Raw genomic sequence first — 56,378 nt, forward strand, 5'->3', positions numbered from 1 at the left:
AACTGGGTCGTGAAACGCTGTTTCGTCGATGGTACTGAGTGAGTGATTGCTTGGGAGAGTAGAGCGACGCGGGGGGTTTTTTATGTCTGCTCATTTTTGCAGTCTGGCAGACCAGGCAGGATTTTTGACCGGAGCCGCAAGGCAAAGGTCCAGAGAACATGAGATTCCCTCGTGCCCATAGCGCAATGGTCCCACTCCATCCCATTCCGAACTGGATCGTGAAACGTTGCATCGTCGATGGTACTTGGCGAGTGATTGCCCGGGAGAGTAGAAAGGCGCGAGGGGTTTTTTTTGATGTGTTGCAAAGTTGTGCTGTGAGCAGTGCTTGACGAAAAGAAGCAGTTTTGCTACTATATTCAGCGCTGAAGGAGTGCGGGTGTAGCTCAGTTGGTAGAGCGCGACCTTGCCAAGGTTGAGGTCACGAGTTCGAGTCTCGTTACCCGCTCCAGAAACTTAAAGACCGGATCATTTGATCCGGTCTTTTCTATTTGCCAAATTTGCCAGGCTTAACTTTCACTGCCCCAGCTTTTCACCGATTTTGACCTGATGGTTTTTGATCCAGTCAGCACCACTTAAAGCGGCTTTGGATTCGGGTTGCACCTGCAGGAGCTCCAGCACACCATCGCTGCATGCCACCAATACACCTGTGGCTGTGGTTCCTTGCACGTGTCCAGGTTCAGCAGTTTTGGGAGCATCTGAGGCCCTCAGTTCCAGCACCTTCAGGCGTTTGCCTTTGTGGTGGGTGTAGCTTCCAGGCCAGCCGTATGTGCCCCTGTAGCGGTTCACAATGCTGGATAGGGAATCAAACCAGCGGATTTCGCCGTCTTCTTTTTCGAGCATTCTGGCGTGTGTGGCGGCCTCATGGTTTTGAGGGGTGTGAACCAGGGTGTCCAGCTGGTCCAGCGCCTGCACAATCAGTGTGCTGGCCTGATCGCTGAGGGCCTGGGCCAGGTCTGTGAGGGTCCAGTTGGGCTCAATGGGGAGTTCCTGCTGGATCAGGATGTCTCCGGTGTCCATGCCTGCATCGGTTTGCATGATGGTGGTTCCGGTGACGGCTTCACCTTCAATCAAGGCCCACTGGATGGGTGCGGCCCCCCGGTATCTGGGAAGCAGGCTGGTGTGGGTGTTGATGAAGCCGTACCTGGGTGCATCCAGCACGTTCTGGGGGAGGATTTTTCCATAAGCGCAGGTGACAGCCACCTCTGCTCCAGAGTTTTTCAGTTCTTCCAAGAAATCCTGGTTTTTGCGCAGTTTGACAGGCTGACTCAGGGGCAAACCCAGTTCTTTTGCTCTGGCAGCCACCGGGGGAGGGGTGATCTTGTTGCCTCTGCCCACAGGCTTGTCTGGCTGTGAGACCACCAGCACGATGTCATGGTGCTGACGGATGGCTTCCATCACCGGCAGGGCAAAAGCAGGAGACCCAAAAAAGGCCACTTTTTTGCGGTTCATGGTTCACCAGCCCTTGTCTTTGAGTTCTTTCAGGAAAGACTTGGCCTTGCGCTGCATGATGGCCAGTTCGGTGCGGTGGTCATCGGTGATGTGCTTGGGCAGGTGGTCCAGAAAGAATTTGCCGTTCAGGTGGTCATTTTCGTGCTGCCAGACCCGTGCGATGAAGTCCTCGTTTTCTTCTTCGTGGGTGTTGCCCTCTGCATCCTGGTAGGTGAGGCGCATTTCTGAAAAGCGGGCGATGCCCTCCTCATAGATGCCGGGAACGGAAAGGCAGCCTTCCTGGGAGTTCTTGTTTTTCTTCTTGTTGAGGGCTTCCAGAACCGGGTTGACCACCACGAGTTCACGCACCACCTTGGAGCGGGCACGGGGGTCCTGTTCGGCTTCCTCGCCTTCTTCTTCGTCGTCGGCGTATTCAGCCATCACGAACATGCGGATGCCCAGCCCAATCTGGGGGGCGGCAATGCCCACCCCATGGGCGTTGTACATGGTGTCCAGCATGTTTTCAGCCAGTTTGACCAGGGTGGTGGGTTCAAATCCGGGCACCTGCACGGTCTGGGTGAAGTCTGTGATGGCCCTGGCTTTCTGGCGCAGAACCGGGTCTCCGTAAAGTCGAATGGGATAGATCATGGACATTCCTTACTGGGTGATGCTGGAGGTCACCTGGCTTGATTTGGTGCTTTATTTGGCTTTGACACTGAGGGTGACCGTGATGCGGTCCAGCGCAGTGTAACCCTCGGGCAGATTCAGCTGGGCCTGGGTGGTGTAGGTGCCTTCTTTGAGGGGCACGGTGGCCTGCACGGATTCTATCTTACCGAGATTCTCTGGGGTGCCAAGGACCCTGACGGTTCTGGGATTGAAAGTGGCCCGCACCACCTGGAATTTGCCGTCCTGAGGGGCCAGTTTGATGGGCACCGTTTTGATGGGCAGGCTGCCCTGATCAATGCGTGTCACCTGCACGCTTCGGGGGGCCATGGTCACTTCCTGCACTTCATGGCCCTGCGCATCAATGGGGATCACGTTCACCTGACGGATGGTGTTTTCCTGGTAATTGGCCGGCTGGGTGACCACGTTGGTGATGCTCTCCACCCGATTTTGTGGTCCAGTCACCTGCACCTGTTCGGGGTTGCTGGTGAACCTGAACATCTCGTTGTCTGAGGCATTCAGGTGGGTGATGCGGATGGGCAAACGCACGGTGATCACCTGATCAATCAGTCCAGAAATCACCTGGGGGGTGTAATTGACCAGGGTGGTGCCGGAAGGCTCTGTGACTTCCAGTTTGCTCTGAAAACGTCCGGTGGGGACGTTGCTGACGTCCAGGTTCACCTCGATGCGGTCTGCTTCCAGGGTTTCCAGGCGGTTGAGTGGGCCGCTGAGGGTCACCCGGATGGTTTTGGGAATGTCTGAGACATCCCGCTGGGAGGCACTGGCTGAGGTGTCTACAACCTGCACGGGCACCTCGAAGCTGCGTTCACTGGTGGAGCGCTGGTCTGCTGTGGCCACCAGATACACCACCACCGCCAGCACCAGAGAGATGATCTTCTGGGGCAGTTTGTGGGTGATCAGGCGCATCATGACTTGACCTCGTAGAGCAGGGCACGCAGTTTGTCGCGCAGCTCGTTGGCGTTGAGGTCCTGGGAGAGGCGTCCGTTCTGGGCCAGCCGGATGCTGCCCCTTTCTTCGGAGACCACAATCACCACGGCATCGGTGCCTTCAGAGAGGCCCAGGGCGCTGCGGTGACGGGTGCCATAGCGTTTGTAGACGCCATCTTGCTGGTTTTGCAGGGGGAATACACATCCTGCGGCCACCACCCGCCCGTCTTTGACGATCACTCCACCATCGTGCAGGGGGGCATTTCTGGCGAAGATGGCTTCCAGAAAAGGGGCGCTGATCATGGCATCCAGCTTGACCCCGGAGGCGGCATACTCTCCCAGAGGGGTGCGCCTTTCCAGGGCAATCAGGGCACCGATGCTGCGTTCAGCCATGTGCTCTACAGCACGGGCAATTTCGTTGACCACAGCTCCTGCCTGCTGGTCTTCGCGGCCTCTGGGGCGACCCAGGCGTTCGAAAAGCTGCCGGAGTTCAGGCTGGAACACCACCACCATGGCAAAAAGACCGACTGTGGCGGCTTTGGACAGCAAATAATCCACGGTGGCCAGTTTGAAATAGCTGGCCAGCAACCACACCACCACGAAAATCAGGATGCCCCTGAGCACGTTGAGTGCCCGGGTGTTTTCCAGCAGCAGGTAGCCTTGATAAATCAGGGTGGCGACCAGCAGGATGTCGAGTAGGTCTTTAGCGCCTGTCAGCCAGCTGAACATTGTCCCCATCATTCTAACCAGAAGTGTTTGAGAACAATGCGACAGAATTCAGCTTGTGTTCAGTTGTTCTGTTGTCAGCGTATTCCATCCTTTAAATTTGCATGACTTTATTTTGCAAATGCTGTAAATGATCTGATGATTATGTATATATCAAAACAATTCCTGACAGTGTTCGAGTTGCTGTGTTCTGTCCGAAAGTCATCTGCATCAAGCACATGACATGAAGTTGAAATTGTGATTATTGTGTTATTCTTAAAACACTTCAACGTCTCCGCCGGAAACTTCGCTGTGAGCGGAGTCCGCACCTTCTGGGAGGATAGTACAAAGTGAAAGGCCAGTACCGCTACATCCTGACCCGCCTCTGCCTGACCGAGGGCAGTCTGACCATCCAGAAATCTCTAGAACCCCTGATCGCCGAAGGCATCAGTGTGCTGAAAACAGAAAAAGGAGACGAGTACCCGGTCTCTTTGAATGCAAAACAACGCAGGTTGCAAGGATTGAAACCCTACTACGATGCCCACCAGCTCAGCCCCAATGACGTGCTGAGTCTGGAGTATGTGGGCTCAGGCGTGGTGCAGGTCAGTGTGGAAGTCAAAACCCAGGCCCGACCCAGCAACAACCAGCCCACCTACCAGAGCAATTACCCCCGTCCGGTGGTGCCACCACCGCCCCAGCGTGTGGTGGTGGAAGAAAGTGCCTACCTGCGTGAAGTGCGTCTGGAGCGCCGCGCTCCCACCCCTCCACCTGCAGAGAAGCCTGTCCAGAAAGAGCGTCCTGAACCGGCCATGCAACAGCGTGCCCAGCGGGAAGCTGCCCGTACTGCTCAGGCCCAGCCAGAGCGCCACGAGCAGCGCCCTGAGCGTCAGGAGCGCCCGGTTGCAGAAACCCGTTCTGCTCCCCGCCAGAGCCAACAGCAGGTCCAGGAAAGCAGTTACCTTCGGGAAACCCAGCAGGCTCAGCCTGTGTATCAGGCTCCCAGCATTGATCCTCTGGTGGAGCGCTTTGCCAGAGACATGGGATACCACCTGCGGCCCATCAATGCTTCCGCTGTGGTGCTGGAAGCCCAGCTTGGTGCGCATGCTTACACGGTGCTGCTCAGCACCCGTGCAGATTGGGATTTGTTCCGTCAAAGCACCTCCACCTACCGTGCTGTGCTGGTCAGTGAACTGGGCGCAGTGCTGCCCCCCAGCGACGTCAAGGCCACCCAGGTGACCCGTGAAGCCCTGGAAACCCTCCTGAGCAGCAACCGCATGGGGAACATCACTCCGGTGGAATTGAGAGGCTACTGGAACACCGATACCCTCACTGCAGAGGGTGCCCGTTCCATCACCGAAACCACCAGCCGCCAGCTGGGTGAACGTGGTGTGTTCTCTCAGGTGATGCTGTCCCTGGCAGCTTATTCTGCCCACAGCACCTTCCGTCTGGAAGACCTGCTGCCCCAGCTCGAAGGCGTGGTCAACCACGATGAACTGCTGGAAATCCTGATGACCCTCACCCGCCAGCCTTTCCTGGCCCTCAATGCCCTGCCCAAACACGAGTTTTACGTGCGCCACAACATGTCCGACCTGCTGGGACAGCTCTCTGAATACTCCAGAGGCCTGCAGGTGCGCCTGAAAGTCACGGGTCCCAAAACCCTGTATGGAAAAGAAGTGGTGCTGAGGTAAGCCTCACCCCGCCTCACCCCCACCTCACCCCCACCTCGCTCGTTACACTCGCTTTCCTCCCCTGCACCCCGGGGGAGGATTTGTTATTCTTACGCCTATGACACACCGCATTCTGCTGGATTGTGACCCTGGACATGACGATGCCATTGCCATTTTTCTGGCCCTCAGCAGCCCTGAAATTGAACTGCTGGGCATCACGGCCACCCACGGCAATGTGGGCATCGAGCATACGGTGAGAAATGCCCTGGTGCTGACCCAGCTGGCTGGAACAGAGACCCCTGTTTATGCAGGGGCGGCCCTGCCCATCATCCGGGATCCGATCCAGGCCACCCGGGTGCATGGCAAAACAGGACTGCAGGCCACCGGACTTCCTGAACCTGCACGTGCCCCTGAATCCCTGCATGCTGCGCAGGCCATTGTGGAGATTGTGCGGGCCAACCCCCATGAAATCACCCTGGTGGCCACCGGACCTCTCAGCAATGTGGCCCTGGCCTTCAGGTTGGACCCTGAACTCCCTACACTGATCAAAAAGCTTGTCTGGATGGGAGGCAGCACCACTTACGGCAATGTCACCCCCAGTGCAGAATTCAATGCTTTTGCAGATCCCCATGCGGCTTACATCGTGTTCAACTCGGGGATCAAGGTGCACCAGTTTGGCCTGAACCTGACTTTGCAGGTGCTGGTCAAAGAAGAGCACATCCAGGTTTTGCAGGCCATCAACACCGAGGTGGGCCGGATCAGTGCAGAGCTGATGGGCCATTACGTGCAGTTTTACCGGGAACGCTACAACCTGGATGGTGCGGCTTTGCATGATCCCTGCACCATTGCCTACCTGATCGATCCCACCCTGTTTTCGGGTCAGGAATACCACGTGCAGGTGGACATTCAGGAAGGCCCCAATTTTGGCCGCACCGTGTGCGATTACTGGGGGGGCCAAGGGCCTGCCAACACCTGGGTGGCCACCGAAGCCAACAGCGAGGAAGTCATGTCCCTGATTCTGGACCGTCTGGCCACACTCAAATAAAACACTCCAACCCACCAACAAAGGACCTTCATGGACACAGTGCGCATCATGGGCAGAAACGCCCGCATCATTGACCTCAGTGACACCCTCAGCAACGACACCCAGGCCTTTGAACCCAACCAGCACGACATCCGTTACATTGACCACGTTCTGGGCCTGACCCTGGGGGCGCAGGTGTTTGGCCTGACCCTGGAACAGGTCACAAAAGCCGTTCCCAGAGGGTATGCCTGGGCAGTGGAGCAGGTGACCCTTTCCACCCACTCAGGCACCCACGTGGACGCGCCTTACCACTATGGCCCCACAATGCAGGACGGCACCCCCACCCGCACCATCGATCAGGTGCCTCTGAGCTGGTGTGTGGGCGATGGGGTCAAGCTGGATTTCACCTCCAGAGCAGCAGGGGAAGGGATCACAGCACAGGACATCAAGCAAGAATTGTCCCGCATTTCCTGCACTTTAAAACCTGGAGACATCGTGCTGATTCACACGGGAGCCTCCCGGTTCTTCAAAGAAAAAGGGTATGACCAGAGGCACGCTGGCCTGACCCGCGAAGCCACACAGTTCCTGGTCCAGAGGGGCGTCAAACTGATTGGCATTGATGCCTGGGGTCTGGATCGGCCTTTCAATGTCACTTTTCCAGAAGCCATGCAGGGCAAAACCGAATTCTGGGAGTCCCATTTTTATGGTCTGGAAGAGGAGTACTGCCAGATTGAGAAGCTCTGCAACCTGGAAAACATTCCGGTGTCTCAGGGGTTCACGGTGATGGCATTGCCTTACAAAATCCAGGGGGCCAGCAGCGGATGGACGCGGGCTGTGGCACTGGTTCCCGAACCTTGAACCCGGTGCTGCACGGCAGTCTTGCAATCTGAGCGGTTTTTGCGTAACGTGGGGCAGTCATGCACCCCTCTTCCCTCCACTGTCCCACCTGCCGTTCCCCCCTTGGCCGTGAATTTGCCCGTTGTGGGGATTCGGTGTTGTGGTGTGCAAGTTGCCAGATGGGCTGGTTGCCAGGAACCCATGCTTTTGATGCTTTGCTGGAAGCCCAGGAAAAGCACCCGGACCATCAGGTGTACCTGTTCCAGCAATGGGATGTGTGACCCTTCTGAAACCTACTCAGTTCAGCCCATGCAGCAAAGTCTGGACAGACTGCTCTGGGGTCTGGTCTTCGGTGTACAGCACATGGTCTGCCAGCTCAAAATTCAGAGGGTTGTCCAGCATCAGGTCATTGAGGTGATGGATGGCCTCAGGATGTTCTCCCTGGGCATTGACCCGTTCCCGCAGGATCTGACTGTTTTGCCCCTGGTCTGAAGTGGGCAACACCAGCACCACCTGATGGGGTTCCAGCACCTGGCGCAGGATGGCAGCTTCTTCAGGGGTGAAAAACAGGGTGTGCCCGCCTCCAAAATCCACAATGGTTTCAGGGTGCGCTGCTAAAGTTTTCTGGATGTTGTCCAGATCAAATGCATGCCAGTACCGGGCCAGGGCCAGAAAATCCTGCTGCTCGATCAGTTTCCTGGCTTTTGCCTCGTCGTACCCTGCTGCAGGGTAATGGGTCCAGCGGGTGTCGTCCAGGGAAACATGGTCTCTGTGCAGGGCTGCTGCCAGCAATCTGGCCAGCGTGGTTTTGCCTGCCCGGATCGGCCCGATGAAAAGGATTGTCATGCTTCCATGATAGGACCAGCCATGGCAAGGATGAGCAACAAGACAGCAAAAAAAAGGACCACCGGGGTGGTCCCTTTGAAGGGTTTGCTGAAGTTACTGGATGCGGGTCAGGTCGAAGTCGATGTTGCTGTTGGAACCCAGGTTCAGTCGGGCAGACTTCACGTAGTAACCGGGGGCGATGACCACGATTTCGTAGTTGTCGGGGGCCAGATTGAAGGAAGCTGCACCGTTCTGGATGGTTCCAGCCTGCTTGCCGTTCACGAAGACCAGAGCGCCATTGACGTTGCTGGTGACGCGAACACTGTAACGCACGGCCTGCAGGGTGACGTTCACAGCGGTGGTCTGGCCATCACGCACGGTCACGCTGCTGTTGTAGGTTTCGTAGCCATTGGCAACCAGCTTCAGGGTGTAGGTGCCTTCGGGCAGGTCACGCACGGTGAGGTCAGAGCGGCCATACAGCTTGCCGTTCAGGTACACATCTGCAGCCACATTGGTGTTGACAGCCACGTTGCCAGAACGCACTTCACGGCGCAGGGTGACGTTCAGGTTGGTGGACTGGTTGGCCCGGATGGTCACGGTGGAGCTGTAGTCGGTGTAACCATTGGCGGTGATGCGCACATTGTGGGTGCCGGTGGTCAGGTTGGCAATGGTGGTGGGGGTGTTTCCGACCTTGTTGCCGTCCACATAGACTGCTGCGCCATCCACGTTGGCATCCACCTTCAGGTTGCCGGTTTCTTCAACCTGGGTGCTGCCAGGACGGGCCACATTGTAGTAAGCGGTGGCGGTGATCCAGCTTTCCTGGGGAATGGGTTTCACGATGATGGAAAGTTTCTGGGCCAGCTGGTTCTGGCTGGTGGCACTGACGGTGGCAAAGCCCTGGTTGCTCTGGAATTTGGCCAGGGTGTTGAGGTCCAGAGCGGTTTTGCTGGCCAGGGCCAGCACCTTGTTGACGCCATAAGGTGCAGCGATTTCATAGGTGAAGCCGTCGTTTTCACCAGGGAACACTTTGGTGGTGTTGGCTTTCAGGAAGTTGTCGCCACTGGCGTATTTGTTGGGGAGGATCAAATCCACATGGCCTTCAGGGTCCACGTTGAACAGGTACACGTAAGCGTCCTGATTGACCTTGGTGGAAATCTTGATGTTTTCACCGGGGAAGTAGTCAGGGGTGGCGTTGGGGTTGTTGGGGGCTTTGTCCACCCAGACATTGACTTTCAATTCGGTTTCCACGGGGTTGACGATGATGCGCTGGGGGCTGATTTGTGGTACGGCGAGGGCCTGACTGACAATCAGTCCACCTGCAATGGCTAAAAGTGCTCGTTTCATGTTGTACCTCCTGTCACCTAAGTTACCCTGTGAAGGTCATTTTCAGGATGAGCCTTAGGCTAGCAAATCTTAATTTTAGCAAATCACACAATTGATTCAATCTATCAAAAAAATCCCCTCTGGGACGTGAACCATAGAGGGGATCAGAAATTCAGCTTAAAGAAAGCCTAAAGGTATTGCCGGTGGTCTGCCAGCATGCAGCGGTCCTGAATCACCTGAATGCCCTGCTGAATGAGCTGCTGGGCCACCTCATCGTTGCGGATGCCCAGTTGCAGCCACACGGTTTTGGGTTTTGGGTTCATGGCCAGGATGTCCTGCAGGTGGTCACCCACTTTGTCAGAGCGCCTGAACACCTCCACCACATCCACAGGCTCGGTGATCTCTGCGAGGGTGGCACAGGCTTTGTGCCCGAAAAAACTCAAATGGCGTCCTGCCAGCGCGGGATTGACCGGAATGATCTTGTATCCCCTGCGGTGCAGGTACTCAGGCACGTAATGGGCAGGTTTGCTGGTGTCTGGATGAAAGCCCACCACCGCCACCACCTTGCTGGTCTGCAGCACCTTCACGATGTCCTTGATCTGGGTCAGTTCAGGCATAATCCACCTTATGAAGTTCCACCACAGGGCATGGTGGGAAAGTTTACCCTTGTTGCTGTGTTTTCAGGGCCAGGAAGGCACTGGCGGCCGCTTGCAGGGTGTGCTCTAAGGTTCTTTCATTGTGGGCAGCACTGACGAAGATGCTTTCAAATTGGCTGGGGGCCCAGTACACGCCCCGGTTCAGCATTTCATGGAACCACAGGGCAAAGAGGCGGGTGTCGCTGCGCACGGCGTCCTGATAGGTCTGCACCGGGCCTTCGGTGAAGAACATGGTGAGCATACTGCCAATGCGGTTCACGCATACGCTGATGCCCGCCTGGGCGGCTGCCATCAGCAACCCCTGTTCCAGGCGCTCGGTGTAGTCTTCCAGTTTTTCGTAGATGTCGGGGTTGTCCCTTAACATTTGCAGGGTGCCAATTCCAGCTGCCATGGCCAGAGGGTTGCCACTGAGCGTTCCTGCCTGATAAACCGGACCCATGGGGCTCACAAAATCCATGATCTCTGCGCTGGCCCCGTAAGCGCCCACAGGCAGGCCCCCACCAATGATCTTGCCCCATGTGAGGATGTCTGGCTTCAGACCCAGCCGTTCGGTGGCCCCACCCAGGGACAGACGGAACCCGGTCATGACCTCATCGGCAATCAGCAGGATCCCATGTTCTTTCGCAGAGTGCAGCACATCAATGAATTCTGCAGTGGGCACCAGCACACCCGCATTCCCCACCACCGGTTCAAAGATGATGGCTGCAATCATGTTGCCTTTGTCTTGCAAGATCTGCTGCAGGCCTTCAGGGTCGTTGTAGTCCGCCACCAGGGTCAGGCCAGCATAAGCCTGCGGCACACCAGCAGAAGAGGGAGCACTCCTGGCTTGCAGTTTCTGCTCGTTGGTCATCAGGCCACTGCCTGCTTCCACCAGCAAACCATCTGCATGCCCGTGGTAGTTGCCCCTGAACTTCAGAATGTAATCCCGCCCGGTGACGGCACGGGCCAGCCTTAAAGCGCTCATGGTGGCCTCGGTGCCACTGCTCACAAAGCGCACCTTCTCGGTCCTGGTGAGCTTTGTGACCATCATGGCCAGCTCCACTTCACGGGCATTGGGGGCTCCGAAACTGACCCCCTCGGTGAGGGCAGACTGGATGGAGGCCAGCACATGGGAATGCTGGTGTCCCAGAATCATGGGACCCCACGAGCCGATGTAATCGATCAGGCGGTTGCCATCGGCATCGATCAGGTAGGCCCCAAAAGCACTTTGAATGAAGCGGGGACTCCCGCCCACCGATTTGAAGGCGCGAACCGGAGAATTGACCCCTCCGGGAATGACTCTCTGGGCGGTTTCGTACAGCCAGCGTGACTTTTCGGTCATGGTTCCTCTTACCATACCCCAGGGGTGTGAAGCCCGCTTGAGGCATGCAATGAATGGGCAAAAATCAGGGTGTTACTCTTCGGAAGGTTCAGCCTCGGAGGGTTCACTGTCCTCCTCGGGGGCACGGGTTTTCAAAACACCCACCTCACGGACCCGGTGGGGGAACAGCTGTTGCACAGTGTCGTAAAGGGGATGCTGAAATCCCGATCCCTGCTTTCTGGCTTTCTGGGGTTGCTGGGTTTCCTGAGCACCAAAATCCTCGTCTGGAAAAGGCAGGTCATCAAAGACCGGGGCCTGATCCAGCACCTCATGTTCGGTGGGCAGGGGAGGCAAATCCGGTTGTTGCACCGGAGCAGATGTGGACCGTGTGGGAGCAGGAGGTGCGGTCTGGGTGGCCTGTGCAGGGGCCACCGGTTCAGGCTTTTTTGCTGGACCATCCTCAAAAAACCCTCTGGCTTTCTGGGTGGTTCGGCCCAGTGGCTGTGCTGGTGCTGATTGAGGTTGTGCTGCTGGTGAAACAGAGGGTGTTGCAGGTGCCTCCCAGGGAGCAGGGCTGGCTTGCTCTATGGGGGCAGGCACAGGCTGGGTTCTGGGTTCCGAAGCAGGAACAGGCTGGACCTGCGGTGCATTTTGCAAAACCTGGGCCACAGGCTGCATTTCAACCCTTTGCTGTGGTGGGGGAGACATCATCCCCTTACCGGACTTTTTTTTACTGCTGTCCGGGGTCACCACTTCAAAGGGAATCTCCCCAAACACCTTGCTGACCAGATCGGCAAGTTCATCAAATTTGCTGATCACCTGTGCCCCGTGGAATTTGGAGGAGATGGTGATGATCAGGCTTCCCCCCTCAAAACTGGCCTGGGCAGGTTTTAAAAAAGCCCGCATTTTGATGTCTGCCAGCCTGAGCACATCATGCCAGGTGCCGTTGGACGGAGGTGCAGCCTGGGTCTGGGGTGCACTGCTGGTGTTTGCAGAGCGGGATTCCTGAGGGGCAGGCTGTCCCTGACTGACAGGTGCTGCTGCAACAGGTCTGCCCTGCCTGAGCTGCTGGACGGACTGCTCCAGGCTTTGCAGGCGGCGCATCAGGTCCGGGGGCACCTGTGCAGACCCTCCGCCAGAGTTGCTGGCTGCATTTTCGGTGCTCAGCATGGCATGGGTGAAGGCCATTTCCAGGGCCAGCAGATCGGCCTGTCTGGAAAAACGCTGGTCCTGCTCGTCCAGTGAGGCCAGCAATTTGAGGGCCTGACCGACCTCCAGCGCTTCATGGTTGCCTCCAGCAAGGCCCAGATGGGCATGGAGCAGGTTTCTGAGGGACACTTTGGTCTGTTCCACCACCGTACGGGCTGCAAAACCCTCACGGTACAGTTCTCCGGCCAGACGCAGCACGGTTTCGGCATCCGCGAGCAGCAGGGAACGGGCCAGTCCCAGCATGCGCTCTCCGGGAGGAAGGCCCAGGGCCATTTCCACGGCTCCGAGTGTGACAGCCTCGCCTCCGCTGAGCATGCGTTCCAGCAGGCTCTCTCCGTCACGCATGGCTCCATCGGCCAGACGACCAATCAGGAGCAACGCGCCCATCTCGTAGGACACCGCTTCCTGATCGCACAGGCGTTGCAGCTTTCCAGCAATTTCCTGCTCACTGAGCCGCCTGAAGCGGTAATGCTGGCAGCGGGAGAGGATGGTGGGCAGGATTTTCTCAGGCTCGGTGGTGGCCAGAATGAAGATCACGTGCTCCGGGGGTTCTTCCAGGGTTTTCAAGAGGGCATTGAACGCACCACGGGACATCATGTGGGCTTCGTCCAGGATGTAGACTTTTTTGCCGCCCCGCATGCTGGCCAGCCCCACTTTTTCCCGCAGATCCCGCACATCGTCCACGCTGTTGTTGCTGGCCGCATCAATTTCCACCACATCGGGGTGGGATCCACTCTTGATCAGGCGGCAACTCTGGCACTCCCCGCAGGGCTTGAATTCACTTTCGCAGTTTACGGTCATGGCAATCAGACGGGCGGTGGTGGTTTTGCCCACCCCCCGAGGCCCACTGAACAGGTAAGCATGCCCGATGCGCCCCTTCTCCAGTGCACTCATCAGCACGTCCCGGACGTGTTCCTGTCCGACCACTTCTGTCCAGGTGACGGGTCTCGCTTTCTGGTAAATCGCCATTGCACCCCATGATACCCCGTATGGCCGGGGTTGTGCAGGGGCGATATGGAAGAGGGGGGAATTTGTTGTGAACAGATTGCCAAGGGCTGAGAGCCAAGGGCCGAGGGCAAAGAAATGCTTTTGCTGACGCTTTGCAGATTTGACATGCAGCTGATGCTTTTGCACAGTACGCTCTCGGCGCTGGGCCGCCGGCTCTCGGCTCTTGGCTCTCGGCACACATCCCCCTTCAAACAACCCCCACCCTCCTTCTCATCCAACCCCCTAGAATGGAAACCATGGAAACCGTTGCCCTGATTGCACACGACAAGAAGAAACTGGATCTGGCGCTGTTTGCACTGCGGCACAAAGAGATCCTGGTGCGTTATTCCCTGATTGCCACGGGCACCACCGGAAGCATTCTGGAAACCAAAGCAGGTCTGAATGTGGAGCGCCTGCTCTCTGGTCCTCTGGGGGGCGACCAGCAGATTGGTGCGAGGCTGGCCACGGGTGCCGTCAAAGCGGTGATTTTCTTCCGGGATCCCCTGACTGCGCAGCCCCACGAACCCGATGTGTCTGCTTTGTTGCGCCTCTGTGATGTGTACGATGTGCCGCTGGCCACCAATCCTGCCACTGCAGATGCCTTGATGTTGTGGCTGGGAGAGTTGCCCAAAGACGCCTGAGCTGAAAAACAACGTTTTTAAAGCATCCAACAGAAGCAGAAGAGGTGTCTCTCTGATGGGTGTTTTTTGAAAAGGGAGGATTCAGAAGAATCCTCCCTTTTCATGGATCAAAGCAGTAAAACACATTGCCCCGAGAATTTTCTCGGTTTTTTTGTTTTGTCAAGGGCAAAACCACTGTTTTGGATGGAGAAATCCTGGACTCGTGACCACGCACAAAGCCATGTGAAAAGAAAGACAATATATCGTGAAAATTCGCACAAAAGCATGGAATCAGTTCCATTTCCAGTGGGTTGCAGGCAAAACATGCATGTAAAATGCGCGATTAAGGGTTTTTTGCACAGAATTCAGGCGGGGTTCAGAAAAAAAGGACAATTGGGTCTCATCTTTTGTGCATACTGAAGACAGTCATCTTCCCACAATCAACAGGCAGAAAACCCTGGCTTTCCTCAGGTAAATCACTGGTCCGTTTCCCCACAAAATGTAATAGGATTGTAACGCGCCTATTAAAACACTCAGGAAACGGAGATCACCGGCAAACAGGTGTCTCGCGGCAGGTCCTTTCATCCCCCAGCGGAGGAGGTTCATACGCTCTATGCAACACCTACAGGAAGTTTCGGACTTTAGATACCGGTATTCTGAGCACATTTATGGTTTCTGTGATTTTGAAGTCTATGCCAGCCCAGATCGGGACCAGGTGGTCGTGTACTTGCATGACCCCGAACCCAGAGCCCTGGGTGCAGCCCACCTGCAACCCCACAAGGTGGTCAATGCTTTTTACAGAGAAGTGCTGTTCCGGCACCTCACCCCGGCCAGCAGACTCAGCTGGTATTACGTGGCCTGCCCAGAAGATTGCCTTCCCATTCACCTGGAAGGCCTCCCCGGTGGCTACACCGATGGACATGTTGACCAGATGGATCAGGTGGCTTCGGACCTCAATGTGCTGATGAGTGTTCCCACTGCAGCCACACCTGTGATCCACTCCTGAACGGAATTCCACACTTTCTCACCTCCGGTGCCCCTTCCAGATCTGGAAGGGGCGATGTTTTGAAGGTTTCAAGGGGGTTTTGAAGGGTTTTGCTGCTCTGCCCTTATGCTGAAAGAGTGATGACGCTGGACCAGAGCCTTTATCTCCTCAACTTGCTGGGTGTGTTTGTGTTCAGCCTGACCGGATCTTTCATTGCCATTCGCAGGAAACTGGATCTGTATGGGGTGATTGTGCTGGGCTGTGTGACCGCAGTGGGCGGGGGCAGCATCCGGGATGCCCTCACAGGCACGGCCCCTCCCATCTACCTGCGTGATGAAACCTTTCTGTGGGTGGCGATTCTGGGGGCGGTGGTGGCTTTCGCGTTTCCCAGACTGGAACGGTTTGAACGCACCCTCAGTGCTTTTGACACGGCTGGACTGGCCCTGTTTGCAGTTTCTGGTGCTCTGGGTGGCATTCAAATGCATTTCGGGGTGCTGGGGGTGATCTTTGTGGGGACCCTCTCAGGTGTGGGAGGAGGAATTGTGCGGGATGTGCTGGTGGGTGATGTGCCCAGTGTGCTGTACCGCAACAATGAAATTTACGCCACTGCAGCGGCAGCAGGTGCCCTGACCGTTTACCTGCTGCATGAAAGGCTGCCGGTGCTGGAGGGCCAACTGCTGGGCATCTTTGTGGTGGTGGCGCTTCGCTGGCTGTCCAGAAGGGGCTTTCTGAAGCTTCCGGTGCGCAGCACTTGACCTTCTAGTTGCTGGAACGCTTAGGGTGAAGAAGCATGCAAGACCAGTTGACCATCTCCAGATTTGCTTTTCTGACGGGTTTGCCGCCCAAGACCCTGCGTTATTACGACGAGATCGGGCTGTTCAGGCCTGACCGGGTGGACGATTTCACCGGATACCGCTACTACAGCGTGGTCCAGATCGGACTGGCCGGAAAAATCAAACAGTGGCGGCAAGTCGGGCTTCCCCTGGAAGACATCCGGGTGCTGATTGAGCACCCCGAACAGGCCCAGGAGATCCTGAAACACCACGAGCAGCGCCTCAGAGAAGAAATCCAGATCAGGGAAAAGTCCCTCTGGCACTTGCAGCACCACCTACAGGAGGACAGCATGCATTACCGCACAGAACAGATTCCCACCTTGCAGACCCTCAGCATCCGCACCTACCTGAAAGTCCCGGAGTACGAGGTGATCCCTGAAGCCTTCCGGGAACTGATGGGCCACTACAAGAGGCACGGTTACCAGAGCAATTACCCCAGTTTCTTCGCCTGCTACAACGAATGCGAAGATGGACAGAACCTGGTGGAGATGTGCATTCCGGTTGCAGGACAGCTGGAAGGAGATGGACGCATCGAAGTGCGCACCTTTGAGGGCCGTCCTGCCTTCATTGGACGTTTTGTGGGGCCTTATGACCGCGTAGGGGCGGCCTACCATAAAGTGGTGGAAGAAGCCCTGCGCAGGGGCCTGAAGATCACGGGCAGCACGGCAGAGTTTTATGTCAAGAGCGTCCCGGACACCCCCAACCCCGAAGAATACGAGACCGACATTGCTTTCTTTCTGGAACCTGTTTGAGATTCAGAGGGTTTTATTGTTGTGAATTGCTGCCAGAAATCAGCAGGGGCAGCAATTCACGCAGGTCTGCAATCACATGGTCTGCAAAAGAAGTGTCCACCTCGTCTCCATCCAGTTTCAGCACCGCCTTCATACCCACTCCCTGAGCGGCCCGCACGTCGTTCTCGGGGTGGTCTCCTACAAAAAGGACCTCTGAAGCAGCAAGCCCCATGCGTTGCAGGGCACGCTGAAAGATCTCAGGGTTGGGCTTCTTGATGCCTTCCTGCTCGGAGATCAGGGCCACTTCCATGAAAGGCTCGACCCCGATGCTCTGCATTTTGGTGGCCTGGGTGGCGGTCATGCCATTGGTGATGATGCCCATCCTGAAACCTGCTGCCTGCAAAGCCTGCAGCACCTCATGGGTGTCCGGGTAGGGCTGGGCGCATCTGGCATAATTGCCCCGAAAATCCTGATACAGCAGGTCGGTGTGGATGGTGTTCAGGTCGTATTTTTTGAGGATGGCGTGGTAGGCGCGGTGTTTGTCTCCGTAACCGTTGTCATCCAGCACGGTGAGGTCTTCCAGAAAGGCATCACGGGGGATCTGTTGCAACATGTCGTGACGCTGGTGCTGGTCCTCAATGAAGTGCCTGAAAGTGCGTTTGCGGTCCAGCAGGGTCTGGTCCAGATCAAAAAGAATGGCCTTGAACATGGTTCTTAACATAACGTTTCTGGAGCCCTGCAGGGCAGGGTGATCTATGGTGTGCAGGTTAAAAACTGTTAACGTTTTAGCATAAGAGGGCCGAGAGGCTGCTTTTTCTATGCTGTAGCCATACAGCATCCCAGTGCACTTCAGGCACACACGGAGAGCTGAAAAGGAGCCTCTGATGATGAAAGCTTTGATTGCATGGGTGAAAAACTACTTTGAGCAAACCCGAATTCAGGCCCTGGAAATTCGCCCGGTGCATGTGGAAAAAGGCAAAATCCAGGATTGCGCCTATGGAATCGAAAACGCTTACGGTGTTTACCAGAAAGATGCTGGAGGCAGCTTCCTCAAAGAGTACCTGCACGATTACCATGCTGCCCGCAAACTTGCCTACGCAGAAGCCCTGAAATACGGAGTGGAAGTGCTGGACCATGTGGTCGAAGCCGACCTGCAACGGGTCCGAGACCGGTTCAAAATTGGAGACCACAGACCCAGCTCCTTTCTCTCCGATGCCAGTTGAGGTGCAGATGTTGTTCCCTTCGATTTCTCCCCCAGAACCTTCAACATCAAGTCCTTAAAGCCCCTGCAAGCACAGCAGGGGCTGAAATTTGCTCTGCTGTGCAGAATCAGTTCTGCACAGTGTTGTTTTTGAGGGCTTTCTCCAGTTCCTTTAGGGCGGTCAGGTTGTCTTCGAGGTGTTCCACATTGCGGTTGCGGTAGGCGTTTCCTGCCCCCTGCTCGAATTCCTCGGCCTGCTTGTAAGCCGCTTCATTGCCCAGGGTGCGGGCCAACTTGCGGGTGCGACGGGTGATTTCGATCACCTCGTTCATCAGGGTGTTGTAATCGGTCTTGCTCACAGCATCAGTATACGCATTGACAATTCAGCTTTTGGGTGCGTGCTACACTCTGACAGTACATCCCCAGGAGGATCACGATGGCTCACCCTTTGATCGGGCAAAGTGCCCCGGATTTCACACTTAAAGCCTCCACCAGCGACATGATCACCCTTTCCAGCTTCAAAGGACAGAAAAATGTGGTGTTGGTGTTCTATCCGCTGGATTTCAGCCCGGTGTGCAGCATGCAGATCCCTGAATACTCCAACCGCAAAGACGATTTTGCCAGAAACGACACGGTGGTTTTTGGGGTCAACCGGGACAGCATCTACACCCACAAAGCCTGGGCCGCGGAATTTGGCATCGAAATTCCCTTGCTGGCAGACATCAAATGCGATGCGGCAAAAGCCTACGGGGTTTATGTGGAAGAAAAAGGCCACTCTGGCCGCGCAGTTTTTGTGATCGACAAGAAAGGCATGGTGCGGGATGCCCACATCGAAAATGCCACCAGTGAATTCACCCTGCCTGTGGATGAACTGCTGAAAAAGATCGAACAACTTGCAGCCACGGTTTGATGCCAAAATCCCTGAATGAAGAGCAGCAGAGCATGACGCTCTGCTGTTTTGTTGGATTCTGTTTGTGGCTGTTCAGGAGAGGGTTTTCTTCATGCGGTAACCGCTGCCCCACACCGTGTCAATGACGGGATAAGAACGCAATTTCTTGCGCAAATCGGCAATGCGCACATCCACACTGCGGGATGAGGGTTCCAGGTTCTTTTCCCACACCAGGTGCATCAGGGATTCGCGGGTGAACACCTTGCCGGGTTCGCGGGCCAGGGTGACCAGCAAATCAAATTCGGTTTTGGTGAGTTTGAGGGGTTTTTCTTCCAGCAGCACTTCGCGGGTCACCAGGTTGATGCTGAGTTTGCCGTGCTGCAGGATTTCGCTCTTGCCTGCCCGTCTGAGCAGGGATTTGACCCGTGCCAGCAGTTCTTTCAACTCGAAGGGCTTGGTGAGGAAGTCGTCTGCTCCCACCTCGAAGCCTTCCAGTCGGGCATCCAGATTGGTGCGGGCACTGCACATCAGGATGGGGTGGTTGGGGTGGGTGCGGCGGATGCCTTCCACCACCTGATAGCCTTCCATGTCGGGAAGCATCAGGTCCAGAATGACCAGGTCGCTTTTGGCGTACTTCTCCAGCCCTTCATCTCCACGGCTTGCTGTGAGGATCTGGTACCCCTGGCGTTCCAGGTAGGTTTTCAGGGTCTGTCTCAGCGAAGCTTCATCTTCGACGATGAGGATTTTAATCATGTGCGTTTCTCCTCTTGTTCCTTTGAAGCCGTTCGGCCAGCAAGCTGGGTGCGGGTAAAGCGAAGTGCCTCCAACTTCGGACCCTGCCCAGAGATCTGGCGAACAGTTTTCCAAGTGAACTTCCCGACCTTCATTCTGGCTTTAGTCAATTTACATAAATCTTACAACGGGGTTCTGTGCCTCAGACGTAAATTTAGCCACGATTGCAAGAATGGTGTAATAGACGTGTATTTTTTGTTTTACCAGCCGCTTAAGTAAGCCAGATGGCGTATTAGACAATTGGGCATGAGAAACGCCTTTTCAACCTGAAGTCTGGCTTAGCAAGTGTAAAGATCAGCGGCGCAATCGACCCAGCAAAGAAGACAGTTCCCGCACTTTCAGCAAGAAGGCCAGCAGCAGATACACCACGCCGCCCACACCACCTGCGGTCACCAGCACAGCCAGACCTTGCAAGATGCCACCCGAATGGTTAAGCCCTGCGCCCATGGCCTGCCCCACAAACCAGGCGGCCAGACCTGCCAGCAGTGCAGCAGGAACCACCCGCACCAGAAACACCAGCAATTCACGCAAAGGAAAGCCCAGCTGGCGGCGATACAGGAACAGTTGCACCCCCAGCACCAGCAGTCCGGAAATGAAACTGCTCACCCCAAACCCCTGCAGCCCCAGAAGGTCCTTTCTGGTGAGGATGGAATACAGCAACACCTCCAGAAAAGCCCCACCTGAAGTGATCAAAAGAGAATCCAGGGTGCGGCCCCGCACAAAGAAGGTGCGGGCCATGAACTGGATCATGCCCCAGGGCACAATGGCCAGTGCCCAGGTGCTCAGAATCAGGCTGCCTGCCTGAAACTTCTGAATTTCTGCAGGAGAGGTGGGCAAGTGCAAATTGAAGATGCTCACGGCATATGGAGCCAGAGCCACCAACAAAGCACTCACCGGAGCGGCAAAGAACACCACAGCCCTCAGGCCCTGCACCGTCAATTTTGTGAAACCCTCCTGGTCCTGCTCGTTCCAGTGGCGGGCCAATCTGGGATACAGCGCTGTGGCAGGGGAGACCGCAAAGAGCCCCAGGGCCAGTTGAAAAATCACCTCGGCATTCTGGTAACCCGAGATGGTGCCCCCGGAAAAAGCCGTGATGAACCGGGTCACGATCAGGTTCAGAAACTGCCTGGCACTGGTGGAAATCAGAAAAGGAGCCATGCGTGTCAGGACCGTTTGCAATTTGGGATCCCAGCCCAGACGGGGAAAAGGAAACAGCCCCATTTTGAACAGCGGCCAGGATTGCACCAGAAACTGCACAAATCCCCCAAAAGTCCAGCCAAAACCCAGCCAGAACGCCGTTCTGGGGGCCACCAGCAACACCAGAATGGAAGCCACATTGAAAGCCACCTGGGCATAACTGTAGGCTTTAAAATTTTCTCTGGCGCTCAAAATCCCCATGCTGCTGGCAGAAAAAGACATCATCATCAGGAAAGGCATCACCAGCTGGGTGATTTGCACCGCCAGATCAATGTTGATGTTGTCCCCATCGGCCACCAGCAAATGCACAATCGGGCGGGCAAACACGATGCCCAGACCCACCAGAAACACATTGATGGCAATCAGAGCACCAAAGAAAGCCTCAGACAGCTTTTTGCGTTCAGGCTCAGCAAGCCCCTGGTACACCGGAATGAAAGAATTGACCAGTGCCCCCTCTGCCAGAAGTTCCCGGAACAGGTTGGGCACCTTGGAAGCCACATTGAAAGCATCCTGCACCGACACAGGAAACAGGTTGATCACCATCTGGCGAACCAGGCCCAGCACACGGCTGAACAGGGTCCCCAGCATCAAAATCACAGTGTTCTTCATTGCCGAAGGCTTGGAAACAGTCACGCGGAACATCGTACCACCCGCACATGGGACCGAATGAAAAATACTTGCCCCACTTCTAAAAAGGTGGTACATTCAATACCGCACTGGAGAGGTGCCAGAGCGGTTTAATGGGACAGTCTCGAAAACTGTTGTGTGGGTGACTGCACCGAGGGTTCGAATCCCTCTCTCTCCGCCATAAAAAAGGAACGGAAACCTTATAGGTTTCCGTTCCTTTTTTGCCGAGGGCGCAGGGCTGAGGGCTGAGGGCAAAAACCATTCGTTTTCAGCCACTGACAGCCAGCACTTGACACAAGGCGTTTACTAAAGCATCTTAGGCTCTCGGCTCTCGGCTCTCGGCTCTCGGCTCTCGGCAAAAGTTGAGCCTGCGAAACTTTCACTGTTGTTATACATGTGCCCCTTTTGACACAAAGGGGTGATTTTCTTGTGTGGTTCCACCCCATATGATGGTGCAAGATGCAACGGTTCCTTCTTCTCTTGCTGCTTCTGGTGCTGCCCATGGCCACGGCCAAAAGTGAAGCCACCCAGACCCCCAACAACCAGGCTGTGCTGCTGAAAGGGTTTTCCTGGAGCAGGCAGACCTACAACAACTGTGGTCCCCAGGCCCTGTCTTCGGTGCTGTCCTATTACGGGGTGCAGGTCAATCAGGCCAAGATCTCCCAGTCGCTCAAGGCCTGTCCCACCTGTTACATGCGGGCAGATGTGATCGATCCTTACGTCAAGACCTTTGGGTTGCGGGCACAGCGTTTCCAGAATGGAGCGCTGGGGCACCTGAAAGTGCTGGTTCGGGGCGGCTTTCCGGTGATGGTTTTGCAGTACCTGAAGAAGCCTGGAGAGGTCCCCCATTTTCGGATCGTGACGGGGTTTGATGAAACCCAGAAGCTCTTTTACATCAACGATCCGTACTACGCGCCCAATGCCACCATCAGTTACCAGGATTTTGAGACCCTCTGGGGAGATTTGTACTCCAGAGAATTCATTGTGGTTTACCCTGAGGTGCAGAAAAGCAAGCTGGGCAAACTGCTGGGTGTGAGATTGTAAGCAGGAAGTAACGAAAAAGAATATAAAAGTGCCATACACAGGTGTGCTCATTTTGGCGGCAATTGTGCGCCAGCAAGCCAACTTCAGGCTTGATTCAGGCTTCAGGGCTGCTAAGATGGGTTAACCACACGAGTTCTTTCACCGGGAGGTGAGGTATGGTGACCCTGCTCTTTCTGCTGTTGCTCTCTTCTGCCATCTACGCGTTCTGCCTCGGGTTCAAATCTCTGGACCAGAACAACTCCCGTCCGGCTCCCATGCGAGCCACTGTACCTGTCAAGTGCAATAGAAAATAACCCCACCCACATTCCATTCTCCAGATTTTTCTGGAGAATTTTTCATGCTGGATTTTTCTGGGCGTAAGTGTGCACCGTCCATCCAGGCTGCATCCAGGGCTTCAGGACAGATTCCAGGGTTCTGATCTGTCTGGGAGCAAACCAGCCCTGGGCATCTTTGTTGAGCACCAGCCCCCGGGTCAGGTGCAGGCAGGCATGTTGAAGGTTTCCCTTCTGGTCCAAAAGCACCAGAACACTGAAATTCTGGGGTGCAGCAAGATCTGTTTCGGTCAAGAGGAAACCCTGCTCATGTAGCCCTGTCAGAAAAGGTTCTGGGTGCAACCAGGTGTTTTGAATGCTCAGGAACTTCTCTTCATCTGCAAGCAGAGGAGCCAGAGCAGTGGCAAGACAATTGGGACCGCTTTCTGCTGCAAATTGACCTGCAAGCCTGCGCACCTGAGGCCCACAGTGCAATTCAATGGTCTTCCACAGGTCTTCAGACAGGGCAGAGGAGAGGCAAGGCTCCCGGTCTTGCTCGATCTGGGCAGCGAGCCAGCGTTCCTGATCTTCTGCAGTCAGGGCATGCCATGCGTCGTGTCTCAGGGCCACATGGGGTCCAGTGTTTGTTTCAAAGAGATCTGGTTTGAGCACTGCAGGCAAAGTTCCAAAAACCTGCAGGACAGCCTCCAGAGGATAAATCTGTCCACGTCCCAGTTCCATTTGCAGTTGCATGATGCTGTCATGATGCGGGTGAAAACGGATGGTGTCTGGGGGGCAACAAGCCACATGGCTGGCTTGCGAACCCACATGGTAGGTCTGGTAAGCATCTGCAAAATTCAGGTTTCCTCTAGGGGTTCTGGGTTGAGGGTTGAGGTCCCTGGCCAGGTCCAACAAGGTTTCAGTGAAAAACAAAGGTTCATCTGGAAAAACAAAAATCTCCTTCCAGCGCTGCAGGGTGCAGAAGGGAACAGAAATTCCGAGAAGGTTCATGGGGTGATTTTACGGGATGCTGGCTGCAAAAGGCCATCGGCAACACCTGTATCCCCAATGGCAGGAGGCCTTCATGGCCGATGGTTTAAAGACCCCATCTGAGATAGCCTTGAAGGCATGAATTGTTTTTCAGGGTTGCACATCTGGCAGCAGGGTTTGCAGCACCTGAACCACTTCTCTGATGGCCGGGACATCCAATCCATCCTGGCGCACCACCAGCCGGATGTCCCGATGCATGGGGAACACCAGTGGAGCAACAGCAGTGTTGGCAGGCAGATAATCCAGAGCCATTCGGGCGGTCAGGCAGGCCCCGATGCCCTCCTTGACCATGTTGTACATGGTGAGGTCGTCCTGCACCCAGATGATTTCTGCCGGGGTGATCTGGTGGGTGGTCAGGTACCCTTGAATGCGCAGGGTGCAATCGCAATCCCGGGTGACAATCAGGGTTTTTCCCTGAAGGTCTGCAGGGTCAACAGGCCTGCTGAGCTGCCAGTGTTGGGGCAAAAGGACCACAAAAGGATCCTGAAAGAGGGGCCAGGAGGTGAAGCCCTCTGCCTCTCCATTGGGAACGAAAGCCAGATCCGCTTTGCCCTGGTGCAGTGGAGCAAGCAGGTTTTCTTCGTAGCAGATGGTGCATTCCAGGAGTTCAAGCTGCAAATCAGGATGGTGCTTTTTCAGATGGGCCATCAGTGCAGGCATGATCTGGCTGGAAATGCTGCGAAACAGGGAAATCCTCAGGGTGCCTTGCAGGCTTCCTCTGGACAGGGCCACCTCCTGATCGATGCTTTCCAGGGCTTGCAGGGCGATCCGGGCATGCCTGACCACCTGTTCTCCCAGTACAGTCAATTGGGAACCCAGTGGTCCCCGCAGCAGCAAGCGGCTCTGGTGGTGCTTTTCCAGCGCTTGCACGGCCTCACTCACCGAAGATTGCGACATCTGCAGTGCACTGGCCGCTCTGGAGAGGCTTCCGGTGTCTGCAACGGCAATCAGGGCTTTCAACTGGTGCAGCTTCATTTTTCCATTTTAGCCAGGGCAACCCGAGGTCTTCTGGGCATGTTCTGACATCCCCTGTGAGATCTGTTTCAAGGTTCTGTGTGCCGTTCTGGAGAGGCAACAGACCTGTACTTCTCCTCCAGATGTTCAGGAGCTTTTTCATGCAAACCCTCACCCTTTTTGACGTTCAGGAAGCCGCTCTGCGGATCAAGCCCCATGTTCACCGTACCCCTGTGCTTTCCTCGCAGACCCTCAATGCCCTGTGTGACCGGGAACTGTGGTTCAAAGCAGAACACCTGCAAAAAACCGGCAGTTTCAAGGTGCGTGGGGCCATGAATGCTGCCCTGCAACTGGAAAACCCAAAGGGCTTGCTGACCCGCTCCAGTGGCAACCATGCCCAGGGGGTGGCCCTGGCTGCCCGCACGCTGGGCATTCCCTGCATCGTGGTGATGCACGAAGATGCCAGCGAATTGAAGAAAGAGGCTGTGCGCTCTTATGGAGCGACTGTGGTGGATGCTGGCGTCACCCATCTGAATGCAGACCAGAAGGTGCAGGAGTTGATTGCCCAGACGGGTTTCACTTTTCTGCATGCCTACGAAAACCTGCAGGTGATGACCGGACAGGGCACCCAGGCTCTTGAACTTTTTGAGCAGATCTCTGCCCCGGATGCTGTGCTGGTCGCTGTCGGGGGAGGGGGGATGATCAGCGGGATTGCCACGGTGGTGAAAGCCCTGTGGCCCCAGACCCTGGTGCTGGGGGTGGAGCCTGAACGCGCCAACGATGCCCAGCAAAGCCTGCGCAAAGGAGAGAGGGTGACTTTGCCTGCCGCTCCAGACACCATTGCAGATGCCGTGCGCCCCCTCACGCCCGGTGCCCTGACGTTCCCAGTGATGCAGCGTCTGGTGGACGACATTCTGACAGTCAGCGAGGAAACCATTCTGGAAGCCCAGACCCTGATGATGCGCCACCTCAAGCAGGTGGTGGAACCCACTGCGGCTTTGCCTCTGGCCGCCCTGCTGGAACACAAAGACTTGCCCAAACGTCTGGCCCTGTTTGTTTGCGGAGGCAACTGGCTTCCCTGAGCACAACAGAAGACCGCACTTTTTGGGTGCGGTCTTCTGCGAAAAGCCGATTTTATTGCTTCTCGAAGATCAGTTTCACAAAGGAACGGGCTGGTACTTCCAGAGTGCTTCCCAGCGGGAACTGGATGTTCGGTGCCTCATCTTTGACAACCTGCTCGGTGAAGCCTTCTGCTGCAGAGAGCTTCCAGCCTGCCAGATCGGTTTGAATGGTTTTGCTGGACGTTGCAGGATTCATCAGCAACAGTTGCAGTTTCCCGTCCCGCTCTACCGCATGGGACCACAGGGAGGGGTCACTGGGGGTCACTTTCAGGCTGCTGCCATAAAAGTCTTTCAGCATCTGGAAAGCGTAATAGGTCGGTCTGTAAGTGAAATCATCCCCGATCAGGCCGTGTCCCTGGGTGCCCTGCAGAGCGAAATAGTTGATCAGTTGCATGCCGCCCTCTGCCAGACGAAGGGTGGATTCGATGGCCCACAGTGCTGCCACCTGATCGGCAAGGTGACGGTAGCTGGGGGATCGCCAGCTGAGGCCCAGTTCGGTCATGCCCAGTTCGATTTTGCGCTGGTACCCCAGAGGGTTGCGCTCAGGATCTTTCCAGAGGTTCTTGTAAAACTCCAGGTCATTGCTGACCCCATTCACGCTGTTCAGGGCGAATTCTTCGGTGGCAGAGCCGTCCGTGGGGTATTCGTGCCAGCTCAGCACATCCACGATGTCGCCGCACTTTTTCACAAACCCCTCCACAAAGAAGCGGTTGCCTGCCCCGGAGATGCTGGGACCAATGAGTTTGATGGTGGGATCCACTTTCAGCATGGCTTCCCGCTGGGCCCGGAAGGTGTCGCAGTATTTTTCGGGGGTCCAGCTGGGGTCTCCACGGTTTACGGCATACAGGTCCGGTTCATTGCCAATTTCCCAGTACAGCACGGGAATTTCAAATGCCTTTGCCAGTTTCACCAGATTGGCGGCATCTTCTGGCGTGTTTTCTGCTCTGGTCTCGTTGGCACGGGCGAAAACACGGGTCTGAATCACCACTCTGGGTTTGTTCAAAAGCAGCCAGTTGTTTTTCAGGCCGGTGAAGTTGACCTCACCCATGTTGTATTCATCCCCGATGTTGCCTCCGGGGAAACGGATCACCCTGGGACCCAGCGACTGAAAATCTTTCAGGAACTCGATGATGTTCATGAAGTTCCCAAAATTGAAACCGCTGACCTGATCGGGGCTGATGGTGCTGGGGGTGGTTTCCAGTTTGAAGCTGACGTGCTGGGCCACTGCAAAGCTGCCCAGCAGCAGTCCCAGGGAAACAAAAGCCGTCTTGAAGGGGTTCTGGCGCAGTCTGGTCATGTTTTGTCCTTTGCCCCAGTGTACAGCACATGAAAGCGTTTTCGTGGGTGGGGTTTGCTGGGTCAGAACACTGGTGTAGATGGGTGGCTTTGCCCATCTTTTTTCAACGTTCTTTCAAGGGTGGCAAAAACAACATGACCCCTCCTCAGGTTCAGAGGAGGGGTCATGGGTCAGGCATTATCTGGGGACCTGTCTCAGCACTTCCCGGTACAGCGCGTCCTCGTCTTCTGCAATGCCCAGTTTGGAGAAGGTTTTGAGCATGCCCTTGATGTCGCGCCTGAGCAGGATTTCGGCCTGCGGATTTTCCCGAAAGCGGATCATCTGCGGGAAATCGATGGCATAGACTTTCCCCTCGTGCCAGAGCAAATTGAAGGTCGAAAAATCTCCGTGAACCCTGCCCATTCTGGCAAAGCCCCGCAGGATGTTTTTGGCCTGCTCGAAAGCGCTGCGGGCTTCTTCTTTTGACAGGTGAAGGTCTGAAAGCCTGGGGGCCGCGCCATCTTCGGTGCCGATGAACTCCATGACGATCACATTGCCGTTCCAGGCGATGGGTTTTGGCACTGCAATCCCCTGGTGGTGCAGGGCATGCAATTCCCTGAATTCCTGCTCCACCCACAGCACCAGCTGGGCATTGATCCCCACGTTGGTGCGGTCCTGGATGGCTTTTTCGATGCGGACATCGGCAACAAAACGGCCTTCACGGTACACGCTGTCGTTGCGGAAGGACCTGGCCCGGATGTCTGCATAGACTTTCACGGCGACCAGTCCTTGCTGTGAGGTGGCCACATACACGGTGGCCTCTTTGCCCTGCTGCAATTGCCAGATGATGTCCTGAATGAAACCCCGTTCAAAGAGCTCCTGCAGGGTGTGGTCTGCGAACCTGTCCAGAGAGGTGTTTTTCTCTTTGTGTTCGGTCAGGTCCTTGATGCGGCGTTTGCTGGAGGTTTTGCGGGTGTTGGTTTTGCTGAATTTTTCCCGGGTGTCGGGGTAATCGTCGTAACGCAAGAGGATTCTCCTGAGAGCCATCCTCCTTCAGGGCAAAATTCCGCTGTCTTCACAGCAGGCGGTTTGAACGCACTGGAATGTGGAAAACAGGTCTGTCAGAAGGACGGCTGAAGTGATGAAAAGGCTTGTGGCATCTGGCCGTTCAGTGAAAAAACAGTCGTGTTGTTGCTGCCCATTGCACCACCTCCTCTTGCAAGTTCCGGGTGTCTCCCGGTTTGCAATGCCAGAACTTCAATCTGACCGTGTGATAAAGACAGTGTACTGGCTCACCTTGCATTTGTCTTAGGCAATAAAGCGGATGCTTCAAAATCCAGTCGGGTGCACCATGAAGTCACCATGGACAACATTCGGAACTGATTTCCTGTCATCCCCAGAGCTGCAGAGGCAGACCTGTACAGCACTGACCTTTAAAAACGGTGAGAAGAGGCCCAAACTGGCCTCAAGCAGACTGGGGCATAACTTCCGAACGGCCTCCATTTCAGGTGTTAAAATATGATTTAAGCAATGCAGACCATGGACATGAACCACCTCCCCTGACACCCAGAGGAGGGAGACTGCTCGTTTTTGTCGGAGGACACGACCATAGAGAAAGTACACGGAAACCTGCAAGGCCTGAAAACCAACCAAGTCAAATTGCTCTCGAACCTTTACCGCCGCAAGGTGCCCCCAGGAATGGTGGTCACCCCGGAACTGGCCCGGGCCATGAGCGAACTCAGCGCAGAAATCCGCCGTGAGGTCGCCGTGATCATTGACCGCCGGGGCCATGTGCTGACCGTTTCTGTCGGAGACGCGTCTGCCACCGACCTGCCCCCGGTCAAGCACAGCGAGAACCGCTTGAGCGGCTTCCATCTGGTGCACACCCATCCCAGAGGGGGGGCTTTAAGCAAATCTGACCTCTCCACCCTGTTCCTGAACCGCCTGGATGCCATCTGTGCCATCGAGGTGAAAGACGCCCTGCCTGTCAAAGCCCATGTGGCCCACCTCACCCCGCCCAATTCGGCGCTGGAAGAGGAAGACTGGCGCATCCTGGTGCCCCAGACCCTCCACGAACTGGAAGAATGGGATCTGCAGGGTCAGGTTCGGGCACTCGAAGAGGAGTTTGCCCGCTTCAAGGACCTCAAAAAACAGAAAAAAGACGCCGAGCGTGCCCTGCTGGTGCAGGTGGACTCCGGTGAATTCGACGCCGAGGACCGCCTGGTGGAACTCAGTGAACTGGCCCGCACAGCAGGCGCTGTGGTGGTGCACAAGGAACTGGTGTTCCGCAAGCACCTCAACCCCTCCAGTGTGATTGGCAAAGGGAAACTGGAAGAACTGACCTCCCGTGCCTACCACCTGGATGCCAGCATGATCATCTTTGGGCAGGAACTTTCACCTGCTCAGGCCAGGGAAATCGAGAACGTCACCAACCTGAAGATTCTGGACCGCACCCAGCTCATTCTGGACATCTTCGCCCTGCACGCCAGTGGCACAGAGTCCAAACTGCAGGTGGAACTGGCCCAGTTGCGCTACATGAAACCCAGACTGCTTGGGAAAGGCACCCAGCTTTCCAGGATCGGGGGTTCGGGTGGATCAGCAGGCGGGGCCATCGGAACCAGAGGACCGGGGGAAACCAAGCTGGAGCTGGACCGCCGGTACATCAACGACCGGATTTCCGAACTGGACAACCACATTGAAGGCCTCTCCCGCAGGCGTGAAGAACACCGCAAAGCCCGTGCCAGAAACCGCATCCCGGTGGTGGGCATTGTGGGCTACACCAACGCCGGGAAAAGCACCCTGCTCAACGCCCTGATCAACCAGCGCGAAGAGAAAAAGGTGCTGGCAGAGAACAAGCTGTTCGCCACCCTGCGCCCCACCAGCCGTCAGGTGTTCCTGCAGAACTACGGACAGGTGATCCTCACCGACACTGTGGGATTCATCCGTGACCTGCCAAAAGATCTGGCAAGGGCGTTTAAAGCCACCCTGGAAGAAATTGGCGATGCCAACCTGCTGATGCACGTTCTGGACGCCAGTGCCCCTGATTTTGAAATCAAATACCAGTCCGTGGAGAACATCCTGAAAGAACTCGAACTTACAGACATTCCTGTGCTGGTGGTGCTCAATAAAGCAGACCAGGCCACACAGGAGCGCCTGGAGGCCCTGAAGGACCGCTATGCCGGACTGGTGGTGTCGGCCATGACCGGAGAGGGTATCATGGATCTGAAGAGAGAACTGATCGGGGTGCTCACCCGCCACGGCCTGGAAACCAGTCAGCCCGAATTTATGGGAACGCTGAACGCGTACTCCTCGTAATATCCACTGAACAGGAGGTATCACATGTCTTTTCTTGACAACTTGGCCAAAGGACTGAAAAACGCACTGGACGTTGCCAAAACCAAAGGTGAAGAAGCCGCCCAGTACAGCAAAGCCCGTTATGAACTCTTTCAACTGAACCGGGATCTGGACGCCACCTACAACAAACTGGGCAAACAGGTGTTCAACTCCAACACCCTGGAAGGCACCGGCGAATTCTTCGCAGAAGTGCGCCGCCTGCAGGCCGAAATTGCCCAGAAGGAAGAAGACCTGCGCGAAATTGGCCAGAAGAACCCCGAAGCCGCCGAGGAAGCCGAAGCCGCCATTCAGGCAGAAGCAGCCAGCCAGGAAGCCAGTTACACCCCCCCAGGCACTGCAGCTGCAGATTCTGGCACCCAGAACCCCGGTCCGGTCAACACCACCAAGTCCGACGAATAAACGGGGAACAACCCCCAGACAGACACTTTGACATGAGATCCCTCACCTTCGGATGGGGGATTTTTGGTGTCTGCCAGCAAAAATGAATGGGGTACTGGACCTGCCGAAAAGTTTACAGTTCACAGTCTACAGTTCACAGCAAGATCCATCGGTGTGCTTTGATGTCTTTTGGTTCTGACAGAGCAGGAATGCCTGAGCAGCTCAGGGAAGTGCGCTTTATTGCGCTTTATGTGGTGTGCTGACGGCTGAAAGCTCTGGATGAAGTATATTGATGAAACTTTGGGAGCTTTCCTGACCGCCCTGAATGCTGTGTTGCCCGTGTTCATCCTGATCGGGATTGGGGCTTTGCTGGCCCGGTCCTTTAAGGGACTGGACATTTCCACACTGGCACGGGTCACCCTGTATGCCGGGATTCCAGCAGTGGTGTTTCAGTCGATTCGCAAGGCAGAAATCCCCCTGAACCTGACCCTCAGCCTGACCCTGGGATATGTGCTGTACCTGGTTTTGCTGGGCATCCTGACTTACGCCACCACCAGAGACCTGCCAAAAGTGCAGTCCCGTTCGGTGATTGCTGCAGCCCTGTTCGGGAATTCGGGGAACATGGGACTTCCCATTGCGCTTTTCGCTTATGGTCAGACGGGTCTGGAACGGGGGATGGTGCTTTTTGTGGTTTCCATCATCGTGATGTACATCGGCTCTCCGATGCTGCTGGCCGGAACCCGCAATGTCCAAGAGAACATCAAACGCACCCTGACGATGCCCCCCATTCCTGCTGCCGTGCTGGGCATCCTCTTCAACGTCCTGAACTGGGAGGTTCCAGTGTTCATGGACCGGGGGGTGCAGTTGCTGGCAGACACGGCTTTGCCCATGATGCTCCTGACCCTGGGGATGCAAACCTTTCGTTCCTGGAGCTGGGCCATTGATCTGGTGGCGGTCCGAACCTCCCTGCTGCGTTTTCTGGGGGGTGGGGTGATCACCTATCTGGTGTGCATGTTGCTGGGCCTGAGGAATCTGGATCTGGCCATGATGATGCTGGGGGCCATGATGCCCGCAGCCGTGACCACCTTTGTGGTGGCTGTGGAGGTCGGCGGAGACGTGCATGTGATTGCTCGCACGGTGGTGCTCTCCACGGTTTTGTCTCTGGGTCTGATCACCCTGACTGTGATGTTCTTCCCGGCCTGATCTTGCTGACCCTTTTGACCCTGAAATCGTAAAAATGCTGTCATTGACGGGTTATGCCCGTGTGCATACAATGAAGCAACTTGCACAACAACTGAAACAGAGGAGGGGGAATGGCCGTATTGTTGCGTATTTCTGCTTTCATCGACACCATCAATGACCGCATTGGCAAGGTGGTGCTGTGGTTGATTCTGCTGTCGGTGCTGGTCTCATCCGGGAACGCTGTGATCCGCAAGGTGTTCGGGGTGAGTTCCAACGCCTGGCTGGAAGCCCAGAGTTACATGTTTTCCATGGTGTTTTTGCTGATGGGGGGATATGCCCTGCTCTATGACCGCCATGTGCGGGTGGATTTGCTGTACACCCGCTATTCGCCCAGAACCAGAGCGATTTTGAACCTGGTGGGAAGCCTGTTCTTTTTGCTTCCCACAGCTTTTTGCATCGTGTATTTCTCCTGGCCGCAACTGATCGAGTCTTACCACATCAGGGAGATGTCTCCAGACGCTGGAGGACTGCCCAGATGGCCCATCAAACTGATGATTCCGGTGGGTTTTGCCCTCTTGATGCTGCAGGCCCTTTCAGAGGCCATCAAGAACGCGGCTTTCCTGGCTGGAAAATACCAGTTCAAGCAGGATGAAGAGGAAGAGGCGGTGGTGGCCTGATGGATTGGGGTGCGATTCTTCCTCCGGCGATGTTTGTGAGTTTGATTGTGTTTCTGCTGCTGGGTTACCCCGTGGCTTTTTCCATCGGGGCTGTGGGGTTGCTGTTTGGGTTCATTGGGGTGGAACTTGATGTCTTCAAGTGGCAGTTCCTCAGCGGTCTGCCCCTGCGCATCACCGGAACCATGTTCAACCAGACCTTGCTGGCAATTCCCTTTTTCACCTTCATGGGCCTGATTCTGGAGCGCTCGGGCATGGCCGAAGAACTGCTGGACACCATGGGGCAGCTTTTCGGCAAGGTGCGCGGAGGTCTGGCTTACGCGGTGATTTTTGTGGGGGCCTTGCTGGCAGCAACCACAGGCGTGGTGGCCGCCTCAGTGATTGCCATGGGCCTGATTTCCCTGCCCATCATGATGCGTTACGGCTATTCCACCCGCCTGGCCACCGGGGTGATTGCTGCCTCTGGAACCCTGGCACAGATCATCCCACCCAGCCTGGTTTTGATTGTGATGGCAGACCAGCTTGGAGCCTCTGTCGGAGACATGTACCGGGGGGCCATGGTTCCTGGCCTGATCCTGACCGGAATGTATGTGCTATACGTGCTGATCACCACCATCGTGAACCCCAAAAGTGCCCCGGCCCTTCCTGAAGAGGCACGCAAGGTCAGGGGATTTGCCCTGTTCCTGCAGGCCATGCGGGTGATGGTTCCCCCACTGGTCCTGATTTTCCTGGTGCTGGGCACCATCTTCTTTGGTCTTGCCACCCCCACAGAAGGCGGTGCGATGGGTGCAGTTGGGGCCATCATCCTGGCAATGCTCAACAAGCGCCTGAGCTACAAATTGCTCTGGCAGGCCATGCAGCAGACTGCCTCCCTGACCACCTTTGTGGTGTTCATCCTGCTGGGATCCACGGTGTTCAGCCTGGTGTTCCAGGGGGTGTACGGCTCTGACTGGGTGGATTCCCTGATGACCAGCATTCCGGGCGGCAAGATCGGCTTCCTGATCTTTGTGAACATCTTCGTGTTCATGCTGGCCTTCTTCCTGGACTTCTTCGAGATTGCCTTCATTGTGATTCCGCTCTTGAAACCCGTGATGGATTCTCTGGGCATCAGCCCTTACTACTTCGGGGTGCTGATCGGTGTGAACCTGCAGACCAGTTTCATGCACCCGCCATTCGGGTTTGCTTTGTTTTATTTGCGCAGTGTGGCCCCTAAGAACATCAAGACCATCGACATTTACTGGGGAGCAGTGCCTTTTGTGGTGATCCAGGTGATCATGGTGGGCCTCTTGATTGCCTTTCCGGTGCTGGTGCTGCGCTGGATTCAGTAGCTGGATTCAGGACAGGGTCCAGCAAGAAAGACCGGGAACTTCCCGGTCTTTCTTTGTTTTGCGGTTTATTTCTTCAGGAAGGCGTACTGCTCGAATCCCAGATCGGTGGTGGCAGACCAGCGGTAGGAGTCGGTGCGGAATTTCTTCCACTGGGTGTAGACCTTCTTGTATTTGGCGTCCTTGGCAGCGTCTTCCTCGTACAGGTCGAAGGAGGCTTTCATGGCTGCGTCCATGATGGCGTTGGAATACTTGCGCAGCTTGACCCCTTTCTGCACCAGACGTTGCAGGGCAGCAGGGTTCAGGGCGTCGTATTTGGCCAGCATGTGCAGGTTGGCTTCTGCGGAGGCCACCTCAAAGGCAAGCTGGTACTCTTTGGGCAGCTTCTTCCACTCGTCCGAGTTCACAATGAAAGACAGTCCAGGACCCGCTTCCCACCATCCGGGGTAGTAGTAGTACTTGGCAATCTTGTAAAAGCCCAGTTTTTCATCGTCGTAAGGCCCGACCCATTCGGTGGCATCGATGGTGCCACGTTCCAGGGCAGGGTAGATGTCGCCTCCGGCAATGGTCTGGGGAACGGCTCCCAGTCGGGCCATCACCTGACCGCCCAGGCCGGGAATGCGCATCTTCAGGCCTTTGAGGTCTGCCAGTCCTTTGACTTCTTTCTTGAACCAGCCACCCATCTGGGCTCCGGTGTTGCCGCCAGGGAAGTTGATGCATTTGAAGTCTGCATAAACGTCCCTGAGCAGTTCCAGACCGCCTCCGTAGTACAGCCAGGCGTTCTGCTGGCGTGCGGTCAAACCGAAGGGAACGGAGGTGTCAAAGGCCAATGTGGGGCTTTTCCCCACAAAGTAATACCCTGCGGTGTGGCCCACCTCTACGGTGCCTGCCTGCACGGCGTCAAGCACCTGCAGACCGGGAACCACTTCTCCTGCTGCAAAAGTTTTGATCTGAAATTTGCCATCTGTGAGCTCACTGACCCGTTTGGCCAGCATGTCTGCAGCACCGAAAATCGTGTCCAGGCTCTTGGGGAAACTGGACACCAGCCGCCAGCGGATGGTCGGACTGGTCTGGGCATGAACCGTTCCAAAGGTGGAACTGGCTGCCACAGCAGCACCGGTGATGCCTGCTTTCTTGAGGAAATCGCGACGTTTCATTCTTCCTCCCTCTTTAAATTGTGCTTAGATGTACAAGTGCAATTATAACCAAATTTTCACCTCTGGCAACCCTGCAAAAAAGCCTTAAGATCGGGGTTTTCCTTGATTGCCAGCTTCAGAAAACCAGCAAAAAAATCCCCGAGACATTCTCGGGGATATGGAGTTTTGAAGTTTAAACGCGAGCGGGGACTTTGAGCTGGGGCTCAAGGGCTTCATAGAACTTCTTGAAGCCAGCGAAATCCAGTTGCTGCTCGTTGTCGCTGAGGGCCGTGGCGGGGCTGGGGTGCACTTCCACGTGGATGCCGTCTGCACCGCAGGCCAGGGCGGCTTTGGCAAGGGGAATCAGCAGGTCGCGGCGGCCAGCAGCGTGGGTGACATCCACCACCACAGGCAGGTGGGTTTCCTGCTTGGCGAGGGCCACAGCGCTGAGGTCCAGGGTGTTGCGGGTCCACTTTTCGTAGGTGCGGATGCCGCGTTCGCAGAGGATCACGTTGGGGTTGCCTTCGGAGAGGATGTACTCTGCAGCATACAGCCACTCTTCCATGGTGGCACTCAGGCCACGCTTGAGCAGCACGGGCTTTTTGGCCTTGCCGACTTCACGCAGCAGGGCGAAGTTGTGCATGTTGCGTGCGCCCACCTGCAGGATGTCGGCGTATTCGGCAACAATCTCCACGTCTCTGGTGTCCATCACTTCGGTGACGAAGTACTGGCTGTTGGCACGGGAAGCGCGGCTGCCCAGGATCAGACCGTCCACGCCCATGCCCTGGAAGCCGTAAGGGCTGGTGCGGGGCTTGTAGGCACCTCCACGCAGGATTTTGATGCCGTATCCAGCGAGGTATTCGGCGGTGCTGTCCATTTGCTCTTCGGATTCGATGGAGCAGGGACCGGCGATCAGGAAAGGTGCATTGCCGCCCCCCACCTGCAGGTCGCCAATCTGAACCACGGTGTCGTCTTTCTTGGTTTTGCGGGACACCAGCAGCACTTTTTTGTCTTGCTGCTCCTCGAGGTCCAGGCTGGCCTTGAAGATCTCTTTGAAGAGCTTTTTGATGGTGGCTTCGGGGTAGGGGCCTTTGTTGGCTTTGCTGAGGTCTTTCAGCATCTGTTCTTCACGGGCCGGGTCGTAGTGTGACAGGCCCTGTTGGGATTGTGCTTCACCGATTTTCACAACGACTTCTGCACGTCTGGAAAGCAGTTCCAGGATCTGCAGGTTGATTGCGTCGATCTCTGCGCGTAGAGAGTTGATCTCGTCCATGCGGATCAGTCTATTTCTGTGGCCCATCACAAGGTAGCAAGTACGCTAAACAAGTTCTATACAAAGATGTCCACAAAGGCCTGTGATTTTTCCCCTGCAGCCAGCAAAAACTTGACGTAACACGTACACTAAATACTGCACAGTAACTTAAGGTTTATGTGCAATCTTTAGAAACATAAATTTACTGTTCCAGAGCGCTTTCCTGGGTTTTGGGTGTTCCTATTCTAGCAAGCAGGATCCCCAGTTCATAGAGCACATACAGGGGAACAGCCAGCATCAACATGTTCACAGGGTCAGGGGTGGGGGTGATGATGGCGGCCAGAATCAACAGCACCACCACGGCATACCGTCTCCAGCTTCCCATCAGTTGGTGGGTCACGATGCCCAGTCTGGCCAGCACAAAAGCCAGAATCGGCAGTTCAAACGCCAGACCAAAGGTCAGCAGGTAAGACAGCATCTGCCCGATGTACTGCCCCAGGTTCAGGTTCACCACAAAAGACACATCCAGACCTGCACCTAAAAAATCAATCATGAACGGCAGGGCTTTGGGCAAAAACACAAAGTAACAGAAAGCCGTTCCGGTCAGGAACGCCAGCAAGGCCCACAGGATCATGGGAATGGCCCACCTGCGTTCGCTGTCATAGAGGCCCGGAGCCACAAACAGCCAGATCTGGTGCAGGATGAAGGGCAGCGAAAGGATCAGACCGCCCCACATGGCAATGGAGAAACTCATGAACAGCTGATCCGTCACCTGGGTGACCATCAGGTTGCTGCTGGTTTTGGTGAAAGTCAGGGGATACTGCAGAAAATCAATGATTTTCGCCCGGTAGTTCCAGGCCACCCCCGAGCCCACAACCCAGAACCCAAGCGCCCAGAAGATGCGAATGCGCAATTCTTCCAGGTGTTCGAGCAGGGGGGCTTCAGCGTTTGCGGTCTTCTTGGTCATGCTTCTCCCAGTTTAACGGACAAAGTTAAGAAGAAACCTCAACATCATCCAAAAACAGGTGGCCTGCCTTTGCAGACAGACCACCTGAAGATTGTGCGTTTAAGCGTTCTTGGGCGCTTCTTTTGGGGCTTCAGGTTCGTCCTTGAAGCTGGATTCCAGATCGTCGCGCATTTCCTTGGTGCCCTTCTTGAACTCGCGGATGCCCTGTCCCAGACTCTTGCCCAGCTCGGGGAGCTTTTTGGGTCCGAAGATCAGAAGCACGGCGATCAGGATCAGAATGATTTCACCGGGGCCTAGGTTCATGTCAACCTCCTACTGCTTAGAATGCCTGCCTCGGGTGAAAGTTCCCTGAAACAGTGACCTTGATCAAGGCCATGCACCTTTTCATTGTGCCTGTTTTTGATGAGGGTTGCCAGGGACAATGTTGCTTTCAGGAATTCTTGGCGCTCTGGGCCTGCAACCACGCGTGTAACACCGCATGTTTCTGGCTGACTTTTTCATGGTGCTGTTCCCAGAAACGGCGGGCGTAATCGTCGATGTTGCGCTGTCTGCCGCGTGCCACGCCCAGAGAACCTTCGGGGACATCCTGGGTGACCACGCTTCCAGCGGCAATCATGGCCCCTGCTCCAACTTCCACCGGAGCGACCAGCACAGAGTTGCTGCCAATGAAGGCCCCATCGCCAATCACGGTTTTGAACTTGCCAATCCCGTTGTAGTTGGCGGTGATGGTGCCCGCCCCGACGTTGACCTCGCGGCCCACGGTGGCGTCTCCCAGGTAGGAAAGGTGACCGGCTTTGGCCCCTTCCAGCAGGCGTGCATTCTTGACCTCTACAAAGTTTCCCACGTGCACGTCTTTTTCCAGCACGGCACCGGGCCTCAGGCGGGCAAAAGGACCTGCGTCTGCCCCGGAATGCACCTCGGCACCTTCCAGAACGGTGTGGCTCTTGATGGTCACGCCATCTTGCACCACGCTGTCCTCGATCACACTGTAGGCCCCGACGCGCACATCCTCACCCAGAACGGTTTTCCCCTTCAGAACCGCACCGGGTTCGATCAGGCTGTCCCGGCCAATCCTGACGGTGTCCTCGATGTAGGTGCTCTGGGGATCCACGAGGGTCACACCAGAACGCATGTGCTGCTCGTTGATGCGCCTGCGCATGATCAGGTCGGCTTCTGCCAGTTGCACGCGGTCATTGGAACCGGACAGTTCAGAGGCATCCTGAATCTTGAAGCCCTCCACCCTGGCTCCTTCCTGGCGGTAGAGTTCCAGGATGTCGGTCAGGTAGTACTCGTTGGCAGCGTTGCTGTTGCCAATTTGCTCGACCAGTTCCAGCGCTCTGGGGTTGAACAGGTAAACACCGCTGTTGAACTCGCGGATTTTCTTCTCTTCAGGACTGGCGGCTTTTTCTTCCACGATGCGCTCTACGGCACCGTCTGGACCCCGCACGATGCGACCATAACCGGTGGCATCGTGCAGATCTGCGGTCAGCACAGTCATGCCTGCCTGGGCCGTTTCATGGGAACGGTGCATGTTCTGCAGGGTCTCCAGACGGATCAGGGGGGTGTCTCCATACAGCACCAGCACATCACTGTTGCCAGACAGGTGAGGCACGGCCTGTTTGAAAGCATGGGCGGTGCCCAGTTGCTGGTCCTGGCGGGCAAACACCACGCCAGAAGCTGCAAAGGCCTCCTCCACCTTGTCGGCACCGTGGCCGGTCACCACCACGATTTTCTGGGCTCCCATTTCCTGGGCACGCAACACGCTGTACCCCAGCATGCTGCGACCACACACCGGATGCAAAACTTTGGGGAGTTTCGATTTCATGCGGGTTCCCTGACCCGCGGCCAGAATCACGACTTCAAGCACGGACTTGCTCCTTCACTGTGGTGGGCTCTTTGGGTTCACGAAAAAGCATCACAATGCACCAGAGTACCAGCACTGCGCTCGCAACCTGGGTGAGGGTGAACAGACCGATGCCCACCTTGTCTGGACCTTCCGAGAGGTACACATTGAAGGTCAGGGGGTTGAGCCTGAAGGTTTCTTCCACCACAGAACGCAGAATGCTGTACCACATCACGGTGAGGTAGAACACCTGATAGGCGGTTCTGGTGCGCAGCCAGTAAAACGCCAGCAGCACAATCACGATCCCGATGATCACCCCGTAAAGCTGGGTGAAGTGTACGGGAACCGTCACCAGACCGTTGGTGCAATAGTTGGCCAGGTTTTCAGGGTTGTTGGGATTGCACATGGCGGTGTGGAATCCTTTGGCCCAGTCTGGCCAAACAAAACCAATGGGCAGGCCGGTGGGGCGACCCACGGTGTCAGAGCCGTTCATGATGTTGCCCAGCCGCCCACCAATGATGCCCAGTCCCAGACCAGGAGCCAGCAGGGTGGCGTATTCATAGAAGTTGATTTTGTAGCGCCACTGGTAATACAGGAACACGGCAATGCCAAACAGCAGGCCCCCGTGGATGCTGAGGCCCCCACTGCGCACGTTCACGTAAGCCAGCAAACGCTGCCCCACATCGGTGATGCCCTCAAAAATCTCTGGACTGGTGACCACAAAGACCACGCGTGCCCCGATGACCCCCCAGATCACGGCCCAGAAGATGATGTCGCTGATCAGGTTGCCGTTCAGGCCCCGTTTGACGGCCAGACGCTGGGCAATGATGGCCCCGGCCATGATGCCTGCCATCATCAGCACGCCGTACCAGGCGATGGTGAAACTGCCGATCTGTAAAAAAATTGGATGCATGTTACTCCCTCAACTCCATCACGTCATCTTCCACAAAAATCCCCTTCAAGAGCACCCGGTCTCCTTCCAGCAGCACGGGAATCTCCCAGCCAAAGGCCGCCTCAAGTTCAACGTCTGTAGAAATGTCTTTCTTTTCGTATTGTATGCCAGCCTGCTGCAGCAGGTGTTCTGCCTTGTCGCACAGGGTGCAGCCCGGTCTGCTGTAGAAGGTGAAGGTCTTCAAGTCAAAGCCCTCCACAGCACCAGCCCACCCATGATCAGGTGCATGATGAACTTGCCCAGAATCCCGGCCAGCAAACCCACCAGTGCGCCCCATGCGCTTTTCAGGGCGGATTCTGGAGGCTGCTTGTTCAGCAGTTCAAACCCGAAAGCCCCCACAAAAGGACCGATGAACAATCCCAGTGGACCCAGGAAGATCCCCACGATGCCGCCCACAATGGCCCCCAGCATGGCAAGGTTGGTGCCTCCATACTTTCTGGTGCCCCAGGCACTGGCGATGTTGTCGATGGTCATGGTCAGCAAGGCCAGCAGCGCCAGACCGATCAGCCAGGCCCAGGTGACCTCGGCAAACCCGGTCATGTAAGCGTAAATGAGTGCCCCCAGCCACACCACGAAGGTTGCCGGGATCACGGGAATGAAGGTGCCCACCAGCCCCACCAGCCACACAATGACGAAAATTGCAATTTCCATTGACTGACAGCGTACTACAATAGGGTGAAAAATATGTGACGGAGGATCGCCGAGAGCACAGGGCAAAAGGCTCGAAGCCTTGTTGTTGAACAACCAGGGGTTTTTGCAGGGCATCAGAAAAGGCAGTCTCCTCAAAGTTCAAGCTTTTGGGCATTGACCTTGAGATTTCTTCAAATCACAATGCTCTTGGCTCTTGGCTCTTGGCTCTTGGCTCTTGGCTCTCGGCTCTCGGCAATACTCGTTTTACCCTAAAAATCTCTTCCATTTTTCCTTCGTCAATTCACTTTCCTGCTGTACAAAGCTGTATAGGCAGCAGTATGTTAGGATCAAAAGCAATCCAATCTCCGTTCAATCCAGACCTTCAAACCCCAGCAGAAATCCATCAACAGGACTGATTCCTGTGCCCACGGAGGAAGCATGTCGAAAGCCGTGATTGTCAGCCTCAGCAGAACCCCCATTGGCAAATTTCTGGGTGGCCTGAGCAGCCTCAGTGCCCCTGAACTCGGAAGCATCACCCTCAAAGAAACCCTCAGAAGGTCTGGGGTGGATGCCAGCCTGATCGAAGAAGTGATTCTGGGACAGGTGATTCAGGCAGGAACGGGTCAGAATCCGGCGCGTCAGGCGGCCCTGAAAGCAGGACTCCCCAGCAGCGTTGGAGCACTGACCATCAACAAGGTGTGTGGAAGTGGCCTGAAAGCCGTGATGCTGGCGGCCCAGAGCATCCGGGCTGGAGACCAGCACGCCGTTCTGGCAGGCGGTCAGGAAAGCATGAGCAATGCCCCCCACCTCCTGATGGGAGCACGTCAGGGATACCGTCTGGGACATGCTCAGGCTCTGGATGCCAACATTCAGGACGGCCTGTGGTGTGCCATGACCGACCAGCACATGGGCATGACTGCAGAACTGGTTTGCCAGAAGTACAGTCTGGACCGGGCCAGTCAGGACACTTACGCTTACGGCAGCCACCAGAAGGCCCTGCAGTCCATCGATGAGGGACGCTTCAAAGAAGAAATTGTGCCTGTGGAAATTGCAGGCCGCAAGGGCAACACCATCATCGACACCGATGAAAGCCCCAGAAGGGAAACCAGCCTGGAAGCCCTTGGAAAACTGAAACCTGCTTTCACCAAAGAAGGCAGTGTCACCGCAGGAAATGCCCCTGGCTTGAACGATGCAGCAGCCAGTCTGCTGGTGGTCAGCGAGGAATTTGCACAGACGCACGGCCTGAAACCCCTGGCGGAAATTGTTGGTTATGCCACCGGCGGTCTGGACCCCGAATGGGTGATGATGACTCCTGTTCCAGCCACCCAGAACCTGCTGAAGAAACTGAACCTGCAGGGCAGTGACATCGACCTGTGGGAAATCAACGAGGCGTTCAGTGTGCAGGCGCTTGCGGTCACCCAGGAGCTGGGCATTGATCCAGAACGCATCAATGTCAATGGTGGGGCAGTGGCCCTCGGGCACCCCATTGGGGCCAGTGGAGCCAGGATTCTGGTGACTTTGCTGAGTGCCCTGAAGCAGCAGGACAGAGAAATGGGGGTGGCCACCCTGTGCATGGGTGGAGGCAACGGTCTGTCCATGGCCGTCAGGCGGCTCTGATTTTTCTGATTTCGGGTTGTGTGTGGGGCAGAGGGATCAAAAACATGTCTGAAAACCTGGGATCTGTCCCGGTGCAATAAAGGAGCCGCATGAAATTTGGTGTGATTGGTGCAGGTCAGATGGGAGGAGGCATCGCACAGGTGGCGGCCCAGAGTGGGTTCACCGTGCTGGTGCAGGATGTGCAAGAGGCTTCACTTGAACGGGGAAAAAGCACCATTCAGAATTCCCTTGCAAAGCTCCATGAGAAGGGCAAAATCAGCGAGGCCCCCGAAGAGATTCTGTCCAGAATTCGATTCACCACCTCTTTGCAGGACTTTCAGGACTGTGATCTGGTGGTGGAGGCCATCATTGAGAATGAAAGCCTTAAACTGGACCTCTTTCAACAGCTCGGGCAAATTGTGAAACCTGAGGGGGTGCTGGCAAGCAACACCAGCAGCATTCCCATCACCAGCCTGGCCACCGCTTCAGGCCGTCCAGCACAATTCATCGGGATGCACTTCATGAACCCGGTGCCCCTGATGGGCCTTGTTGAGGTGATCCGGGGTTACTCCACCAGCAATGACACCGCAGCATTCGTTGTTGAAACCGCAAAACAGATGGGCAAAACCCCCATCGAATGCAAAGACTTTCCAGGTTTTGTCTCCAACCGCATCCTGATGCCCATGATCAACGAAGCCATCCAGTGCGTGATGGAAGGTGTTGCCACCCCCGAAGCCATTGACGGCATCATGAAACTGGGCATGAACCACCCCATGGGACCCCTGACCCTGGCAGATTTCATTGGACTCGACACCTGTCTGGCCATCATGGAAGTGCTGCACAAAGGCCTCGGAGACGACAAGTACCGCCCCAGCCCTTTGCTGCGCAAGATGGTGCAGGCAGGACTTTACGGGCGCAAAAGTGGGAGAGGGTTTTACACATATTGAGGAACAGGGGGAGCTTGCCCCCAGCCCTCCCAAAAGTGAGGAAAAGCTCAAACCCTCCTCACCACATTTTTTCTGGGTGTTTTAACCTGAGGCTGTGAAGTTCCGTGCCCTGCTTTTGCTTCCCGTTGTGTTGACCGGGTGCCTGAACCGCCCTGCCAGTCCTCAACCCCATCCCCAGTCCAGCCCTCAATCCAGCACACCTTCCGGGGGAACATCCATGCAGCCACAGACCTACCGAATGCCCAGTGAAGATGCGCTGCAAAGGCTGCTGAAAGCCACCAATGCGGCCCGTGCAGTGGCCCGCAAGTGTGGCAATGATGTCTATGCTGCTGCTGGTCCCCTGATGCTCAACATTCGCCTGATTGCGGCGGCCCAGACCCATGCAGAGGACATGGCCGAACATGATTTCTTTGCCCACGAGGGATCAGACAGATCGGATGTGGTGGTGCGGGCGCTGAGGTTCAATTACAGCTACCGCATGGTGGGAGAGAACATCGCAGCAGGCTACCCGGATGTTCAGACCACCATCGATGGCTGGCTGACCTCTCCGGGCCACTGCAGGAACCTGATGAACCCTGATTTTCGGGAGGTCGGGTTTGGGTATGCTGAGAAACAGGACACAGAATATGGTCGTTACTGGGTGCAGGTTCTGGGTGTGCAGCACTGAGAAAAACGCCTTAAAGGGATTCGTGCTGCTTCTGCAACTGAAGTTCTCCTGAAAAAGCAGTACCCTGAGGTATGAAACAACTTGTTCTGGTGGCTCTGGGACTTTTGACGGCATGTGGCACGCTGGGAGGCACGCCATTGGACTTCAGCGGGGTGGTGGTGCTGGACGCGCCCTCTCAGCAGATGATGCTCAAGGCCGTGAACGATGCCAGAGCTGTTCCCAGGAACTGCAAGAAAGAGATGGGAGGGACCACAGCTTTTCCTGCAGCTCCTGCTGTGAAACTGCAGAACAAACTTTCTCTGGCTGCGCAATACCATGCCCAGGACATGGTCAAAATGGGAGCTCTGAACCACACAGGTTCCAGAGGCGACCAGACCCAGGACCGGATTCGGGCTGCAGGATACAGCTTTGATGAGGTGGGAGAGAACCTGGCTGTGGTGACCTCCAACACCGCCCTGGCGTTGCAAAAAACCATTGAGGCAGCGATTCAGGCGTGGCTGGACAGTTCTGCAGGCCACTGCCAGACCCTGATGGATGCCCAGTACACCGAACTGGGGGTGGGCTTTGCCGAAAATGCCTCTTCTGCAGACCGCTATTACTGGGTGCAGGTGTTTGGAAACCCCTCCAAATAACGGAAAATAAGCATAAACAAGCATCCGAAGCTTGTTGGAACAGGCCTTTTGGTCTGTCTGTTCCTTAAGCGTTTTGGTGAATGTGAAAGATGAACGATTTGTCTACACTGAACACGTCTGAAGCACACGTGGCGGAACAGGGTAGACGCACAACACGCCGGGCAACCGGCATTTCCGTCCCCGCCACCTCATCCGAAACCCTCGGGTCGACAGGTGATGGTTATCTGGGATGTTGCGCCCGCAAGGGCATGTGGGTTCAAATCCCACCGTGTGACCCACTTCAGACATGAATGAGAGGTGTAGCTCAGTGGCTAGAGCGGCAAAAATACCGTCCTCTACACCTTGCTTGCATTTCTTCGGAAGTCGAGCCGACAGGGTGATGGTTATCGACTATGGATCGGCAGGTCACAGGTTCGAATCCTGTCACTTCTCTTCAAGTTGTTTTTTTCTCTTTTTCGTGGGGGTGTAGCTCAGTGGTAGAGCAGCAACACCGTCCGCCAGCCCTTGCTCGGAAACACAGACACACACTCCTCTGGTCCCGAGCCGACGGTAGATGGTTACCGACTGTTAATCGGCTGGTCGCAGGTTCGATTCCTGTCACCTCCACCACGCTGTGCATGCTGTGAAGGTTTGTGGGCTGTCCCACGGCCTCACAGCATGTGCAGAAAAACACAAAACACTGGCTCGCCATTCAAACCCTCTTTCAATGTTTTGACACGTCTGGGTCTGTAGCTCAATAGGGGGAGCATCTGTTTTGCACACAGAAGGTTGTGGGTTCGAGTCCCACCTTTTCCACCAGAGGGAGAAATCCCTCATGTCAAACACTCCGCGTCGTGGAGGGATGGGTTACCTGAACATCCACGACAAAATAAAAATTCCTTCTTGCGGGTCGAAACAGCTGGGTTACCCTCCAGACCACCCAGTTGTGAACCCTCACCCGCAAGCTTTCAAGTTTTGCTTTAAACAGGTGCTGGATGGATTCAAGTCGCACTTTTTGTATGGATTTGAATTTTTAAATCTGGGTTTGACCCTGTGGGTCGGAGGGAACAGGTTACCTTAACCTTTCAAGTTAAACCGTATACATCCTGTTCGCGTTTTTCATCTGCAGGTTTTGATTTTCGGACGGGTTTTCCAGACAGGCGAGTGGAAATCTGCACTCCCCAAATCCATTTCCGTTTTTACCGGCATTGGGTCGCTGGAACTGGGTGACCTCACTTTCCCTCCGGGGGGTTGATCCACCTGTAAACCTGCAATGTTTGACCAGGGCAGCAAGCTGAAAAACCCTGGTCTCTGCAGTAAGGTTTGCAGAACCGCTGGAAAATGTTTGTCTCAGAAGGCCGGGTCGAAGGTGATGGGTGATCTGTCTGAACCACCGAAACCCACACCGGAACATCATCCGGCCTTGATATGTGCCGTTTAACCGTTCAAAGAAACGGTTCGCCAATAAGCCATTCCCTCCCGAAAGAAGGTGAAAACATGAAGTGGACGAAGCATTACCAGACCGCTCGCACCCCTCAGAACCAGCCCATCCCCGGAACGAGCCAGAAAGCCAACAACGCTGGTGGTTACGCCTGGGAAGTCGGTGACTGGATTCAGCTGGACCGTTTCCTGATCCTCGGATCGGAAGGCGGAACCTATCATGTCAGTGAACAGAAGCTGACCATCGAGAATGCAGAGGCCGTCAGACGCTGCATTGAACAGGATGGAATCAGGACCGTCAAACGGATTGCTGAGATCAGTGAATCCGGACGTGCCCCCAGAAACGATCCTGCCCTCTTTGCACTGGCGATGTGCGCAGGTTTTGGTGATCAACAGACCCGAAAAGCTGCTCTGGAGGCCCTGCCCCGTGTGGCCCGCATCGGGACGCACCTGTTCCACTTCATGGATTACGTTCAGGGTTTTCGTGGATGGGGTCGCGGTCTGCGCCGTGCCATTGCCGACTGGTACAACCAGAAGGATGTGAAGGCTCTGGCTTACCAGGCAGTGAAATACCGCCAGCGTGACGGCTGGACCCATCGGGATGCCCTGCGCCTGTCTCACCCCAAGGCCCAGAGTGATGCCCAGCAGAAGCTGTACCGCTGGATCACCCAGGATGAGTTTGCTCCTGCTGAAGGTCTGGAGATCGTGGATGCTTTCAGGCAGGCCCAGACCGCCTCTCTGAAAGAAGTGGTTGGCCTGATCGAGAAGTACAGGCTGCCCCGTGAAGCCATCCCCACCGAATTCCTGACCCGTCCGGAAGTGTGGGAGGCCATGCTGCCCCACATGCCCCTGGAGGCGATGGTGCGCAACCTTGCCAACATGACCCGCATTGGTCTGGTCACCCCCATGAGCGAAGCAAGCCGTCTGGTGGTGCGCAAACTGGGTTCCAGTGAAGCGATCCAGAAGGCCCGCCTGCACCCCATCAAGGTGCTGGCTGCCCTCAAGACCTACCAGGCCGGTCACGGCATGCGCGGTCAGGAAAGAAGCTGGACTCCGGTTCAGCCTGTGGTGGATGCACTGGATGCTGCGTTCTACACGGCATTTGGTGCAGTGACCCCCACAGACAAACGCATCATGTTGGCGCTGGATGTCTCGGGAAGCATGGAGTGCGGTCAGATTGCGGGTGTGCCCGGACTGACCCCCAGGGTGGCGAGTGCTGCCATGGCCCTGGTGACCGCTGCGGTGGAAAGCCAGCACATGGTGACCGGATTCAGTGCTGCCAACGGTGGATACGGCGGCCAGTGGGGTGGGGGAGACCCCGGAATGACCCCCATCAAGATCTCTCCCCGCCAGCGTCTGGACGATGTGATTCGCACGGTGGCTGCGGTTCCCATGGGTGGAACGGATTGCTCTCTGCCCATGCGCTACGCCCTGAAGGAAAACATCCCCATTGACACCTTCGTGGTTTACACCGACAGCGAAACCTGGGCAGGCAGGATCCATCCCACCCAGGCCCTGCAGCAGTACCGCCGTGAAATGGGCATTGCTGCAAAACTGATTGTGGTCGGGATGGTGTCCAACCGCTTCAGCATCGCAGATCCAAAAGACGCTGGAATGCTGGACGTGGTGGGTTTCGACACTGCTGCCCCCGAAGTGATGAGCGATTTCATGCTGCAGTAAACATTCAAGCATCAACATTCAAGCATCAACATTCAAGCATCAACCTTCAAGCATCAACCTTCAAGCATCAACCTTCAAGCATCAACCTTCAAGCATCAACCCATGCAATGCCAGTCTGGCACTGCATGGGTTTTTTTAAGGAGAGAGGAGATGGGTGAAGGTCAGTAACACACGGTGTGGGTGTAGGGGGCAGTGATGCTCAGACCATAATTGTTTTTGAGGGTCTGCACGATGTCGTATTCTGCGATGCACCAGTTGCTGTTGCCATTGGTTTCCTTGCGCAGGATGCCGTAAGGACCGTCGTACTCATTGGCGTTCCAGGCCCAGTAGAAGAAACTGGGAGATTTCCCTTTCACCCCGTTGATGAAATTTGCCCCCCAGACGGTGCCTCCTGTGGCTGTGCTGCTGGTGTCCGGGACCATGCCGAATTCTCCAATCACCACTGGCGCACCACTGTTGACCACGTTGCTGACGATGCTGGTGGCATTGCTGGCCGTGACCCATTTGCCGTAAAAGTGGGGGCTGTACACGATTTGCTGGTTGACGCCCCCGCCAGAGAACAGCCTTCCCGATGCTGTGGAGGCCCCGCTGATGTCTGCTCCCCAGTTGGGGGTTCCGCCTGATCCTTCCACGAAATAGAGGATGTTGCGTCCGGTCAGGGTGCTGTAGGTCTGTTCCATGCGGGTCACGGCCTGTTCTGCGTAGCCTTTCCAGGTGCTCCAGCCCAGTTTGTGCGGTTCATTGAACACATCGATGCCGATCACATTGGGGTTGTTTTTGGCGACCTGGGCCAGTTTTTCCATGTAATACAGCCAGGATCCCAGGTCCCAGGTGCGGTCTGGGCAGGTGGAGGGATCGCCCACCAGGTTGCCCCCCAGGTAGCTGGGGCTGCAGGTCTGGTATCCCAGCAGCACGTACATGTTGTAACTGTTGGCTTTCTGCACCACGGTGTTCAGCATGGTGTTGCTGCCGGTGGCGTTGTTCCAGATGGTGTCTGCAGAGAGGGGAACCCGGATGGCATTGAATCCCAGCGCCTTAATGCGTGAAAACCAGAAGTCGAGGTCGTGGGTGCGGGTGCTGCCATTCAACACATCGCTGGTCCAGGTGCCGCCCATTTGCTGGCTTCCGTCCAGACCGTACCAGTTGATGCCTTTGAGGGTGACCACCGTGCCGTTGTTTTTCAGGAGGGTCTGGCCGCTCACCACTGTGGCAGTCCAGTTCTGGGTGGTGATGCCCTGTGGGGTGATTTCCTGGGAATGGGGGGTCTGCTGGGAGCATGCGGCAAGCGAAAGGGTGAAAAGGGACAGGACAAGGCGGTTGCAGTTCATCTTGAGGGTCCTTTCTGGCGATTCGTTCAGCAATCCTGGATACGATTACTAAACAAAATGGCCCGAAATTTTGATCTGAAGATCTGAGGCATGGTCTTGCCGGGCCGCTCGCACGTTTGTAGATTTGGTTGTTTGATTGAGGGCATCTTACTCCCGACTTTCACATCTTGCAACTCCTGTCTATACGAATAAGTTTACTAAAAAAGATGTTTGTTTCTTGATCAAACAAATGGGTTCAGTCTCGCTGCTGACCCCTGACGACCCACCACCCTGCGGGTTATGATGCCCACATGTCCGTCCCCGAGTTCCACCTGAACATCAACGATCCTGCATTTGTGCGTGATCCCTACCCGACCCTTGAACGCCTCAGAGATGAGATGCCCGTGTTTTTTGATCCGGTGTGGGGCAAGCATTTCTTTGCCCGCTACGATGACATCTCCAGCATCCTCAGGGACCGCAGGTTTGGGCGCAGCATCCTGCACATCCTGTCCAGGGATGAGCTGGGCTGGCCTCCGGTGGACCCGCGCAGAAAGGAATTTGAAGCCTTCAACAGCACCCACATGCTGGACCGGGAGCCTCCGGACCACACCCGTTTGCGTGCGCTGGTCTCCAAGGCTTTCACCCCCAGACGGGTGGAGGAGCTTTCAGAACGCATTCAGGCCATTGTGAACCGCACCATTGATGCCCTGAAACAGCAGGAAAGTTTTGATTATGTGGAGGAGTTCTCTGAACCCCTGCCTGTGACCGTGATTGCAGAGCTTCTGGGCGTTCCTGAGGAGCACCGCCCTAAATTGCGCCCCTGGTCTGCTGCCATCGTAAAACTCTACGAACTGGGGTACACCGAACAGCAGCAACACGAGGCAAACCAGGCCACCATCGAATTCTCTGCCTTTTTGAAAGAACTGGCAGAAGACCGCAAGATCCATCCCGGAGATGACCTGATCAGTGCCCTGGTGCAGGTGGAGGAATCTGGAGACCGGCTCACCCAGGATGAACTGATTGCCACCTGCATCTTGCTGCTGAACGCCGGTCACGAAGCCACGGTGAACGGCAGCACAGCGGGCATGCTGGCCCTGCTACAACACCCTGAGCAAGTTGCCCTGCTGAAAGAGGAAGCCCAGAAAGAAGGCTCCAGCACGCCCCTGTTCAAAACCGCCATTGAGGAGATGCTCAGGTACGACACCCCCCTCCCGATGTTCGAGCGCTATGTGCTGCAGGACATGGAATTCAATGGTGTTCCCTTGAAGCAGGGTCAGGAGGTGTGCCTGCTTTATGCCTCCGGGAACCGGGACCCCAGAAAGTTTGACCGGGCAGATGAACTGGTGCTCACCCGTGAACAGAACCCACACCTGACTTTTGGATTGGGCACCCATTACTGTCTGGGTGCGCCTCTGGCCCGTCTGGAAATGCAAGTGTCCATCAAGACCCTGCTGCAAAGGATGCCAGATCTGCAACTGCTGCACCCGGAGGCTCCCACCGAATACGTGGGTGGGTTTGTGATCCGGGGCATCAAGGCATTGCGAATGAAATCCTGACCCGGAATGGTTCAGGTGGTCCAGTGAGGGCTTCACCATCCTCCTGTACGAAGCATCCTGATCAACTGTTGCTGAAAATACTGCTCTACTTTTTGCTGTCTGGTGCCGAGTCCCAGGGCCATGCAGGTTCCATGCAAGACCATGCCTCCCAGAAAGCCTGGAATGCCCCCGGTGATTTTCAGGAAAATGCGGACGGTCTGCTCCACATTTCCTGCAAAAACATTCAGTATGCCCCGGGCCAGGGTGTCTGCCAGGTCTTCCGACAGATTCGAAAAAGATGTTCTGCTGGCCTCCAGCAGGGCATCTGCTTTTTGCTGAAGGGGTGCGACTTCACTTTCCAGACAGAGGTGGTGTTCACCGTCTTGGCCTTCCCGGTTTTCCAGCACCACAACGGTTCCCCTGTAATGAAAATGGGCTTTCAGTCCTTTGCTGCTGGCTGGTAACCAGTTCAGGCTGGAGTGCTGCCATACGGAAGTGGCCTGAACAAATATTTTGCGAATGCCCTCTTCCAGGGCCTGGGAAGATCGATGTGAATCTTCATGGCATTTGAGTGTTTTGAACCAAACCATACGGGCCATCCTTTCAGTATAGGATGGCCCACAAAATTGATGTAAAGGTTTACTGGATGGCTTTTTGAATGCGGGCCAGCACCCGCGCTTTGCCCAGCAGCCTGAGCATTTCTCCCATGTCAGGGCTTTCCATGGTTCCGGCAATGGCGGCACGCACGGGAGGCATCACTTTGCCCAGTTTCAGACCCGCTTCTTCTGCGTAAGCCTTGAAAAGGTCATGGGTGGAGTCGTGGGAGAAATCTTCTAGGGCTTCCAATCTGGGCAGCAGGGCCTTTAATACGTCCTGACCGCCGTTGATGTTGTTCTGGGCTTTTTCATTCACGGCATAATCTTCGGACCAGAAGAAACCGGTTTTGTCCCAGAATTCGCTGAAGACCTCAATGCGGGGCAGCATCAGTTTGACCACACCCTTGAAAAAATCATCGTTCTGGACTTCATGACCGTGCTCCTGCAGGTGGCTGTGCAGGCGCTCTGCCACCGTTTCAAAGGGCAAAACTTCACGAATGTACTGGGCGTTCAGCCATTTCAGCTTGTCCCACCCGAACACCGACCCTCCCAGACTGATGCGCTCAAAAGAGAAAGCCTCGGTCAGGTCCTGCAGGTTGAAGATTTCCCGGCCATCTGGCATGGAAAAACCCATCATGCCCAGGTAGTTCAGCAGGGCTTCGGGCTGCACGCCTTCTTTGCGGTACCACTCCACAGAAGTGTTACCTTTGCGTTTGGAGAGCTTGGTCTTGTCGGGGTTCTGCAGCAGCGGCATGTGAATCCAGTTGGGTTCCTGCCAGCCAAAAGCCTGATACAGCAGCACGTGAATGGGTGCAGAGGGAATCCACTCCTCACCACGGATCACATCGGTGACGCCCATCAGGTGGTCATCCACCACCACTGCAAGGTGGTAGGTGGGGAAGCCATCCCCTTTGATCAGCACGGCATCTTCCACACCTGCATTGTCAAAGCTGATGGTGCCCCGCAAAGCGTCTTTCAAAAGGGTGCTTCCAGCTCTGGGGCTTTTCAGGCGAATCACATGGCGTTCTCCGGCAGCCACCCGTTTGCGGGCATCTTCCAGGGGGATCTGTCTGGCCCGACCATCGTAACCCAGGTTGATGTTTCTGGACCTCAAATCTTCCCGGATGGCCTGCAACTCCTCGGGGGTTTCAAAGGCGTGGTAAGCCCAGCCCGATTCCAGCAGTTGCTCTGCGTGTTTGTGGTAATTTTCCAGACGCTCGCTCTGGCGGTAAGGGGCGTTTGGACCCCCAATGTCAGGGGCTTCATCATAAGGGATGCCCAGCCAGACGAACATCTCCAGAATGCGTTTTTCGGACTCGGCGTTGTAACGGCTGCGGTCCGTGTCTTCGATGCGAACAATGAACTTTCCGCCATTTTTCTTGGCCCAGATGTAATCAAAAAGGGCCTGGTAGGCCGTCCCGACGTGCGGGTCACCGGTGGGGCTGGGGGCAATGCGAGTCACAACCATAAAGAAGAGGATACCGCAAAGTGAAACGCCGAGCGCCGAGCGACCCAGCGGTCACAAACCGTTTTGGACCGCGTTGTAGGGTCAAGAAGCGACCCAGCGGTCACAAACCGTTTTGGACCGCGTTGTAGGGTCAAGAAGCGACCCAGCGGTCACAAACCGTTTTGGACCGCGTTGTAGGGTCAAGAAGGGCCGAGGGCGGCAACCAGATCCGGTCACAGTGACTGGACCATGTGAAAGTTTTTGTCTTCTGGAATGGAAAGCAGCTTTGACGGATGCCGTTTTCTGTCAAAGCTCCGTGCTGGTCTTTCGCTCCATCAGGGCAAAATTGAACGCTGGCTTTTGGCTCTCGGCCCTCGGCCCTCGGCCTTCCCTGATGTGCCAAACTGAAGCATGGAATGGCTGTTTTACTTTCTGGTGGTGCTGTTCTTTTTTGCGCTTCCAGCCATCATTGTGAATGCAATTCAGAACTCAAGGGCCAGGACCCAGCAAGAACAGCTGGATGTGCTGAAAAAAGAAGTGGCTTTTCTGCGCCGTCAACTGGCTGAACTCAGGCAGGACCTGCTGAACGACAGGCCTTCGCCTGCTGCAACGGTTTCAACAGCTCAGGAACTGCTGGAACAGCCTGTGAAAGACAGACCCGTGGCAGAGCCTCAAGTTCCACCTCACCAGGTGCTGCAAGAAGACCTTCCTGCTGCCCTTCCCGAACAAGAAACCTTTACAGAACAGGCTCCAGAAGCAGTTGTTGCAGAGCCTTCTGCTCAGCCTGCTCCAGTCCCTCCAGCTTTCCCCGGACGGAGTCCCTCTCCCGGTTCAGGGCCGGTCAGGCCCAGATCCTCACTGGATCAGGAGGTGGACCCGGTGGGCTGGCTCCTGAAGTTCTTCACTGGAGAACGTGCACTGGTGCGCCTTGGGGTGCTTCTGGTGCTGCTGGGCATGGGTTTTCTCTTGAAGCTCACGGTCAGTCAGGATCTGGCTGTTCTCCTGAAGCTGCTGATTGCTGCCAGTTGCTCCGGGATTCTGTTCGGCTGGGGCTGGTATGTCAGGAAGTCCCGCAAGGTGTTCAGTGTGGCCCTGCAAGGGGGAGCGCTGGGCATTCTGTATTTCATGGTGTATGCCTCCAGTGTGCTGTATGGCATTCTGCCTTTTGCTGCAGGGCTTTTGTTGTGGCTGCTGGTGGGCATCCTGGGCGGAGTTCTGGCCCTCAGGCAAAACGCCCAGATGCTGGCGGTGCTCAGTGTGGTGGGTGGGTTTCTGGCCCCCATCATCATGCGAACAGGAAGTGTGGACCTCACCCCCTCCCTGATGGCCCTGATTTTCACCTACTACACGCTGCTGAATGCAGGAATTGTGTGGCTGTCTTTCCTGAAACTCTGGCGCTACCTGAACGTGATGGGTTACCTGTTCACCTTCCTGTTTGCCAGTGTGTGGGGGGTGCTGGCTTACACCCCTGAGCATTACCCGGTGGCCCAGCCTTTCCTGGTCCTGTTTTTTGCCATGTACACCCTGACCCCGCTGGTGCATGCCCTCAAGCGCAATTCTGGGCGCTCAGATTATGTTTTGCTGCTCAGTGTGCCGGTGCTGTCTCTGGTTCAACAGGCGGGTTTGCTGGGAGGAGAGCGCACCGGGGTGGCCCTCAGCAGCCTGATGGTGGCTGTGGTGCAGTACGGGCTTTACCTGTATGTGAGGAACAGAGGGGTGCTCAGAACGGTGGGGGAGACCTACCAGATGCTGGCCATTGGTTTTGCGGTGCTGGCGGTGCCCCTCCTGACCGGTGCCCTGACCACCAGTGCCATCTGGACGCTGTCCGGGGTGCTCTTGCTGGTGTTCGGGGTTCGTGCGGGCAACCGTGTTCACCGCATCTGGGGCATGGTGTTGCAATGTCTGGCTCTGGCAGCAGTCGTGCTGGGCTGGTTCCCTGAAGGCAGCACGGTGGTGTTGCTGGTCAGTCTGATCTGGGTGAGTGTGGCCCTGCTGGGCAGTGGCATCTTCCTGCAAAGCCAGAAGCAAGCAGGCGCTCAGGGGTTGCTGGTCACGGGTGCATTGGGCTGGATTGTGGCTGCTCTGGATCTGGTGTATTTGCTCTGGAGGAACGACCTGCACCTCAGCCAGTTCTTGCTGGCCCTCAGTCTGGCTTTGCTGGTGCTGCACTTTGTTGCCCAGAGGTTCCAGACCCCCACCCTGTCTGGTTTTGCTTTCCTGTTGCCGGTCTGGGCGGTTTGCACTCTGGGGGTTGGCCTGGTCGGAGATGATCAGCCTTTAAAAGGGTACAGTTTGTTGGCCTGGGCCCTGTATTTTTTGGTGCAGCATGTGCTGCTGGCCACCTCCAGATGGACGGCAGAGGTGCAGAAGTTGCTGCATTTGGTGGTCTCTTATTTGCTGTTCACCCGCCTCATGGTGGTGACAGATGCCCTGCTGACCCAGCAAGGCCTGTCCACCTACGCCTGGGTGTTGGTGCCGCTGCTGTTCTACTGGGTGCACGTGCTGTGCTGGAACAGCTTCTATTACACCCGTGCCTTCCCGGGGTTTTACCGGGATGCTGTGATGGTGCCCATGCAGGTGTTGCAGGCCTGTGTTTTTCTGCTGCTGCTCTCCCAGGGTCCCAGATTGCCTTACCTGCCCCTCCTGAACCTGCAGGAACTGGCACAGGTGGCCCTGTACCTGACCCTGTACTTCAACCGGATGCCCTGGACCATGACCCCGGCAGGTCGCAGGCTCAGGCGCAACACCCTGATTGTGGGTGGGGTGCTGGGGGTCAGTGGCATCATTGTGCGCTTCATGCATGCCCAGTTTGGGTTGCCCTGGGAATTTGGCAGCATTCTGGACCACAACAACACCCAGACGGTGCTCTCCATCTTCTGGAGCATCACGGCACTGGTGTTCACGGTCAGGGCCAACCGCGCCCACGACCGTGACCTCTGGACCATCGGGGCGGGTCTGCTGGCTTTTGTGGTGGTCAAACTCTTCGTTCTGGACCTTTCTGGCAGCGACACCTGGGCCAGGGTCATCAGCTTTCTGGGGGTGGGGTTGCTGCTGCTGTTCATGGGTTTTGTGGCCCCTGTTCCTCCCAGAATTCCACAGGAGGAAAACGCATGAAACTCGATTCAACAGCATTGCAGGAAGCCCTTTCAAAACTGGACGGCTGGCAGGGAAACGATTCTGGCATCTCCAGGGAATTCATGTTTCCCTCTTATGCAGATGGTGTGGCTTTTGCCCTCAAAGTGACCTTGCTGGCAGAGAAAAGCAACCACCACCCGGATGCCCTGACCATCTCCTGGAAGAAAGTGAAGGTGGTTTATGTGACCCACGATGCTGGAGGGGTGACCGAACTGGACCTGCAGGCGGCCAGCAAAGTGAACGCCCTGGTGTGATTTGCTGGGATCAGGCCTCAGGAAGGGTCCGGGGCAACCTGCAAAATGCTTTCGTTTCCCCTCAATACCCGGACCTGAATGCCCTGCTCCATCAAGATGGCGGCACGGCGTTCCAGTTCCTGGATGGCTTCAGGAGGTTTGCCCCAGAGCTTGCGCCCGGTTTCTCCCGGAGCCAGGTAGAACCCTTCAGACAAGACCAGCAGCGTCACCCTTGCAGCCTGTGTACGAACCTGCAAGGCCTGCTCCAAAAGTTGCAGGGGTGCCGTCTGGCTGAGCAGAATCACATTGCTGCCAGATGGCACTTCAGGCACCTGAGATTTTACCTGGG

General features: G+C 55.9%; 54 protein-coding genes, 4 tRNA genes and 1 rRNA gene (1 of these 59 running past the window's edge). 30 read left to right on the plus strand and 29 right to left on the minus strand.

The genetic code is table 11. The annotated features are described in order from the left end of the window. Positions 1-167: 167 nt before the first annotated feature. Together rrf and IEY52_RS09880 are read left to right on the plus strand one after the other, a co-directional pair. Positions 168-284: ribosomal RNA gene (rrf, locus tag IEY52_RS09875) — 5S ribosomal RNA — on the plus strand. A gap of 88 nt (positions 285-372) precedes the next feature. Beyond that, positions 373-448 (plus strand) — tRNA-Gly (locus IEY52_RS09880). A gap of 65 nt (positions 449-513) precedes the next feature. Here IEY52_RS09880 and fmt read toward each other — a convergent pair. The 4 genes from fmt to cdaA are packed head-to-tail and all read right to left on the minus strand — an operon-like array spanning position 514 to position 3,767. Beyond that, the gene (gene fmt / locus IEY52_RS09885; RefSeq protein ID WP_189002528.1) at positions 514-1,449 is read right to left on the minus strand and encodes a methionyl-tRNA formyltransferase; all 936 of its coding nucleotides are present in this window, start codon (positions 1,447-1,449) and stop codon (positions 514-516) included. Between the two features lie 3 nt (positions 1,450-1,452). Continuing rightward, entirely contained in the window at positions 1,453-2,076 is a 624-nt protein-coding gene (locus tag IEY52_RS09890; RefSeq protein WP_308425005.1) for a peptide deformylase, read from the minus strand. Positions 2,077-2,127: 51 nt separating this feature from the next. Then, positions 2,128-3,021: a CdaR family protein gene (locus IEY52_RS09895; RefSeq protein WP_189002530.1), complete on the minus strand. Its 894-nt coding sequence runs from the start codon at positions 3,019-3,021 to the stop codon at positions 2,128-2,130. Continuing rightward, positions 3,018-3,767, minus strand: a complete 750-nt coding sequence (gene cdaA / locus IEY52_RS09900; protein ID WP_189002531.1) for a diadenylate cyclase CdaA — start codon at positions 3,765-3,767, stop codon at positions 3,018-3,020. The genes IEY52_RS09895 and cdaA overlap by 4 nt, the downstream gene beginning before the upstream one ends. 326 nt (positions 3,768-4,093) lie before the next feature. Here cdaA and IEY52_RS09905 point away from each other — a divergent pair, with 326 nt between their 5' ends. The 4 genes from IEY52_RS09905 (at position 4,094) to IEY52_RS09920 (ending at position 7,552) form a co-directional block, all read left to right on the plus strand. Continuing rightward, on the plus strand, positions 4,094-5,431 hold the full coding sequence (locus IEY52_RS09905) for a flagellar biosynthesis protein FlhF (protein WP_189002532.1): 1,338 nt from the start codon (positions 4,094-4,096) through the stop codon (positions 5,429-5,431). 97 nt (positions 5,432-5,528) lie between these two features. Further along, positions 5,529-6,455 (plus strand): nucleoside hydrolase, encoded by a 927-nt coding sequence (locus tag IEY52_RS09910; RefSeq protein WP_189002533.1) that lies wholly within the window; start codon positions 5,529-5,531, stop codon positions 6,453-6,455. Positions 6,456-6,485: 30 nt separating this feature from the next. Then, positions 6,486-7,292, plus strand: a complete 807-nt coding sequence (locus tag IEY52_RS09915; RefSeq protein WP_229684711.1) for a cyclase family protein — start codon at positions 6,486-6,488, stop codon at positions 7,290-7,292. A 59-nt stretch (positions 7,293-7,351) separates the two neighbouring features. Further along, the gene (locus IEY52_RS09920) at positions 7,352-7,552 is read left to right on the plus strand and encodes a hypothetical protein (protein WP_189002534.1); all 201 of its coding nucleotides are present in this window, start codon (positions 7,352-7,354) and stop codon (positions 7,550-7,552) included. Positions 7,553-7,568: 16 nt separating this feature from the next. Here the strand turns inward: IEY52_RS09920 and IEY52_RS09925 are convergent, their stop codons facing one another. The 5 genes from IEY52_RS09925 to dnaX form a co-directional block, all read right to left on the minus strand. Next, entirely contained in the window at positions 7,569-8,117 is a 549-nt protein-coding gene (locus IEY52_RS09925) for an AAA family ATPase (protein ID WP_189002535.1), read from the minus strand. A 93-nt stretch (positions 8,118-8,210) separates the two neighbouring features. After that, positions 8,211-9,440 carry a PEGA domain-containing protein gene (locus IEY52_RS09930; protein WP_189002536.1) on the minus strand — a complete coding sequence of 410 codons (1,230 nt, stop codon included), beginning with the start codon at positions 9,438-9,440 and terminating at the stop codon, positions 8,211-8,213. Between the two features lie 167 nt (positions 9,441-9,607). Next, the gene (locus IEY52_RS09935) at positions 9,608-10,036 is read right to left on the minus strand and encodes a CoA-binding protein (protein ID WP_189002537.1); all 429 of its coding nucleotides are present in this window, start codon (positions 10,034-10,036) and stop codon (positions 9,608-9,610) included. A 43-nt stretch (positions 10,037-10,079) separates the two neighbouring features. Beyond that, positions 10,080-11,396, minus strand: coding sequence for a glutamate-1-semialdehyde 2,1-aminomutase (gene hemL / locus IEY52_RS09940; RefSeq protein WP_229684712.1), 1,317 nt, complete (start codon positions 11,394-11,396; stop codon positions 10,080-10,082). Between the two features lie 72 nt (positions 11,397-11,468). Continuing rightward, positions 11,469-13,553 carry a DNA polymerase III subunit gamma/tau gene (gene dnaX / locus IEY52_RS09945; protein ID WP_189002539.1) on the minus strand — a complete coding sequence of 695 codons (2,085 nt, stop codon included), beginning with the start codon at positions 13,551-13,553 and terminating at the stop codon, positions 11,469-11,471. Positions 13,554-13,828: 275 nt separating this feature from the next. Here dnaX and mgsA point away from each other — a divergent pair, with 275 nt between their 5' ends. The 4 genes from mgsA (at position 13,829) to IEY52_RS09965 (ending at position 16,761) form a co-directional block, all read left to right on the plus strand. Further along, positions 13,829-14,212 carry a methylglyoxal synthase gene (gene mgsA, locus IEY52_RS09950; protein WP_189002540.1) on the plus strand — a complete coding sequence of 128 codons (384 nt, stop codon included), beginning with the start codon at positions 13,829-13,831 and terminating at the stop codon, positions 14,210-14,212. 592 nt (positions 14,213-14,804) lie between these two features. Beyond that, on the plus strand, positions 14,805-15,197 hold the full coding sequence (locus IEY52_RS09955) for a hypothetical protein (protein WP_189002541.1): 393 nt from the start codon (positions 14,805-14,807) through the stop codon (positions 15,195-15,197). A gap of 119 nt (positions 15,198-15,316) precedes the next feature. After that, entirely contained in the window at positions 15,317-15,931 is a 615-nt protein-coding gene (locus IEY52_RS09960) for a trimeric intracellular cation channel family protein (protein ID WP_189002542.1), read from the plus strand. A 35-nt stretch (positions 15,932-15,966) separates the two neighbouring features. Beyond that, a complete protein-coding gene (locus tag IEY52_RS09965) occupies positions 15,967-16,761 on the plus strand; it encodes a MerR family transcriptional regulator (protein ID WP_189002543.1) in 795 nt (264 codons plus the stop codon). Positions 16,762-16,774: 13 nt separating this feature from the next. On the opposite strand, the gene IEY52_RS09970 is transcribed toward IEY52_RS09965, so the two are convergent. Continuing rightward, entirely contained in the window at positions 16,775-17,449 is a 675-nt protein-coding gene (locus IEY52_RS09970) for an HAD family hydrolase (RefSeq protein ID WP_189002544.1), read from the minus strand. A 175-nt stretch (positions 17,450-17,624) separates the two neighbouring features. Between IEY52_RS09970 and IEY52_RS09975 the strand changes: the two genes are divergently transcribed. Beyond that, the gene (locus IEY52_RS09975) at positions 17,625-17,963 is read left to right on the plus strand and encodes a hypothetical protein (RefSeq protein WP_189002545.1); all 339 of its coding nucleotides are present in this window, start codon (positions 17,625-17,627) and stop codon (positions 17,961-17,963) included. 106 nt (positions 17,964-18,069) lie between these two features. Here IEY52_RS09975 and IEY52_RS09980 read toward each other — a convergent pair whose 3' ends face one another. Then, entirely contained in the window at positions 18,070-18,300 is a 231-nt protein-coding gene (locus IEY52_RS09980; protein ID WP_229684713.1) for a response regulator receiver protein, read from the minus strand. A 77-nt stretch (positions 18,301-18,377) separates the two neighbouring features. Here IEY52_RS09980 and IEY52_RS09985 point away from each other — a divergent pair, with 77 nt between their 5' ends. Beyond that, complete coding sequence (locus IEY52_RS09985; RefSeq protein WP_189002546.1) at positions 18,378-18,851, plus strand: redoxin domain-containing protein; 474 nt, start codon at positions 18,378-18,380, stop codon at positions 18,849-18,851. 72 nt (positions 18,852-18,923) lie between these two features. Here the strand turns inward: IEY52_RS09985 and IEY52_RS09990 are convergent, their stop codons facing one another. Then, positions 18,924-19,583: a response regulator transcription factor gene (locus tag IEY52_RS09990; protein ID WP_189002547.1), complete on the minus strand. Its 660-nt coding sequence runs from the start codon at positions 19,581-19,583 to the stop codon at positions 18,924-18,926. Positions 19,584-19,916: 333 nt separating this feature from the next. After that, positions 19,917-21,428 (minus strand): murein biosynthesis integral membrane protein MurJ, encoded by a 1,512-nt coding sequence (murJ, locus tag IEY52_RS09995; protein WP_229684714.1) that lies wholly within the window; start codon positions 21,426-21,428, stop codon positions 19,917-19,919. 109 nt (positions 21,429-21,537) lie between these two features. On the opposite strand from murJ, the gene IEY52_RS10000 reads away from it, so the two are divergent. Beyond that, positions 21,538-21,627: transfer RNA gene (locus IEY52_RS10000), tRNA-Ser, on the plus strand. 278 nt (positions 21,628-21,905) lie between these two features. Then, positions 21,906-22,490, plus strand: a complete 585-nt coding sequence (locus IEY52_RS10005) for a C39 family peptidase (RefSeq protein WP_189002549.1) — start codon at positions 21,906-21,908, stop codon at positions 22,488-22,490. 335 nt (positions 22,491-22,825) lie between these two features. Here IEY52_RS10005 and IEY52_RS10010 read toward each other — a convergent pair whose 3' ends face one another. Together IEY52_RS10010 and IEY52_RS10015 are read right to left on the minus strand one after the other, a co-directional pair. After that, complete coding sequence (locus IEY52_RS10010) at positions 22,826-23,752, minus strand: hypothetical protein (RefSeq protein WP_189002550.1); 927 nt, start codon at positions 23,750-23,752, stop codon at positions 22,826-22,828. 129 nt (positions 23,753-23,881) lie between these two features. Then, entirely contained in the window at positions 23,882-24,766 is an 885-nt protein-coding gene (locus IEY52_RS10015; RefSeq protein WP_189002551.1) for a LysR family transcriptional regulator, read from the minus strand. 140 nt (positions 24,767-24,906) lie between these two features. Here IEY52_RS10015 and IEY52_RS10020 point away from each other — a divergent pair, with 140 nt between their 5' ends. Further along, positions 24,907-25,827 (plus strand): threonine/serine dehydratase family protein, encoded by a 921-nt coding sequence (locus IEY52_RS10020; protein ID WP_189002552.1) that lies wholly within the window; start codon positions 24,907-24,909, stop codon positions 25,825-25,827. 52 nt (positions 25,828-25,879) lie between these two features. Here IEY52_RS10020 and IEY52_RS10025 read toward each other — a convergent pair whose 3' ends face one another. After that, positions 25,880-27,163, minus strand: coding sequence for a glycoside hydrolase family protein (locus IEY52_RS10025; protein ID WP_189002553.1), 1,284 nt, complete (start codon positions 27,161-27,163; stop codon positions 25,880-25,882). Positions 27,164-27,340: 177 nt separating this feature from the next. After that, positions 27,341-28,189, minus strand: a complete 849-nt coding sequence (locus IEY52_RS10030; RefSeq protein WP_189002554.1) for an RIO1 family regulatory kinase/ATPase domain-containing protein — start codon at positions 28,187-28,189, stop codon at positions 27,341-27,343. A 543-nt stretch (positions 28,190-28,732) separates the two neighbouring features. Between IEY52_RS10030 and hflX the strand changes: the two genes are divergently transcribed. The 5 genes from hflX to IEY52_RS10055 all read left to right on the plus strand — a co-directional run bounded on the left by hflX (position 28,733) and on the right by IEY52_RS10055 (position 34,058). Then, positions 28,733-30,457 carry a GTPase HflX gene (gene hflX, locus IEY52_RS10035; protein WP_229684715.1) on the plus strand — a complete coding sequence of 575 codons (1,725 nt, stop codon included), beginning with the start codon at positions 28,733-28,735 and terminating at the stop codon, positions 30,455-30,457. A 24-nt stretch (positions 30,458-30,481) separates the two neighbouring features. Further along, positions 30,482-30,895: a hypothetical protein gene (locus tag IEY52_RS10040; protein ID WP_189002555.1), complete on the plus strand. Its 414-nt coding sequence runs from the start codon at positions 30,482-30,484 to the stop codon at positions 30,893-30,895. A gap of 258 nt (positions 30,896-31,153) precedes the next feature. Further along, positions 31,154-32,077, plus strand: coding sequence for an AEC family transporter (locus IEY52_RS10045; protein ID WP_189002556.1), 924 nt, complete (start codon positions 31,154-31,156; stop codon positions 32,075-32,077). 110 nt (positions 32,078-32,187) lie between these two features. Beyond that, on the plus strand, positions 32,188-32,733 hold the full coding sequence (locus tag IEY52_RS10050; protein WP_189002557.1) for a TRAP transporter small permease subunit: 546 nt from the start codon (positions 32,188-32,190) through the stop codon (positions 32,731-32,733). Next, complete coding sequence (locus tag IEY52_RS10055; RefSeq protein WP_189002558.1) at positions 32,733-34,058, plus strand: TRAP transporter large permease; 1,326 nt, start codon at positions 32,733-32,735, stop codon at positions 34,056-34,058. The genes IEY52_RS10050 and IEY52_RS10055 overlap by 1 nt, the downstream gene beginning before the upstream one ends. Positions 34,059-34,123: 65 nt before the next feature. On the opposite strand, the gene IEY52_RS10060 is transcribed toward IEY52_RS10055, so the two are convergent. From IEY52_RS10060 to IEY52_RS10095, 8 genes are all read right to left on the minus strand, one after another. Beyond that, entirely contained in the window at positions 34,124-35,212 is a 1,089-nt protein-coding gene (locus IEY52_RS10060) for a TRAP transporter substrate-binding protein (RefSeq protein ID WP_189002559.1), read from the minus strand. A 172-nt stretch (positions 35,213-35,384) separates the two neighbouring features. Next, positions 35,385-36,464 carry a bifunctional 3-deoxy-7-phosphoheptulonate synthase/chorismate mutase gene (locus IEY52_RS10065; RefSeq protein ID WP_189002560.1) on the minus strand — a complete coding sequence of 360 codons (1,080 nt, stop codon included), beginning with the start codon at positions 36,462-36,464 and terminating at the stop codon, positions 35,385-35,387. A gap of 181 nt (positions 36,465-36,645) precedes the next feature. Further along, the gene (gene tatC / locus IEY52_RS10070) at positions 36,646-37,410 is read right to left on the minus strand and encodes a twin-arginine translocase subunit TatC (protein WP_189002561.1); all 765 of its coding nucleotides are present in this window, start codon (positions 37,408-37,410) and stop codon (positions 36,646-36,648) included. 99 nt (positions 37,411-37,509) lie between these two features. Then, positions 37,510-37,713 carry a Sec-independent protein translocase subunit TatA/TatB gene (locus IEY52_RS10075; RefSeq protein WP_189002562.1) on the minus strand — a complete coding sequence of 68 codons (204 nt, stop codon included), beginning with the start codon at positions 37,711-37,713 and terminating at the stop codon, positions 37,510-37,512. A 127-nt stretch (positions 37,714-37,840) separates the two neighbouring features. Continuing rightward, a complete protein-coding gene (glmU, locus tag IEY52_RS10080) occupies positions 37,841-39,277 on the minus strand; it encodes a bifunctional UDP-N-acetylglucosamine diphosphorylase/glucosamine-1-phosphate N-acetyltransferase GlmU (RefSeq protein WP_308425006.1) in 1,437 nt (478 codons plus the stop codon). Continuing rightward, entirely contained in the window at positions 39,270-40,166 is an 897-nt protein-coding gene (locus tag IEY52_RS10085) for a prolipoprotein diacylglyceryl transferase (RefSeq protein ID WP_189002563.1), read from the minus strand. The genes glmU and IEY52_RS10085 overlap by 8 nt, the downstream gene beginning before the upstream one ends. 1 nt (position 40,167) lies before the next feature. Continuing rightward, positions 40,168-40,389, minus strand: coding sequence for a glutaredoxin family protein (locus tag IEY52_RS10090; protein ID WP_229684716.1), 222 nt, complete (start codon positions 40,387-40,389; stop codon positions 40,168-40,170). Beyond that, positions 40,386-40,856, minus strand: coding sequence for a DUF456 domain-containing protein (locus tag IEY52_RS10095; protein WP_189002565.1), 471 nt, complete (start codon positions 40,854-40,856; stop codon positions 40,386-40,388). The genes IEY52_RS10090 and IEY52_RS10095 overlap by 4 nt, the downstream gene beginning before the upstream one ends. 417 nt (positions 40,857-41,273) lie before the next feature. Here IEY52_RS10095 and IEY52_RS10100 point away from each other — a divergent pair, with 417 nt between their 5' ends. The 7 genes from IEY52_RS10100 to IEY52_RS10130 all read left to right on the plus strand — a co-directional run bounded on the left by IEY52_RS10100 (position 41,274) and on the right by IEY52_RS10130 (position 47,776). Continuing rightward, complete coding sequence (locus IEY52_RS10100) at positions 41,274-42,452, plus strand: thiolase family protein (protein WP_189002566.1); 1,179 nt, start codon at positions 41,274-41,276, stop codon at positions 42,450-42,452. Positions 42,453-42,541: 89 nt separating this feature from the next. Then, positions 42,542-43,378, plus strand: coding sequence for a 3-hydroxyacyl-CoA dehydrogenase family protein (locus IEY52_RS10105; RefSeq protein ID WP_189002567.1), 837 nt, complete (start codon positions 42,542-42,544; stop codon positions 43,376-43,378). Between the two features lie 94 nt (positions 43,379-43,472). After that, on the plus strand, positions 43,473-44,045 hold the full coding sequence (locus tag IEY52_RS10110; RefSeq protein ID WP_229684717.1) for a CAP domain-containing protein: 573 nt from the start codon (positions 43,473-43,475) through the stop codon (positions 44,043-44,045). Positions 44,046-44,116: 71 nt separating this feature from the next. After that, positions 44,117-44,677, plus strand: a complete 561-nt coding sequence (locus IEY52_RS10115; RefSeq protein WP_189002568.1) for a CAP domain-containing protein — start codon at positions 44,117-44,119, stop codon at positions 44,675-44,677. A gap of 293 nt (positions 44,678-44,970) precedes the next feature. Beyond that, a tRNA-OTHER gene (locus IEY52_RS10120) sits at positions 44,971-45,109 on the plus strand. A gap of 27 nt (positions 45,110-45,136) precedes the next feature. Next, positions 45,137-45,286: transfer RNA gene (locus IEY52_RS10125), tRNA-Asn, on the plus strand. Between the two features lie 867 nt (positions 45,287-46,153). Next, on the plus strand, positions 46,154-47,776 hold the full coding sequence (locus IEY52_RS10130) for a TROVE domain-containing protein (RefSeq protein ID WP_189002569.1): 1,623 nt from the start codon (positions 46,154-46,156) through the stop codon (positions 47,774-47,776). A 161-nt stretch (positions 47,777-47,937) separates the two neighbouring features. Here the strand turns inward: IEY52_RS10130 and IEY52_RS10135 are convergent, their stop codons facing one another. Beyond that, the gene (locus IEY52_RS10135) at positions 47,938-49,104 is read right to left on the minus strand and encodes a glycoside hydrolase family 5 protein (protein ID WP_189002570.1); all 1,167 of its coding nucleotides are present in this window, start codon (positions 49,102-49,104) and stop codon (positions 47,938-47,940) included. Between the two features lie 290 nt (positions 49,105-49,394). Here IEY52_RS10135 and IEY52_RS10140 point away from each other — a divergent pair, with 290 nt between their 5' ends. Next, on the plus strand, positions 49,395-50,639 hold the full coding sequence (locus IEY52_RS10140) for a cytochrome P450 (protein ID WP_189002571.1): 1,245 nt from the start codon (positions 49,395-49,397) through the stop codon (positions 50,637-50,639). Between the two features lie 32 nt (positions 50,640-50,671). On the opposite strand, the gene IEY52_RS10145 is transcribed toward IEY52_RS10140, so the two are convergent. Together IEY52_RS10145 and gltX are read right to left on the minus strand one after the other, a co-directional pair. Then, a complete protein-coding gene (locus IEY52_RS10145) occupies positions 50,672-51,217 on the minus strand; it encodes a hypothetical protein (RefSeq protein ID WP_189002572.1) in 546 nt (181 codons plus the stop codon). A 40-nt stretch (positions 51,218-51,257) separates the two neighbouring features. Then, positions 51,258-52,682 carry a glutamate--tRNA ligase gene (gene gltX, locus IEY52_RS10150; protein WP_189002573.1) on the minus strand — a complete coding sequence of 475 codons (1,425 nt, stop codon included), beginning with the start codon at positions 52,680-52,682 and terminating at the stop codon, positions 51,258-51,260. A gap of 390 nt (positions 52,683-53,072) precedes the next feature. On the opposite strand from gltX, the gene IEY52_RS10155 reads away from it, so the two are divergent. Continuing rightward, positions 53,073-55,775, plus strand: coding sequence for a DUF2339 domain-containing protein (locus tag IEY52_RS10155; protein WP_189002574.1), 2,703 nt, complete (start codon positions 53,073-53,075; stop codon positions 55,773-55,775). Then, positions 55,772-56,050, plus strand: a complete 279-nt coding sequence (locus IEY52_RS10160; RefSeq protein ID WP_189002575.1) for a 4a-hydroxytetrahydrobiopterin dehydratase — start codon at positions 55,772-55,774, stop codon at positions 56,048-56,050. Before IEY52_RS10155 ends, IEY52_RS10160 begins: the two co-directional genes overlap by 4 nt. Positions 56,051-56,067: 17 nt before the next feature. On the opposite strand, the gene IEY52_RS10165 is transcribed toward IEY52_RS10160, so the two are convergent. After that, positions 56,068-56,378 carry the 3' portion of a DUF58 domain-containing protein gene (locus IEY52_RS10165; RefSeq protein ID WP_189002576.1) on the minus strand. 790 nt of this gene lie beyond the right edge of the window, so only the last 311 of its 1,101 coding nucleotides appear in the window; its start codon lies beyond the right edge, outside the window; the stop codon is at positions 56,068-56,070.

The organism is Deinococcus roseus (assembly GCF_014646895.1).
Lineage (GTDB): Bacteria > Deinococcota > Deinococci > Deinococcales > Deinococcaceae > Deinococcus_C > Deinococcus_C roseus.

Coding starts and splice junctions, on each gene's coding strand:
- IEY52_RS10045 (WP_189002556.1), top strand. CDS start 31,154: ATGAAGTATATTGATGAAACTTTGGGAGCTTTCCTGACCGCCCTGAAT.
- IEY52_RS10155 (WP_189002574.1), top strand. CDS start 53,073: ATGGAATGGCTGTTTTACTTTCTGGTGGTGCTGTTCTTTTTTGCGCTT.
- IEY52_RS09955 (WP_189002541.1), top strand. CDS start 14,805: ATGCAACACCTACAGGAAGTTTCGGACTTTAGATACCGGTATTCTGAG.
- IEY52_RS10005 (WP_189002549.1), top strand. CDS start 21,906: ATGCAACGGTTCCTTCTTCTCTTGCTGCTTCTGGTGCTGCCCATGGCC.
- IEY52_RS09970 (WP_189002544.1), bottom strand. CDS start 17,449: ATGTTCAAGGCCATTCTTTTTGATCTGGACCAGACCCTGCTGGACCGC.
- IEY52_RS09935 (WP_189002537.1), bottom strand. CDS start 10,036: ATGCCTGAACTGACCCAGATCAAGGACATCGTGAAGGTGCTGCAGACC.
- IEY52_RS10010 (WP_189002550.1), bottom strand. CDS start 23,752: ATGAACCTTCTCGGAATTTCTGTTCCCTTCTGCACCCTGCAGCGCTGG.
- IEY52_RS09975 (WP_189002545.1), top strand. CDS start 17,625: ATGATGAAAGCTTTGATTGCATGGGTGAAAAACTACTTTGAGCAAACC.
- IEY52_RS09890 (WP_308425005.1), bottom strand. CDS start 2,076: ATGATCTATCCCATTCGACTTTACGGAGACCCGGTTCTGCGCCAGAAA.
- IEY52_RS10030 (WP_189002554.1), bottom strand. CDS start 28,189: ATGGCTCTCAGGAGAATCCTCTTGCGTTACGACGATTACCCCGACACC.
- IEY52_RS10095 (WP_189002565.1), bottom strand. CDS start 40,856: ATGGAAATTGCAATTTTCGTCATTGTGTGGCTGGTGGGGCTGGTGGGC.
- IEY52_RS09930 (WP_189002536.1), bottom strand. CDS start 9,440: ATGAAACGAGCACTTTTAGCCATTGCAGGTGGACTGATTGTCAGTCAG.
- IEY52_RS09925 (WP_189002535.1), bottom strand. CDS start 8,117: ATGACAATCCTTTTCATCGGGCCGATCCGGGCAGGCAAAACCACGCTG.
- IEY52_RS09915 (WP_229684711.1), top strand. CDS start 6,486: ATGGACACAGTGCGCATCATGGGCAGAAACGCCCGCATCATTGACCTC.
- gltX (WP_189002573.1), bottom strand. CDS start 52,682: ATGGTTGTGACTCGCATTGCCCCCAGCCCCACCGGTGACCCGCACGTC.
- IEY52_RS10105 (WP_189002567.1), top strand. CDS start 42,542: ATGAAATTTGGTGTGATTGGTGCAGGTCAGATGGGAGGAGGCATCGCA.
- IEY52_RS10020 (WP_189002552.1), top strand. CDS start 24,907: ATGCAAACCCTCACCCTTTTTGACGTTCAGGAAGCCGCTCTGCGGATC.
- IEY52_RS10075 (WP_189002562.1), bottom strand. CDS start 37,713: ATGAACCTAGGCCCCGGTGAAATCATTCTGATCCTGATCGCCGTGCTT.
- IEY52_RS10015 (WP_189002551.1), bottom strand. CDS start 24,766: ATGAAGCTGCACCAGTTGAAAGCCCTGATTGCCGTTGCAGACACCGGA.
- IEY52_RS10145 (WP_189002572.1), bottom strand. CDS start 51,217: ATGGCCCGTATGGTTTGGTTCAAAACACTCAAATGCCATGAAGATTCA.
- murJ (WP_229684714.1), bottom strand. CDS start 21,428: ATGAAGAACACTGTGATTTTGATGCTGGGGACCCTGTTCAGCCGTGTG.
- IEY52_RS10085 (WP_189002563.1), bottom strand. CDS start 40,166: ATGCATCCAATTTTTTTACAGATCGGCAGTTTCACCATCGCCTGGTAC.
- hemL (WP_229684712.1), bottom strand. CDS start 11,396: ATGACCGAAAAGTCACGCTGGCTGTACGAAACCGCCCAGAGAGTCATT.
- IEY52_RS10040 (WP_189002555.1), top strand. CDS start 30,482: ATGTCTTTTCTTGACAACTTGGCCAAAGGACTGAAAAACGCACTGGAC.
- tatC (WP_189002561.1), bottom strand. CDS start 37,410: ATGACCAAGAAGACCGCAAACGCTGAAGCCCCCCTGCTCGAACACCTG.
- dnaX (WP_189002539.1), bottom strand. CDS start 13,553: ATGGCGATTTACCAGAAAGCGAGACCCGTCACCTGGACAGAAGTGGTC.
- IEY52_RS09985 (WP_189002546.1), top strand. CDS start 18,378: ATGGCTCACCCTTTGATCGGGCAAAGTGCCCCGGATTTCACACTTAAA.
- IEY52_RS10055 (WP_189002558.1), top strand. CDS start 32,733: ATGGATTGGGGTGCGATTCTTCCTCCGGCGATGTTTGTGAGTTTGATT.
- IEY52_RS09895 (WP_189002530.1), bottom strand. CDS start 3,021: ATGATGCGCCTGATCACCCACAAACTGCCCCAGAAGATCATCTCTCTG.
- IEY52_RS10025 (WP_189002553.1), bottom strand. CDS start 27,163: ATGACCAGACTGCGCCAGAACCCCTTCAAGACGGCTTTTGTTTCCCTG.
- IEY52_RS10065 (WP_189002560.1), bottom strand. CDS start 36,464: ATGGACGAGATCAACTCTCTACGCGCAGAGATCGACGCAATCAACCTG.
- IEY52_RS09910 (WP_189002533.1), top strand. CDS start 5,529: ATGACACACCGCATTCTGCTGGATTGTGACCCTGGACATGACGATGCC.
- IEY52_RS10130 (WP_189002569.1), top strand. CDS start 46,154: ATGAAGTGGACGAAGCATTACCAGACCGCTCGCACCCCTCAGAACCAG.
- IEY52_RS09920 (WP_189002534.1), top strand. CDS start 7,352: ATGCACCCCTCTTCCCTCCACTGTCCCACCTGCCGTTCCCCCCTTGGC.
- IEY52_RS10140 (WP_189002571.1), top strand. CDS start 49,395: ATGTCCGTCCCCGAGTTCCACCTGAACATCAACGATCCTGCATTTGTG.
- mgsA (WP_189002540.1), top strand. CDS start 13,829: ATGGAAACCGTTGCCCTGATTGCACACGACAAGAAGAAACTGGATCTG.
- IEY52_RS10050 (WP_189002557.1), top strand. CDS start 32,188: ATGGCCGTATTGTTGCGTATTTCTGCTTTCATCGACACCATCAATGAC.
- IEY52_RS10135 (WP_189002570.1), bottom strand. CDS start 49,104: ATGAACTGCAACCGCCTTGTCCTGTCCCTTTTCACCCTTTCGCTTGCC.
- IEY52_RS10100 (WP_189002566.1), top strand. CDS start 41,274: ATGTCGAAAGCCGTGATTGTCAGCCTCAGCAGAACCCCCATTGGCAAA.
- IEY52_RS09990 (WP_189002547.1), bottom strand. CDS start 19,583: ATGATTAAAATCCTCATCGTCGAAGATGAAGCTTCGCTGAGACAGACC.
- IEY52_RS10115 (WP_189002568.1), top strand. CDS start 44,117: ATGAAACAACTTGTTCTGGTGGCTCTGGGACTTTTGACGGCATGTGGC.
- cdaA (WP_189002531.1), bottom strand. CDS start 3,767: ATGTTCAGCTGGCTGACAGGCGCTAAAGACCTACTCGACATCCTGCTG.
- IEY52_RS10160 (WP_189002575.1), top strand. CDS start 55,772: ATGAAACTCGATTCAACAGCATTGCAGGAAGCCCTTTCAAAACTGGAC.
- IEY52_RS09960 (WP_189002542.1), top strand. CDS start 15,317: ATGACGCTGGACCAGAGCCTTTATCTCCTCAACTTGCTGGGTGTGTTT.
- IEY52_RS09965 (WP_189002543.1), top strand. CDS start 15,967: ATGCAAGACCAGTTGACCATCTCCAGATTTGCTTTTCTGACGGGTTTG.
- IEY52_RS10060 (WP_189002559.1), bottom strand. CDS start 35,212: ATGAAACGTCGCGATTTCCTCAAGAAAGCAGGCATCACCGGTGCTGCT.
- fmt (WP_189002528.1), bottom strand. CDS start 1,449: ATGAACCGCAAAAAAGTGGCCTTTTTTGGGTCTCCTGCTTTTGCCCTG.